This window comes from Flavihumibacter sp. ZG627 (assembly GCF_000814325.1).
Taxonomy (GTDB): domain Bacteria; phylum Bacteroidota; class Bacteroidia; order Chitinophagales; family Chitinophagaceae; genus Flavihumibacter.
On record NZ_JPHF01000001.1, the window covers coordinates 230,687 to 288,357 of the forward strand.

The window sequence follows — 57,671 nt, forward strand, 5'->3', positions numbered from 1 at the left end:
CTTTACTACCATTTCTTTGTTAAGCAATAAAGCAACACTATGGAATGTAAAGAATCAGACGAAATGGTTTTAAATAGTAAGCTTTCTTTTGCGCCCCTCATTGAAGCATGGAAAAGAAGCGCTGCAGAAGGTAGTGCAGGTAAACAAAAGCTTTACCAGAACTTGTTGGAAAGGGTATTAAAACATCCGGAACTTCTCCTGCCCATAGATAGCCCGGAACTTCTCACCGAACATGCTGAGTGGATTGATATTCTCATAAGCACCATCTTTCCGATTTCTTATTCGGAAGACAAAGATCTTTATGCTGTAGCAATTCCATTTTCCTATAAAATAATATTCGCCAGCGCACTTTTTCGTAAACAATTTATGGATGAAAAGGGTGAGATACTTTCCATGCCCGACATCCCTTACCAGCAACCATTATCCGAAGACAAATGTTCTGTTGCCTATAAACTGATCCTATCCAAATTTTACGGACAGGAAATCCATGGGAATGTAACAGCCATTCACCATTATCGCAACCCGGTAAATGGTATGATTAATTATATTGAACTGGAACTGGATACCACTTTTATTGATGTAAAGTCTCTTGCACCTTTACCTGAAATCGGTAACAGTCTTCACTGTTGTAATATTGCCGAACTCGGCAAAATGAACCAGTTAAAGGATTTGCTGCCACTGGGTAATTTCCAGTTTGAGGGCCTGACAATTGTGCGCTTAAGGGATGTTACTCAAAGAGAAGTGATCAATAATATCAAATCTATCCTTCTCGAAGCCCGCTCTTATGAGGATGAAGAAGTTTTTTCAGAACTCCAGGAACAGGTTAGAGCCTTAATGGGAATGCCTGAATTGGATATGGGAATAACGCCGTTCTTCCGTATTAACGATAACTATTTTTTATCCGAACAGTTTGGTGGCCATAGTATGATGGTTACAAATTCTGAACAGGGTATTTCCATCCGTGAATCACTCTGTAAAGAATTCCTGGAATTGTTCCGCGAAAGCGAAACACCGGTGCTTTTCAGTGAAATAAATGCAAAACAGATTCTCGATCATCCTTTTCTGTCAAGGCTCCCCCATCAGGGTTATTATAGCGCTGCTTTTTATCCATTAAAATCAAAGGGTAAACTGCTGGGAGTTTTATCAGTGGTACATCCGCAGGAAGGCAAGATACAACGACAGCATCTGGCGCAATTGAATCCTGCCCTGCCTTTGTTTGTCCTGGCAATAGAGAAAGGTGCTGAAATACTTAGTAATGAAGTAGATAAGATCATTAAAAAGCATTTTACGGCAGTACAATCTTCCGTTGAATGGAAATTTACAGAAGCAGCTGTTCATTACCTGACCAATAAAAAGAATGGCATAAAAGCGAAGATCGAACCTATTTTTTTCGATCATGTCTTCCCCTTATATGGCGCCGTCGATATTCGCAATTCTTCAATAGAGCGGGTAAAAGCTATCCAGCTAGATCTGATTGAACAACTAAATTTAGCTGGTAAAATTGTTCGCAAAGCTCAGGAGATCAGTCCCTTACCAATATTGCAGGAGGTTTCTTACCGCATTGATAAGTATTTGTACAACGTTTCAAATATTCTCTTTTCAGGAGATGAACTGATCATCGATAAATTCCTGAAAAATGAAGTAATCGAATTATTTGAGCATCTCAAAGTTGTGCTTCCAACTGTTTCAAATGATATAGATATTTATCTGTCGCGTATTGATCCCCGGATCAGGCTACTTGTGGAAAACAGGCATAAATATGAAGAAAGCATAACACTTATTAATCAGGAAATAGCCAGATTCCTCGACCAGGAACAAGAGCAGGCGCAGAAGATTTATCCTCATTATTTTGAACGTTTCGTAACAGACGGTGTAGATTTTAATATGTATATAGGGCAGTCAATCTCACCCGAACATCCATTTGATACTTTCTACCTCAAGAACCTCAAGATGTGGCAACTCACCACACTTACCCGTGCCGCAAAAATTGTGAATGAATTGCAGCAGAGGTTAAGCAAGCCTCTTCAAACTACACAACTGATACTGGCACATAGTCTTCCCATCTCCATCAGTTTCCGGACTGCCGAACGAAAATTCGATGTGGAAGGGGCCTATAATATGCGCTACGAAATCATTAAAAAAAGAATTGATAAAGTTCACCTGAAAGATTCTAATGAGCGATTGACTCAAACAGGCAAACTGGCTATCGTTTTTTCACAGCCTCGCGAAGCAGCTGAATACCTCGATTACATTGAATTCCTCCAAAATCAGGGATTGCTTCTCAAAGATCTCGAACAACTGGAATTGGAGGAATTGCAGGGAGTCATCGGACTTAAAGCACTTCGTGTAGGGATCAATATGGAAGGCCCTGCAAGAAATGAATCAGTTTCAACTCTTGAGGTTAAGGAACATCAATGATTAAAACTGGTATCCCAGTGAAATAAAGGGGATACCACCATCATCAGACCATGCATAATTAGCAGTAACAACAAATGCGCCGGCAGGAGCCAGCCAAACCCCAGCTCCATAGCCCCGATGCCATTTGTCAGAATTTTCTCCTTTCACCCAAACCCTTCCTATATCATGAAAGGCCAGGATTCCCAATGTTCCCGGCAGGATATAGCCTTTTATATAGGCCAGCTTTAAACGAAGGTCGAAATTATTATAAAACATTTTTTTGCCTGCAAAACGGTATTTACGAAAACCCCGAAGGTTTTCTGAGCCTCCCAGGAACTGCGATTGAAAGAATTCAGGTTTTCCTCCGTTTATTCCACCGCCAACACGCCCAGCCAATACCAATTCGCTTTTTTTATGGAGCGTTGTATAAACTGAAAAGTCGGTATTCAATTGGCTGAATGAAAATGCGTTCCTACCCAGGCCATCTGCCCAGTTAATTATATTAGACCACTTAATTCCTCTTCCCGGCATGGCCTCATGGTTGCGAGTATCAAGATTTGTTTGTAGCTGAATTCCCACATAAGACTTCTTCGAAAACAATCTTTCTGGGTCCAGTCCTGATCCAGGATCTAATCCACCATTTGGGTCATCAAGATATTTTCCTTTATTATCATCTTCATCTATACGGTAATGTTGAAAAACAGGGCCCAGAAGGAGGCAAAATGATTTGCCTGGATTTGCTTTCAGGTGAGCGCCGAATTCTGCCAGATTGAATCTACTACGGTAATAACTGATTTTCTTGCTGCCCGTATCCGGAAACAAGGTTTCATTGCCATAACCAAAAAAATTCTGGACATAATTGGGCGCCTTCAGATTTGCCGCAACCCTCAGATCAAGTTTTCTGTGAGTGCTAAATGGTACAGGAATAATGTCCACCGCATCCAATTGGTATCTGAAACTGTATGCCCCGGAACCCAGCGCATGATTGCCTGTTAATATTTGCCGGATCGCATAAGGTTCTTTACGAAATCCATGGCGTATCCTGCGAAATCCTGCCCCCAGGAAAATGCCATCATCAGGATTGAATGCCACTGACAAGAGGGGAGCAGTAACATTGTACCTGAAGCTCCTCGGCGAATATGCATGTATGGTAGTATCAGAGGAAAAATTCCTGCGAAATTCTTTGCCCAGATCACTAAAATTGGCTTCAGCAAGATGATCATACCAACGGATATTCTTTGGTCGGGCCACCAGTTTGTCAGACATCAGACTGTCTTTACCTTTTCCACTGATAATTCGTACAATGGGCCCATGGGTAGATTCGCCTTCCAAATGAAAGATATCATCACCATTCATTCCATACAACCTTAGTTCATTGGTTAGCTCCGGGTCGATCTTCCTCTCATATAATTTCCTTGACCGTTGTCCCTGTTTATTTATATTAAACATCTGTACCAGTAGCATGCCATCCTGCTGCCATTCAAGTTCAAACCATTCGCGCTCATTCGATCCCGTTAGTGTGATGATCTTTGAAAGAAAGCGATAATATTCAAGCATTTCATCAGAGAGATGTTTTCTACGTTGTTTCAGTTTGGATCCAATATCCATACCGTGCAACATTCTTATTTCCCCTGGCTGCTCCTGAATGGCGGCATCAATAACGCTGTCGGTCATGCGTTTCAGGAATTCATCAACGGTAACTTTCCAGGTTGCCTCATCGGGTTCATTCAGGTAAAGTCGGTCAAAAAAACGAGCATTGAAATTAAAGGTCCTTATATCTCTTGCTCTGGCGTGGAAACCCTGAAACTTTGGTTGTAACCAATTTCTGCTGATAATGCCAGGAAGGAAACCATTGTTTATAAAAAATGGCTGGTCGCGGTCGCGGGGTATCGGGTAATAAATGGTTTCGTCACTTGTTTTATTCCGGCCCCATCGCCATTGATCCTCATGCCGGTCAAAATCCATAATAAACATGTCAAGGGTCCTTGCCACAAGTACCGCACGCTGGTTTACCCTGTTATCATTGTCTTCCAACAACTCCTCCAGTAAATTCTCGCTGTTCCAGGTCTTCGAAACTCCCTCGGGTTCACGTGGTTCAAGCAGGAAAAGACCATTGGCAAATGTCTTTTGATAGATGCCCAAAGCTGTATCATCGGGCACATAATACAATTTAGGTACCAGGTGTGGAATACCGGCTGCTGCCGCTAAAGGTGGAACCGATAAGGCTGCAAAGGGATAAGAAGCAGATATGCCATCCACCACCGCATCTTTAATGAACGTTTCGCGTAAGTTTTCTGGTAAAGTCTTATCCGGATATTTTTCCACGCTTCGCAAAGCATATTCTTTTCCTGAACTGTCTTCAAGTCTTAATGATCGCGATTGCATTCCGCCTCCCTGTTTTACCGGCTTTAATCCTCCAAATTGTGTGCGGATATCCAGCACCGGAACCCTTACCGGACTAATCCATTCAGGACGATAATTAGCTCCCAACAACCATTTTTTAAATGGACCAGCTTTATAAGCAGGAGCAGCTATAACGGTTACAGAATCGGGAAAAATCTTTCCTCTTCCACTGAGAGTCTGCGCCTCCACATGCAGCATTGTGAGCTGTAACATTATAGCAAATGAGAAACTGAAAAGCTTTTTCATGGCTGTTTTGTTTCTGTGATCACAACTGCTTTTCGATAAGGAAAAAATAGTAAAGAGGCCTTGGATTGGCGACCTTCATTGGCAATATACATATCACCATTAGGCGCAAAACAAATGGCCTCCGGCTGCTGAAATAAATCGCCATTGATATTATATACCGCTTCCAGCTTTCCATTGGGCGCACACTCCAATAACACTTTCCCGATTGAGGCAATTATATATATTCTCTTTGTCAAAGGGTGGAATGCTGCTGCTGAGGGTTGGCATTCAATGGTATCATCTTTTCCCATACTTCGAATGGTTCGTATCGGAATCGAAAAAGCAGGTTCTTCAAGGTAGCTGTGAGTGCGAAGATCAAACCTCCATGCATTAATGGTGTCGGCATTTCTGCCACATGTTTTGCAAAATAATAATAATTGATTCCGTTCAGGGTCATATACCATACTCTCAAATTCCGTATAGCGGGGAAAACTTCCATAATAAACCTGCTGCTCCGAAAAATTATCATCATCAAGCAGGTGAAGATTGCCATTGCTTTCAAGTACATAATATCCCTCTGGGGTGTAAACTAATTCCTCATAATCCGCCTTCTTTCCAAAAGGCCGTTTTTCAATGTCACCAGTAAGTGGATTTAATAAAAAGGCTACTCCCAATTCATCATTAATTGCAATTAATTCACCCGGCGACCGGAAGCTGATGCCTGATATCTCACGCAAAGATTTTTTAAGCAGTAGTGTTGAGCAAGGCTCCATTTCATACCCCTCCAAAGCAGGAACAAAAGATCTCCCTCCCAGACGGTTGCAGGCAACTGACAAAATGCATATTGCCAACACTGTTATTAAAGGGGGTATCCTGCGCATACTGCAAGTTAGTAACTCTGCACAATGCTTGGTTAATTGCTTTAATTTAGTAGCCCAAACCCGGATTATGGATCAGCAGAGCAAAATTCTTGAATCTTCGGAACAATATGTGCGCCAGTTATTTGAACAAAAAGTTCCGGCAGCATATTATTTCCATGATCTGCTACATACCGTTGCCGTTGCGAAAGCTGCCCGTTTGATGGCCGATCATTACAAATTGGAGGGGGAAGATTTTCTGGCCCTTATGCTCGCTGCCTGGTTTCATGACACCGGATATAGCAGGCAATATGCGGAACATGAATTAGCAAGTGTGGAGATCGCAAGAGATTTCCTGGTGCCTGAAAAAATCAGCGCTGAATTATTCAACCTGGTGGAAGGATGCATCCTTGCAACACGAATGCCCCAGGCGCCTCTTAAACTGATTGAACAAATCCTTTGTGATGCAGATCTTTTTCACCTGGGCACTGAACACTTTGAAGAACAGACCCGGCTTCTGAGGAAAGAGATTAATACAGTTACTGATAAAGAAATCACTAAAAAGGACTGGAGAAAAATCAATGTCCGCTTTCTGGAAAAACACAACTATTTCACTGAGTTTGCACGGCATCATCTTGATCCGGGCAAGAAGAAAAATCTCGATGAACTTCAACCACCTTTACCAGTTATTAAAAGGAATATTGCCCCCAAAAAGGAAGGAACAAAACGCCGGAAAGAAATTCCTCTTACAGATTCTAAACCTGTGAGTATTGAAGTTATTGATCTTGCCCACAAACCAGTAGCAGACTCTTCCCTTTCCCCGGGCGCACCTGCAAATCCGGATAAGAGCAAGAAAAGTAAACTCGCAGATCCCCGGCCCGAGAGAGGTATCGCCACCATGTTCAGGATTATGAGTGAGAACCATATTAACCTCAGTCAGATGGCCGACAGTAAGGCTAATATCATGATCTCTGTTAATACAATTGTTCTCTCTATCCTTGTTTCAGTTTTACTCGGCAAACTCCAATATTACCCCCAATTCATTCTACCCACTTTTCTGCTTGCGTCCTCCTGCCTTGGGGCTGTGGTATTTGCCATATTTGCCACCAGGCCAAATGTAACAAAGGGTTATTTTTCTGAAGAAGATATTCGCCATAAGAAAGTAAATCTCCTCTTCTTCGGAAACTTTTTCAAGATGGAACTCCCCGATTACGAATGGGCTATGAAAGAAATGATGAAGGACTCTGAATACCTCTATGGTAGTATGATTAAAGATATCTACTACCTTGGCAAAGTGCTGGCACGAAAATATCATTATCTCCGCATTTCCTATAATGTCTTCATGTTTGGATTGATCATCGCCGTGCTGGCTTTTGGGGTTGCCGCATTCATGGGGAATAAATAAGAGAACAGTTATTCATGATCGATTATATCCGCGCGTATAAAAAATACAGCAGCAGCTATTATGTATCTGAAGGTGTGCGCACAACCTCTGGCGTTATGATACCCCTGTTAACGGCTAGCTACTTCGGTGAATTACGCATGGGCATCGCACTTGGACTGGGCGCAATGTGCGTGGCGCTCACCGATAATACAGGCCCAATCCACCACCGGAAAAATGGTATGGTTGCAGCCCTGGTACTGATTTTTATTATGGCTTTGCTTACAGGTTTCGCAATGAATTGGCCTGTTCTGCTGGCATTGCTGATTGGCGTAATGGGATTCGCCTGCTCCATTATTGGCGTATATGGCGTGAGGGTGGCTGCTGTTGGTGTAGCCGGCCTCTTAGTTATGATACTAAGTATTGATGAACGGAATAATACAGACGATGTTATACGAAATGCATTCCTCGTGGCGGCAGGCGGATTGTTCTACCTCATACTCAGTTTGTTGCTTTATAAACTGCGGCCTTATAAGCTTATCCAACAAGCATTAGGTGACGCGCTTATCTCTACAGGCGATTATCTTCGTTCCAGAGCCGCCTTCTATGAAAATGGAGTTGATTATGAAAATACCTACAAGAATATTCTGGAACAACAGGTTCAGGTTCACAATAAACAAAACCTAGTACGTGAAATGCTATTCAAAACCCGCGATATTGTTCGGGAATCCACACATACCAGCCGGATCCTGATGATGATTTTCCTTGATAGTGTTGATTTGTTCGAAAGGGTAATGACCTCACAGCAGGATTATAAGCAACTGCATGAACAAATGGATGACACCAATCTACTTCCGGCTTTCCGTAACATAATATTGAAACTGGCAGCCGAAACCGAAGATATCGGCCTTGCTCTGCAGGAAGGTAAGGCATCATCTCCGGATACCGACCTGGAGCGAGAAATCAGAAGCGTAGAGGAGAATTTTCTGAAGCTTCGAATTTCGGCTATGGATGATAGTAATATAGAAGGCTTTATTGGCATGCGTCATATACTGAATAGCCTTAAAGATCTGTATGCCCGCATAGAAACACTCCATCGCTATACCAGCTTTGATCAAAAAATAAGTGATAATTTCAAACGACAGATTGAATACTCCAAATTTGTTTCACCAAGCGATTTCAACAGCAAATTATTGCTGAATAACCTTAATGCAGATTCCAATATTTTCAGGCATTCCATTCGGGTTGCCATATCATTGGTTGCTGGCTATTTCCTCAGCCTCGTATTGCCGGTTGAACACGGTTACTGGATATTGCTCACCATCCTGGTAATTTTAAAGCCGGCTTATAGCCTAACCAAACAACGAAACCTCCAACGTTTGGGAGGTACTTTTGCCGGGGCTGTTATCGGGACTGTTTTCCTGCTGTTTATTAAAGATGAAAGGGCGTTGCTTACTATACTAATTCTCGGCATGATCATCGCCTATAGCATGGTTCGCCTTAAATATATGGTAAGTGTCATTGCTATGACCGTTTACATTCTTATAGCCTTTCATTTCCTGAAACCTGGCGACTTCACGGAGGTTTTACGCGACCGGCTGATTGATACTATTGCGGGTTCTGCCATAGCATTTATTGCCACCTTTGCAGTGCCACCACGCTGGGAACATGAACAGATCCAGGATCTGCTTCGCGAAACCCTCAAGGCTATCCGGAATTATTTCAATTTTATAAGTAAACCTTTTATCAACGAACCTCTCACTAATCTGGATTATAAACTTCATCGTAAAGAGGCCTTTGTAAAGTTGGCAAATCTGTCAGATGCATTCCAGCGAATGCTAAATGAGCCGCGAAGGCAGCAAAAGAAAGTGCAGGTTATTCACCAGATGGTTGTTAGCAATCACATGCTGGCATCACATATTGCAACTCTTTCATCATATAGAAAACTGGCAGAACAATATGCAAGCGATAATTTCAGGCATATAATCCGTGCTTCATGCAAGCATCTGGAAATTGCAGAACAAACCCTGAGAAAGGATGACATTATTTCAAAATCTCCCAACGATGAGGAAAACTTCCTGATCCGTGAAGAACTGAAAATACTGTTGCAGCAACGCCTTCATGAACTGTCGGAGGGTAGCCTTGATACTAGTATCAGAAGGCGTTTCTCAGAACTTAAGACAATTGCCGACCAGTTTGAATACATAAATAAGATCAGTATTGAATTGGAGCGACTTGCAGTGAAACTATCATTTAATTCAGACCACCAAGCATCTCGCGTAGTTTAAAGATTAATTCTGTTTTCGTGATCGGAATTCCCATAATCTTATTGTAAGCTTTCGCATCAACCAGGTACTGATCCCGGATGATCTTAACCAACTGACCATTGTTGATCTCTGGGATCAGTACATGATCGAAATTTTTGATCATATCTCCAAGGTTTCTGGGAAAAGGACGCAAGTGACGTAAATGCGCATGGCTAACTGAATACCCTTCGGCCTGCATTTCAGCCACTGCACTCTTAATAGCCCCATAAGTAGATCCCCATCCCAATACTAAGATCTGGCCTTTTTCAGGGCCACTGTCAAGCTTTTGCTCCGGAATATATTCAGCGATCTTATCAACTTTTTCCTGCCTGATTTTCACCATCAATTGATGGTTTTCAGGATCGTAGGATATATTACCCGTAATATTCTGTTTTTCCAATCCACCCACCCTGTGTTCTAATCCGGCAGTACCCGGAATTGCCCAGGGCCTCACTAGTTTCTCATCCCTCAAATATGGTTGAAATTTCTCCTCTCCATGCCCAAGATCCGTCTTGAATTTCACATCAATCGGGGCAAGATCATTACTAGTTGGGAACTTCCATGGCTCAGCGCCATTGGCAATATATCCATCGCTCAAAAAGATAACAGGCGTCATATGCTGTAATGAAATGCGCGCAGCCTCATATACAGCGCTGAAACAATCACTTGGGGTTGACGCTGCTACTATCGGCATGGGGCACTCACCATTACGTCCGTAATAGGCTTGCATAAGGTCACTCTGTTCTGTTTTAGTGGGAAGTCCGGTTGAAGGGCCTCCCCTCTGTATATTTATTATGAGCAAAGGAATTTCCAGCATTACCGCCAATCCCATTGCTTCCGTTTTTAACGCCATACCCGGACCCGATGTAGTGGTGATTCCAAAATGACCTCCGTATGCTGCTCCAATAGCAGAAGTTATTGCTGCGATCTCATCTTCGGCCTGGAAAGTTCGGACGCCGAAATTTTTATACCTGCTTAATTCATGTAAAATATCAGAAGCCGGAGTAATGGGATATGATCCAAGAAATAGCGGTAGACCGCTTTTTTGTGAAGCAGCAATCAAGCCATAGGCCAAAGCCTGGTTGCCCATGATGCTCCGGTATTCACCGGGTTCCATTTTGGCTTTTTCAACCTTATAACGGGTAGTAAATGTTTCAGTGGTATCCGCAAAATTATACCCTGCTTTCAATACCCTGATATTGCTCTCAAGAAGATCTGGTTTCTTGCTGAATTTTTCAGTAAGAAACTTGATACTGCTATCCATATCGCGATTGTACATCCAGTAAAGAAATCCCAGCACGAACATATTCTTTGCACGGTCCTTCTCTTTTGTGCCAAGCGTAAAATCTTTTAGTGATTCCCTTGTCATTTTTGTCACATCCATCCTGATCACCTCATAAGATGAGAGGCTGTCATCCTCAATGGGATTAACACCATCAGGGTAATTGGCCAGGCGAAGATTCTTGGCATCGAAACCATCTGTGTTGACAATGATCTTTCCGCCCTTTTTGATCGACTTTAAATTGGTTTTTAACGCTGCGGCATTCATGGCTACCAGTACATCACATTCATCACCTGGAGTAAAGATGCGGTCGCTTGAAAAGCGTAACTGATAACCGCTCACTCCCGGGATAGTACCCTGAGGTGCCCGGATCTCCGCGGGGAAATCAGGAAAGGTTGCCAGATCAATACCAAGCATCGCGGTGTTATTGGTGAATTGGGTACCAGTTAATTGCATACCATCGCCACTGTCACCGGCGAATTTGATCACCACTTCGGGAAGGAGTTCTTCTTTGCGCATACTACAAAGATAAAGGGGAATTGGGAATGGGTAAAAGGGAAAAGAATCTTGCTTTAACCTTCATTTCCCGTTAGGGTGCGGAATACTTCCTCAAGACTGTTTTCTCCGCTCTGCAGGCTGATAATATTAAGATTATGCTCAACAGACAACGACAATAATTGCTTTCGGGCCTCATTTATATCCATTGCCCTGATCTGCCATTCAGTTGCCCCCATCTGTTGCAGGTCAATCAGCGTCGTTACTCCCATTTTTATTAATGATGCCTCCACCACCTCACGGAATTGTACCCTTATTACGGGCTTGCTGTTTTGCGACTGAAGTGCAGCGAGGGTATTGTTGGCAATGAGTTGTCCTTTGTTGATGATGATTACCCTGCTGCAAACCGCCTCCACTTCCTGTAATATATGTGAGGAAAATAATACTGTTTTATCACGCCCCAACTCCCTGATCACCTCACGGATTTCCAATATCTGGTTGGGATCAAGACCAGTAGTTGGCTCGTCTAGTATCAGAACTTCCGGATCGTGGATCAGGGCAGCAGCCAATCCAACACGTTGTTTGTATCCCTTTGATAATTGCCCAATCTTCTTATCGCTTTCAGGGGTTAGTCCCACTTTTGCGATTACATCATTGATACGGGTATTCTTATTTTCAACGGAATGTACATCCGCCATAAAATGAAGATACTCCCGAACATACATATCGTAATAAAGCGGATTTGATTCAGGCAGGTATCCGATCTTACACTTGGTGGTAAGCGGGTCTGCCTGCACATCCGTGCCGCAGACCCAGGCCTTTCCACCATCCGGGCGTAGGTAGCCCGTCAGTATCTTCATGGTCGTCGATTTACCAGCACCATTCGGTCCAAGAAATCCAACGATCTCACCCTTGTTAACCGTGAAAGAAATATTATTGACAGCCTTTTGCTGGCCGTATACTTTCAGTAAGGATTCAACTGATATAGACATGCAACAAACCTACTGAATTATAAGTCATCAAACTCATAGATCTCATCAATATGCGTTCCTGCCGGCATCTCAAATACGGGATTGATGAGACCATCCTTAAGTCCATATACCCAACCATGTAAGTGAGGTGCCTGCCGATCTTTCCAGGCCTTTTGGATAATGGATGTTTTAGCTAGATTCCTCACCTGCTCTTCTACGTTAAGTTCTGTCAGGCGGTTACTCCGTTTTTCCTCATCGGCAATTGCGTCGATCTCATCCCGATGGAATCTGTAAACATCCTTGATGTTCATTAGCCATTTATTGATGATGCCAAAATTATGCTTGGTCATTGCAGCCTTTACACCACCGCAACCATAATGGCCACACACAATTACATGTTTCACCTTCAGGTGATTCACAGCATAATCCAGTACCGTCAGCATATTAAGATCTGTATGCACCACCATATTGGCAACATTCCGATGCACAAAAATCTCACCCGGCTGTGTACCGGTGATCTGGTTGGCGGGAACCCTACTGTCACTGCACCCAATCCATAAAAACTCTGGTGTTTGTAAATGCGACAGCCTGTCAAAATATCCAGGATCAGCTGAAACAGTTTCTGCCGCCCATGCTTTGTTCTCTAATAAGAGCCTTTCGTAAGTGTTCATTATGCGCTTGCTTTTAATGGTCCTTCAATATGTGAAAATCCTTGTTCTTTATATGCACTTTTTTTCAACTCTACCTTTATATTCTTTAATGGTGCACTGATGATAAAATCTTCTATGACCTCAACCACATCACGATCCAGGAAATCTGCCCGTGTTGCATCAATGAGTACATAAGCGTTTTCAGGCACCTGTGCCAGTTTGCGTTTTATAATGGGCTTATTCAGGTAACTAACATCCTTGCGTAAACGAAACAGGTAATTGTTCTCATCATTCACAACAAATACTGCCGACCTGAAATTACTTCGCATAACGAAAAATAATCCTACCAGGCAACCGATCATGATCCCAACCAGAAGGTCAGTAAATAAAATGGCCACAATCGTAACAACAAATGGAATGAATTGGTCAAAACCTTTGCGATAAAACTGCTTAAAGATAGCTGGTTTGGCAAGTTTAAAACCCGTATAAATCAATACAGCGGCCAGGGCAGGCAGGGGAATGAGATTGAGCATTTTAGGGATCAATGCAACAGTTAATAAAAGCATCATACCGTGCATGATGGCCGACATTTTCGATTTTGCTCCCGAATGTATGTTTGCAGAAGTCCTTACAATTACCGAGGTCACTGGCAAACCACCAAGTAATCCCGAAACCAGATTTCCCGCACCCTGTGCCTTCAACTCCCGGTTAGTTGGGGTCACACGCTGGTATGGGTCTAATTCGTCAGATGCCTCAATATTCAGCAAAGTCTCAAGGCTGGCCACAATGGCAATGGTTGCAGCAGAGATCCAAACCTGGTAATTTGAGATATAACTGAAATCCGGAAACATAAAGAAGGATAGAAACCCCCCTAATGATTCAGCAACAGGTATGCTTACCAGCGCATGGGCCGGCAGTGCCAGCGAGGGGTTATAGATCATTGCCCATTGGTTGATGCCTATAGCCACCAACACAACTATCAACGGCGCCGGAATGAGCTTAAAGAATTTTGCTTTTTTTGCCAGTATATTATCCCACACTATCTGAATTCCTAAAGAAATAAGTCCAATAGCAATGGCAAGTGGCAGAATATAATTTAAGGCTTTGAAAATTCCAGTGAAGGTATTTGAACCATCCGGCTGGCGAAAACTTTCATCTCCTTCGAAATCGGCATTATACCCCACCAGGTGTGGTAATTGTTTCAGTATTAGGATAAGTCCAATGGCTGCAAGCATGGCCTTAATTACAGCACCTGGAATATAATCGCCCAATATCCCCGCTTTCAGAAAACCAAGGAATACTTGAAAAATCCCCGCCAGCACAACAGCCAGAAGAAATGCTTCAAATGCAGGTAGCTTGCCTATTGCTGCTGCAACAATAGCAGTAAGTCCCGCCGCAGGACCACTCACACTGAGCTGCGATCCGCTAAGGAAACCAATAACTATTCCACCGGCTATGCCCGCTATAAGACCAGAGAATAATGGAGCATTTGAACCGAGGGCGATACCAAGACAAAGTGGAAGTGCCACCAAAAAAACTACAACAGATGCGGGAAAATCAGCACCAAGATTGCTGAAAACGTTGCGTACAGAACGAGCCATAAAAAGGAGTTTATAAATTAGCCAATCATCCGATCCGTCCGTTTGCACATGAAAATGCACAATTCTTACAGATGGGGATAAATGTTATTGCCGGAAAGTAAATATTGAAATTATCAACACTCCGGAGGCTGTACGATCCTCTTTGAATGTAAGGTGGAGAGAATATTCACAGAACGTGGAATATTGTAATGAGATCTGCTTAAACGCTGGCTCAAAAGAAAAGCGTCGAAATCATATAAATGGCCGTTAAAGGATTTGCCATTCTTATGCTCTTCATTTATGTTATTTGAACTGCTCCCGCCTGCTTCCTCTTCAACAGTATTTAGGATCACTGTTTTGTTTTGCTTGGAAGCAAAAGGCAACATGACCAAACTACTACTCAATGCCATCATAAAGAGCACCGCCACGGCACAGAGCAATGCCCTATACCGGTATAATGCCGGGTAAAATGATGAATTGATGTTGGTCATGGCGCGAAATTACTTTAATAACATCAGAATGCTTCCGATTGTTAATGGATTTAACAATCAGTTTTTCTCAGTCTTCAATTTCCTCCGAACTCTCCGGAAGATGGTCATATTCTCCTTTAAGTGCATAAAAACCAAATATTATTAACCCGATCGCAATAGGAAAAAACACAATTACAAAAACACCCCACTGGATCTTTGTATCAATTACTGGTTTGGCGGCTATCTCCGCCAGCGCTGTTCTTATCAGGTAATACATCGAAAACGGGGCCAATGCCACCCATAATATCCCCAGATATCTTTTCAGCAAGTTCATTTTTTTGTTGGTTTAGTCATTAACATTTGGATCAATCCGGTTACTTACATACAACGCTCCAATTACCAGGCAAACAGCCGCGATCGCAATCGGATACCATAACCCTACCAGTTTGTCAGCATAAATTGTTGTGAGCAACGTTGCGATAAACGGTGTCAGCCCGCCAAAAACCCCATTCCCGATATGGTAAGGGAGCGACATGCTGGTATACCTGATCTTGGTTGGAAACAGTTCAACCAGAAAAGCAGCGATAGGCCCATAAACCATGGTTACAAGCAGAACCTGTATAAAAACCAGCAATACGAATTTCCAATAAGTTGATTGGTCAAGCTTCTTTTCCAGGTACCGGATTTCTGTGGCAGTTGTTTGTTCCTGTCCCGAACTAAATAATGTGTCTGAAACCACACTTTTATACCGTATTCCATTAAGGGCTGTTTTATGAACAGTGGTTGTTAGAAGAGAATCAGTACCATTAGATAGCGCCGTTTTTTTAATATTGGAAGCAGTGATTGTTGGAGCTGTCACTTTTTCCAAAGCGGCCACATCACTGAGTAACAGGAATTGTTTATAAATGGGACGATAAGAAAATATGGCTATCAGCATTCCGGCCATCATGATCCATTTTCTCCCAACCCTGTCGCTCCATGACCCGAACACTACGAAAAATGGTGTTGCAAAAAGTATGGCCCAGATAATTATAGTTCGGCTTTGATCAAAATCTATTCTGCATACATTTTCAATAAATGATTGGGCATAGAATTGTCCTGTGTACCAAACTACCCCTTGCCCCATGGTTGCGCCAAAAAGTGCCAGCAATACCATTTTAAGATTAGTACGATGCCCAAAACTTTCCTTCAGCGGATTGGTCGAGAGATTGCCCTCCTCCTTAAGTTTGGCGAACAGTGGCGATTCATTCATTTTCATCCTTATATAAATGGAAACGATCACCAGTACAATCGAAACCAGAAATGGAATCCGCCATCCCCATTCATTGAATTTTCGGATAGACTCCTCCGGGTCGGGGTCAAGACTATGCCGGGTGAGCAGTATCACACCCAACGAAACAAAAAGCCCTAACGTGGCAGTAGTTTGTATCCATGAAGTAAAATATCCCCGGCGGTTCGGGGGTGCATGTTCCGCAACATAAGTGGCCGCACCTCCATATTCACCTCCCAGGGCAAGGCCTTGTAGCAATCGGAGTAATAATACAATGATTGGTGCCGCAAAGCCGATGGTTTCATAGCCTGGTACCAACCCTATGGCAAAGGTTGAACCTCCCATTAATACCAGGGTTAAGAGAAAAGTGTATTTACGACCAATAAGATCTCCTAGCCTCCCAAACACAAGTGCTCCGAATGGTCTGACTATAAATCCAGCCGCAAAGGTTGCCAGCGTGCTCAATAAAGCGGCTGTGGGATTAGTATTTGGAAAAAATTGTGTGGCAATTACTGTTGCAAGGCTTCCGAAAATATAGAAATCATACCATTCAATTAAAGTGCCCACTGATGATGCACCAATCACTTTCCATATGCCGGTTGAAGTACTTGCCTGATTCATTGCTTGCTGCCTATTTACCTTAAACATACTAAATTAGCGAACTGAATTCGTTGCGCCTGAACCTTTTCCTGTTTCAGGAGTGCAACCTAAAACGATACAAATGTCATATCCTTACCAAATCAGGTCACTGGAACAATACAATACTGTCTATAAAAAAAGTGTGGATGACCCCGAAGGTTTCTGGGCCGACATAGCGTCAAATTTTTATTGGCGCAAACGCTGGGATAAGGTGTTGGAATGGAATTTCACCGAACCGAAAATTGAATGGTTCATCGGTGGAAAACTAAACATTACAGAGAATTGTCTCGATAGGCACCTTGGTTCTTTGGGCAATAAACCAGCTATAATATGGGAACCAAATGATCCTGATGAACACCACCGTATCCTCACATACCGGGAACTTCATAATAAGGTTATTCAATTCGCCAATGTCCTTAAAAACAATGGTATCGGTAAAGGCGACAGGGTTTGTATCTACATGGGCATGGTACCCGAACTTGCCATCGCGGTGCTGGCCTGTGCTCGCATCGGAGCCATACATTCCGTGATCTTTGGTGGCTTCAGTGCCCAGTCTATCGCCGACAGGCTTATGGATGCAAATGCGGAATTCGTGATCACATGTGACGGAGCCTTCCGGGGCAATAAATCCATCCCATTAAAAAGTGTAATTGATGATGCCCTCATTCAATGCCGCTTCGTTAAGCGGGTTATCGTACTTACAAGAAATCGCACGCCTGTTTCCATGATAAAAGGAAGGGATGTATGGTGGGAAGATGAGATCCGTAAGGTGGAAACACAGGGTAATCCTGATTGTCCCGCAGAAGAAATGGATGCTGAAGATCCCCTGTTTATTCTATACACCTCCGGCTCTACAGGTAAGCCTAAGGGAGTGGTTCATACCGTTGGTGGCTATATGGTTTACACCGGATATACCTTTGTAAATACATTCCAGTATGAACCTGGCGATATACATTTTTGTACCGCCGATATTGGCTGGATCACCGGGCATAGTTATATTGTTTATGGACCCCTGCTTTCGGGAGCAACAACGCTTTTATTTGAAGGCATCCCCACCTGGCCCGATGCGGGAAGATTCTGGGAGATCGTTGATAAGTATAAAGTAAATGTTTTATACACTGCCCCCACAGCCATACGTTCTTTAATGGGCTTTGGCCTTGGCCCCGTACATGGTAAAAATCTTTCTTCGCTTAAAGTGCTCGGTACTGTTGGCGAACCTATCAATGAAGAAGCCTGGAACTGGTACAATGAAGAGATCGGCAAAGGGCGCTGCCCAATTGTTGATACATGGTGGCAAACCGAAACGGGTGGCGTGCTCATTGGCAATATGGCCGGGGTTACTCCCGCCAAAGCAACATTCGCTACTTTACCAATGCCAGGTGTACAGCCAATATTGCTGGATGAAAATGGAGTGGAAATTACCGGTAATAATGTTAGCGGGAACCTATGTATCAAATTTCCCTGGCCATCTATTTTACGCACAACCTATAATGATCATGAACGCTGCCGCATGAATTACTTTACTGCTTATCCAAATATGTACTTTACCGGCGATGGTTGTTACCGCGATGAATCCGGAAATTACCGCATCACAGGAAGGGTTGATGATGTACTGAATGTGAGCGGTCACCGGATCGGCACAGCTGAAGTAGAGAACGCTATCAATATGCACGCAGGAGTAGTGGAAAGTGCAGTTGTGGGCTACCCCCACGATATTAAGGGCCAGGGTATCTATGCTTTCGTAATTTACCAGAGCAGCCACGGAGATGAGCACCTGAGCCGTCAGGATATAACCCTCACGGTAAGCCGCATCATTGGACCAATAGCAAAACCCGATAAGATCCAGTTTGTATCCGGACTTCCAAAAACCCGAAGTGGTAAGATCATGCGCCGCATACTTCGGAAGATCGCAGAAGGGGAAACAGAAAATCTGGGCGATACTTCAACTTTACTCGACCCTGCGGTGGTAGATGAAATTAAAATTGGGAAGCTTTAATTATTGTTTATCGGGATTACTTTGCGCATTGATCTGCTCCAGTATTTCTTTGCGCAGTCTTTCCATTTCTGAGCGTACTGCTTCTGGTAATCTGCGACCATTTTGCTGCAACCTCCATTGATGGTAATAGCGGAAATAATTCCAGCAATATTGTCCCGTTGCCACCATCACAAACAATAAACCTATTGTTTGCCATCCAGTGAGAATGATAATAGCTGAAACAGCAATGCAAATAAACCATATTACATAAAGCAGCGCAGAACTTACAACAAGAACCCAGGAATAAAAATCAGTTCGTTTTACCTTTTTGTCAGATATCATCCTTGCCAGCAAAAGGGGGAGTGCATTCAGAAACCAGCCAATGGCAGCCGCGGGGAAGCCAAGTAAAAGGGGAGCCTTCGATATTTTTTTTCTGCCTGCCGCAACCACTTCTTCATCAGTGCAATGGTATGCCGCCAATAATTTTTCATATTCCTGTAATGGCAATTGCACATGGTGCATCCATTTCGGCTGTGCTTTGCTGATAGCATATTCTGCCACTATCTGTTGCTCTCCGGAAATATTCAACGCATGTTCAGAGTTCCGCCATATGGTGAGGCATGAAAATAGTTGAGGCGAATGCCCGGCCATGGCATCTATAGCAATCTCCCTTACAGCATTTTCTGCATCCCTTGTTAACTGCCTTATGCCAATAGCCCTATGCTCATTATAATTTTCCAGATGGTTTTTTACAGATATGGGTTCCGCTGCCTGCACCCACACGGAACTGAAAATTGCAGTGGGGTGACTATAATTTATAGCTATTGGAACAACCTGAATATCAAGCCCGGGTTTCCGCGATACAGCCTGCAGGGCAATTCTGAATGCTCCTTTACGGAAGGAGAGAAGATGATAATCGGTATGGCTGTTACCCTCCGGAAAAAATAATACGAGGGCACCTTCGTGAAGAAGCGTTATTGCTTTTTCGAAACTCGCATCGTTAGCAGTTAATGTATCTCGCCCGCCTTCATGATGGTGCACCGGATGCATATGCAGTGCTTTAAGGATGCTGTTCACAACTGGATTCATGAAAACATCACCTCGTGCAAAAAAATGAATCGGCCTTTTCAATAATACACCCAGTAAGGCAGCGTCCATTAGTGAGGATGGGTGGTTAGAAATCAAAATTGCAGCATCTTTCAAAGCTATATGATGCATGTTCCGCAACATCGAATGCCGGTAAAACATTCCAAGGGCAGATCTCATCAACATTTTAACCAGGCGGTACAGCATATTCGGATAATGGGTAAAAATAGGGGAATCTCCCAAAAAAAAGGACCGCCCTTGCGGACGGTCCATCGTATAATTTAGAAGATCTGATTATTGCACAAGGAAAGGCATTGTTTGCTTTTCACCATTCAGGTAAGTGCTTACAAAATATGATCCCTTCTGTAATGATGAAATATTGACTTTGCTTCTTCCGTCAGCACCAAATGTCACCTGGTCCTGGTAAACAATTCCACCCACAGCATTGAAGATGGTGACATTCACTTTCTTGTTGGTCCAGCTGCTATTTTCCAAGGTTAATGGAATATTGCCCGCAGCCGGGTTCGGGAACAGACGGAGTCCTCTCACCGACGGACTGCTGCTTGAAACCCTGATCACATCACTGTAAGAAATTTTTCCATCGCGATCTGTTTGCTTGATACGATAATGTCCTGTTCCAGACAATGGTCTCGGATCCACAAAATTGTAAACTGAAGTAGTTGATGCATTGCCTTTTCCTTTCACCGTACCAATCGCACTGTAATTAATTCCATCGGATGAACGCTCCACAGTGAACATATCATTGTTCTGTTCAAGGGATGTGCTCCAGTTTAATTCTACCGCTGCATTAAAATAACGACCGGTAAAGCTCAGCCAACGTACAGGAAGCGGGTTCGCAATTGGATTGTTTGTGCCGAGTGTATAGATTCCGGAAATGAAGTTAACTGGTCCGATTGAACGACGGAAATTAACTGGTGAACCCGTAAACACGCCACCTGTTGCTTCCCAATAGCTTGTCAAAGGTGGTATCCATGCCATAACTGCCAGGTTATTCGGCGCTGTTATACCACAGCTTCTGGCATTATCAAAACTTAACCAGATTACTGGGTCAGCAGTACCAGCCGTACGTTGCATGTTCCAGTATTCGCATTCGCTAACCTTGAAATTATTGGCAATGGCAAAAGGAGATAAACTTGTATGTGGATACCCTGCCAGGTCTGGGTTCACACGGAAATATTGAGCAACATGTGTAACCGAACTGGCAAAAGGACTTTCAAAAGCGGTTCCACCACTAATTGAAATACCCCCCCAGAATCCTGCATCGCCAACGGGGAATGTAAATCCGGATATTCCTGATTTCTGAACCGGACCATCAACATAACTTGAATTTGATTGACCAATGGCAGTTACACCATCTGTGAATATCATCAGATTGGTCTGCGTTGTATTAACCACTCCACTGGTAAAAGTTACTGTCTGACCTAACTGGTCAAATAAAACCGGACTATTTAATGTAACTGTACCTATGGGATTCCCTGATTTGTTAAAGAGAATATTTCCATTCCAGGTGCCCTGTACGGCTGCATTAAAAGTGACCGTTTGGTTAGTATTGCCTGCAAATTCAAGTTGGGCATTTGACGGTAAGAATCCTGCACCGGCAACAATATTTCCTATAGCTCTTATTTTGCCAACAGTACTTCCAACCCCCAGACCGTTAACTCTTCCATTTTGAAGTGTTAGTGTGCCTCGAACCTGCATTACATCACTAAAAGAAATTAGTGTTTCATCACTTCCAGGGGCAATATTGTTTATAGTAACATTATAAAGATTGATTCCTGTAGTACCTGAACCATTACCAATAACCAATGCAGGCGTTGCACGCTCATTGTTGAAAATGACAGTGCTTCCTGTTTGTCCAACCACAGGTGTGTTTGCTTGAAGAATGGCACCATTGTCGAAATCTACTATGAGGCTTCCGTTTAATGTGGTGGTAGAACTATTGCCAAGTTGGATAATTCCACCTGTCATGTTAATGTCCCCCGATACATTAAGGGTACCTTGAACCTGCATTATTCCGCTGCTCATAACTATAGAAGAAAGAAGGCCGGTGGAAAGAAAGCCGGTAAGATTTTTATTTCCATTTCCGGTTAAGACTATAATGCCTTCAAATCCGGCAATCCTAATACCCTGGAAAGTTTGTCCCCCGTTAATTGTGACAAGAGAACTGAATCCATTGGATGCAATGTCAAAAACTGCGACATCGTTGGCTCCCGGGGAGCCCGCACCACCAGGACCGCCTGGGGTTAATGACCAGTTTCCGTTCTGTTGGAAGTTATCATTATTCCCTACCCAATACTTATCAGCAGCTTTGGCTGTGGTTAGGGTTACGAATAAAAATAAGGTTAAGTGTACAAGTTTTCTCATGGTAGAGTAATTGATTTAATTCAATGGTGGTTTTTGAAAACAAAGAGGTAGATTCCTCAAAGGATTGGACAGGTTCGGTTGTTTTCGAAAAGGAAGATGGATCAATTACCCTGGTGGAAGTATTGTAGTGGGAGTACCATACGCCCTCATAAGCAAAACAAAAATAGCCATATTTGTGATATTGCTATAATAATGTCAATAATTTTCGGCTAACCAACGTTTTTTAAAATCAAATGGGATTATCACTACTCCTTTAAGTAGTAATAATCCCATTGCAGGAGTCTTTTCTTGGTTTATGTATTGATCGCGCCTTTGCTCGGCTATTTCCTGATGGTTACCCTTGTGCCTACAGGGATCATTTCATATAGCTCGATCATTTCACTTCGTTTCAGACTTACACAGCCATTTGTCCAGTTCTGGAAATAATCGACCGCCATATCATCCCGCTGCCAGGTACCATGAATGCCTATCCCATTTCCAATTCCCTTTTTGGGCGGAATCAGGCCTTTGGCTTTTCTTTCATTGTATTTGGCTTTGTCAGCGGCAGTGGGATAATCGATCAGCATGATCTGTCCCCATTTCTCATGGGGGCGCTTGGAAATGATTTTGTAATCGCCTTCAGGGGTCTTCCGGTCGCCTTCCCACATTTTATCTCCCAGTGTTTTTTCACCAAAAACCACTGGATAAGTGGCATACCATCCCTCATCATCAAAAATGCTGAGTTCATAGTCTGATTTGTCAATGAGGATTCTTGCGGTACCATTTAATTCACTGTTTAAGCGATTGTACCGGATTTTCCGGATGTTGTGGCCGGAAAAGGACATTAGTCCAACGGCAAAAAGAAGCACCATGGATACGGATACTCGTGACAGCTGCATAGGTTTTCAATTTTAAAAGTAGCTTCAACGGTTAGGGTACCCCAAAAACGCTGCCAGAGACTAATTTATTTTCAGTGTGGAAAAACTTTGATTAATGTTAACAAAAGCGCCCCGGAAATACCGGGGCGCTCACTACCTTTCCGCGCACTACCTGTCTGACTTATGTCCTGACAAACGTCAGACGGGTATTATTTGCGGGGGATCTTCAATTCCCATCCTGGCTGGATTAGATCAGGGTTTTTGATCCTGTCCGTATTGGCTTCGTAAATTTCCTTCCAGCTGATGCCGGGATATTTCTGCGCAATTTTACTCAGACTATCTCCACTTCGTACCGTGTAAGTTTCCTCAGCACCTTCCGCAACAGAAAGATTCATCACCAGATCAGAATCGCGGAAGTCAGGGTTAAGGGTTTCATACAGATCCCAAAGCTCCTGCTTTGCCGAACTGCTCGGAGCCGTGCCATCTATATATAATACACCTTCCTGCTCGCGAACCTGAAGGTCGCTGATGCCTTTTGCCGTAGCTGCATCAACAAGCGCTTTATATTTACTTTCCTGTAATGCCATGATGTTTTATTTATTTAATGGTCAATTTGTTTTCAATCTTCTTAGGCTTCAGCTCATTAAGCTTCTGCATCAGATTAGGCAGATCTGCCTTTTTGATTTCACCCGTTAAGGTAACCACACCATCATTAACAGTGGCCACTACCTGGCCCAGGCCCATTGAAGTGAGCGTACTCGCTACTGTTTGCTGCAGCGTGGCATCGGCACTGATCTCCACTGGCGGTGGTGGTGGCGGAACAGAAAGATTATTTGTTACCGATTTAACTCCTTTCACAGATTTAGCGGCAGTTTCAACAGCAGCTTTTGTGGATTCATCGGCAACCTCACCCGAAATGGTAGCCACACCATCATTAACACTAACACTTACACCCGGATAACCCGCAACAGCGGTGGTAACATTTTTTTCAATGTCCGTGTCCTTTGGTTTACATGCCGTTAACGACACTGCACTGGCTATTGCCAGTCCCAGTAAAACCCTTCCGATTTTTTTCATGCTTTTTGTTTTGAATTTATGAATAAGACTAATGGAAAACCTTTGGTTCCATTGATTTGGATGCAAGAATCATTCCCTCAACCATTTCTAATGAAGGAACTTTTCCGGTTAACCCAAACTCCTTATTTACTTCTATTAATTTAGCATGAAGATTGGCGGCATTCCTGGTTGATAACTCTTTTACCGTATCCACCCCGGCTGCTTCCAGCAATTCTGCCGTTTGCCCCGCAATACCATTGATGCGAAATAAATCTGCATGGTTTACCCAGGTAAGTATCAGAGATTCAGGAATACTTGTTGCTGTCGCAAGTATTTCACGTCCTGCCTTTGTACCTGCCTTCTGCAAAAGGTCGCCTGTTGTTCTTATGCCATGTAACTCCAGTTTGGCTCCATAAGTTTCGCCGATTCCTTCAATGTCAATTACATTATAACTCATAATTTAAAATGATTTATGCCTTCAATATACAACAATGTGGCTACTCCCCGGGGGAGTAGCCACATTAATATAGTATGAAATAAGATTACCAGTTGCTCAGCCTTAATCCAACCGAATAAGGTATATGATCAAGTCCTTTTTTGTAAATTGATTCTGTTGCATACGATCCATACAATTTAACCGGACCAAGTTGTACTTCGGCTACATATGCCAGTTTGAAATCCCTGAGGCCGATATTTCCCTTCGTTTTCTCTTTACCCGTTTCACCACTCTTGTATTTCTGACGGCTGGCATAGAGATAACTACCGCTTACACCTGCACTGATCCCAAATGATTTATTGTATTCCTTATTGGGAGTGAAGTTGAAATCAAGCATCACAGGCACGGTCAGGTAATCAGCAGCAAGCTTGTTTTTGGAATAATTTATCTCGTTGTCTAACTCAATGCGCGCAGGTCCTTTCCTGAATCTGATATCTTCTTCAAAACGGAAGTTGTACAATTCAATACCTACTCCGTATTTCAGGTTGACAACATGTTGGATGAGATTATGCCTTTGCGTAAATATCCAGATGTTCACATTCACTGATTTCCCATTGCGAAGGTTAAACCAGTCTTCACTCGATCGCGGAGCAAATTCCTGCGCCTCAGCACTAGCATAGTTCGTATTGTCAATAAAGTTATTGAAGCCAATATCAACAATTCCCCAGTTCGTTACTTTACTTGACGATTTCTTTCGATTGGGGTTAATGTTGATGGTCACATTTCTATCATTGTCCGTAGGTTCTGTACCACCGTTTTTCAGTATAATGATGTTCCCGATCCTGACGGTATCGCCCGCCGGCGCTGGTTGTTTGGTGGTATCTGTCTGGGCCTGGCTGCTCATTACGGCAATACCTGCCAGGGCCAAAAAGGTAATCTTCTTTAGCATATCCTTTGTTTTATCGTAAGTGATTGATTACTGTTCTGCTGAGGCAGTGAATACACCGCCCTTACTGCGTTCTGTGGAAAGTGGATTTTTTTGTTCAAGATATCTTCCTGCCTTGCGTAGGATTCCCCGTAGCGGCGTCTTTCTAACCAGGTTATCTGTTGGCACGAAAATATAATCTTCCTCTGCAGCATTACTTGCATATACTACATTCGGTCTGTCATCAGGAACTATCCGTACCACTTTATCAATACCTGCAGAAGGAACTGTTTTTGCTGCCACAACCTCTACATTCACTGCATTTAAATTGTCCTTTATTACAGGTGTTATCACTGCTTCGGGATCTCGCCTCTTATCGTTATTTGCAGCAAATTCCCTCGCACTCACTTTTTCACTAATGCCTGTTGCTTTTGCTTCCCCTGCTGAAACTTTTTTCTTCTCATTGCCTGCCACTAACTCGATTGCCTTTTTTTCTGCATTTATGGTTGTTTCCTGCTTATTGTTTTCGGCCTTAATATTAGTCACTTCCTGCTTATCATCCAGATCCTTCTTTTCGTTTAACGGTTGCTGTGAGGCAATAGTTACAGTTCCGTCTAAATTATTTTCAACTGCATTGTTTTGATTCAGCCAGAAAATACCTGCAGCTATCAAAACCGCCGCCGCAACCGCATACCTGAACCACATACCGATCACCACCGGACGGCTCTCTTCCTTCTCAGAACGGTATAATGATTTCTTGTCAGGGAATTTGACACTCATATCTGGTACCAGCTTAGTCTGCTGCATGAGTTCAAAATCTGACTGGTACTCCGGATGCTTATAAACAAATAACTCAGTAGCCCCCTTCTCTTCATTCGTCAGTTCATCATCGGCATATCGTACAAACCAATCTTCATAATTGGTGATATTCACCAGGCTATCAGTATCCGTTGTACGAAACAGGCTTTCCTTATCCGCGAATACCAGGCTGCTTTCCACTGGAAGTATTGCCTGCATGAACATGTCAAGTTCTGCCTTCAGGTCGGGATTCTCTTTTATAAAATCTTCTACGCAAACTTTCTCGGATGCTGTCAGCTCATTATCAGCATATAGCAGGAAGATCGTTTCGTAATTATTTCTGTTGATGTTCATTGTGTTTCCTTTTGGGTGACTAAACAACATTTTCAGGTCGTACCAGCCAGTTTTTTAACTGTATCCGCGCACGGTGCAGGTAAACCTTCACCTGGCTCTCACTGAGTCCCGTTATCCTGCCTATCTCCTCATATGAATAACCCTCATAGTCCTTTAATAACACCAGACTCCTCTGTGTTTCCCCAAGCCTTGCCAGCGCCTCATCTAGTATCTTCTTCAGGTTGTTCACGGGTTTATTAATGATAGTAGTTTGCTCATTGAATCCCTCCTTCAATAGAACCCTTTTGCTCTTTCTCAGGTGATCTATCATCTGGTGGTAGGCAACCGTAAAGAGATAACTCTTGCTTTTCTCATATTCCACTTCTTCCCTTCGCTGCCACATTTTTTCAAATGCACTCTGTACCACATCCCGTGCATCTTCCTCATGCCGCAGGTTTTTTACGATGAAGCGATATACATTATCTGCATATTGCCGCACACATTCATTGTATTCCCTTTCAGTCATAAACAGTTGAACTTGATATTTTCAGGATGGTTTGCTTGTAGTACGGATGAAGAAACCATAAAGTTACAATCCCCGGCAAAAAAATATCCCCCTGCGGGCGGGGGAGGGTCAGGAATCATTCATTTAATGGTTGCCTGGGGATTTTCAGGGGTGAATCAGCATAATTTAAGCATAAGCATTGCCCTTAAAACAGCATTTTTCGCTTAAATTCAAAATGTGAGCATCAGCAGATTACCACTCATAGAATCCCAGATTATGGAACTGCCACCCGTAACTGGCTGCGGAACAATCAATTTTTTATCCTCATCACATGACTTTTCTTTCAGGCAACAGGCTTGCATGCTTTTTTCCGTGCTTCCGTAAGAATAATTCTGATATATGGCAAAACCCGCAACAAATAGTATGGCGGTGGCAAATGCTTTAATATAGAATGGAATTTTCATGTGCAGGTTTTAGGAATATGACGCAATATAATTACCTCATGTTACAGGTTGCATTTAAAAAAGTTAAAAAGGATGGTTCTCGATAAGATGACATGCTGTTTCCTTATTTGCTCAGCAGCCGGTTTCTTTCCTATTTTTGGGCCCTAAAATTTTCCTGATGAACGAAAAATTCGTGAAACGTATTGCTACAGAATTAGAAGAGATCAAGAGCGCAGGCTTATTCAAATCAGAACGCATCATAACCAGTGAACAGGGACCGGAGATCATGGTGAATGGAAAAGAGGTGTTGAATTTCTGTGCTAATAATTATCTCGGACTTTCTTCCCATCCCCGGGTTATAGAAGCTGCCCATAAAGCGATTGATTCCCATGGCTATGGTATGAGCAGCGTACGTTTCATTTGTGGTACACAGGATATCCATAAAACACTTGAGAAAAAGCTTGCCGATTTCCTTGGTACAGATGACACAATTTTATATGCAGCGGCATTCGATGCCAATGGGGGCGTGTTTGAACCTCTTTTTAGTGATGAAGATGCCATCATTTCTGATGAACTGAATCACGCTTCCATTATTGATGGTGTCAGACTTTGCAAGGCCCAGCGCTTTCGTTACAAGCACAATGATATGGCTGATCTGGAAGTTCAACTCCAGGCTGCCGCTGCTGCCAGAAGCCGTATCATAGTAACAGATGGCTCTTTCAGTATGGACGGAACCATAGCTCAGCTGCACACCATTTGCGACCTGGCCGATAAATACGATGCCATCGTTATGATCGATGAATGTCATTCTTCGGGTTTCCTGGGTAAAACCGGAAGAGGTACTCATGAATACCGCGGAGTGATGGGCCGCATTGATATCATCACCGGTACCCTGGGTAAAGCCCTGGGCGGTGCATCGGGTGGTTTTACCAGTGGTCGTAAAGAAATTATCGAGATGTTGCGTCAACGTAGCAGACCCTACCTTTTTAGCAATACGCTCGCGCCCTCCATTGTCGGTGCCTCTATTGCTGTACTTGATATGCTTAGTGAAACAACTTCCCTGCGCGACCAGCTCGAATCTAATACATCTTATTTCAGATCTAAGATGACAGAAGCAGGTTTTGATATACGTCCCGGTGACCACCCGATTGTGCCCATCATGCTCTATGATGCAGTAATTGCCCAGCAATTCGCAGCAAAGCTCCTTGAAGAAGGGGTTTATGTGATTGGGTTCTTTTTCCCGGTTGTGCCCAAAGGACAGGCTCGTATCAGGGTCCAACTAAGCGCAGCCCATAAAGGGGAACACCTCGATAAAGCCATCGTTGCATTTACAAAGGTGGGAAAAGAGCTTGGTGTCATTCACCCTTAACAGCTATCATACTGATCTCAACATTCACATTTCGTGGTAATCCCTTAACGGCAACAGTTTCCCGGGCAGGAAAATCGCTGTCGAAAAACCTGCCGTAAACCTCGTTCACTGCATTGAATAAACCCATATCACTCAGGAAAATGGTCGTTTTTACCACATCACTGAAATTCATACCGGCTTCGTGAAGCACTGCCTTGAGATTGCGCATAACCTGCTCCGTTTCCCCGGCTGCATCAGTTGCCTCCAGATTTCCGGTTACAGGGTTGATTGCCACCTGGCCTGATATGTATAAAAACGAACCTACCTGTACAGCCTGGCTGTATGGACCGATCGGTGCCGGCGCATGCGGAGTATTGATGATCTTTTTTTCCATTCCACAAAAATAATGCTTTGTACTTTTGGCCATGATTCTTCCCCCACTTTCAGTTGCCATGATGGTGAAACCAGGTCATGATCCTTTCCCGGTGAGCTGCGCAGAGCCCGTGGTACTCCATCATTATCATGATTTCAGTCTCTTTTGCCAGGCTCATGCCAATCTCTTCATCGATTGTGATTTCTCCCCTTCTGCGGAGCGTATAAAATGCCTCAAAGCACTGGCAGCACCAGTTATTGTCAATTCTGTTTCATATACCACAAGGGAGATCGGCTCCTCAATGATCCGTTTCAATGGGTGGACAGGTTTCAGCCACCAATCCGTACTCGAACTTGCCGCTGCAAGTAAAGAACTGCCCGACGCTGTGGAGCAATTTGCATTGGCCTGCGGACTCAGTATCGTGATGGCTCCCGATAGCGCCGGAATGGTAAGAGCCCGTATAATAGCCATGATAATTAATGAAGCCTATCATGCCCTGGGAGAAGGCGTAAGTTCAGAAGAAGATATCGATACCGCCATGAAACTGGGTACCAATTACCCTTACGGCCCCTTCGAATGGGCTTCCCGGATTGGTCATGATAATATTATAGAACTTTTGGAAATTATGTCTCTTACCGATAAAAAATACAAGCCCGCCCCAGCATTGGTGGCAGGTGCCAAATCATAATGGCCATAATATTAACCATCGATACCGCCGGTGAACAGGCCGGCATTTGTCTGTCTCTGGGCGATCATCATATTCAATCGGTGAACCCCCTTCAAAAAGACCACGCTGCCTGGTTGCAGCCCGCCATAAGGGCACTTTTTGAGGCCTCTTCCACTGAACTATCCTCCCTGGATGCAGTTGCCGTTACCGCCGGACCGGGCTCATATACCGGACTTCGGGTTGCGCTTTCCTCCGCCAAAGGCCTCTGTTTTGCGTTAGGTAAACCCCTGATCACAATGAGTTCTTTAGTGGTAATGGCCAAAACTGCGGTAAAACAACTGGAAAAACCAATGTTGCTCTGTCCTATGATCGATGCCCGCCGTATGGAGGTCTTTACCGCCCTCTTTGATGAAAACGGGCAAGAGATCCACGAAGCCTTTGCCCTGGTACTCCAACCCGATAGTTTTGATGAATGGCTCCACCAAAAACAGGTTTGTTTCTTCGGGGATGGCGCAGCGAAATATAAAAACATGTTAAAAAATGTTAACGCATACTTTGAAAATATCCATTCCGATATCCTTATAACAGCCCAATTAGCGGCTGAAAAGTATGCCAAACAGGCTTTTTCTGATCTTGCTTATACAGAACCGAATTACGTAAAAGCTTTTTACAGCCCCCAAAAAGCAAAATCATGAAGCATTTTAAAAAATTGCAATGTAAATTTGCATGTTTAGGCTAAGGCAAATAGTTGACAATCATAAATCCAATTTTCACACATGAACACAGTAGCAGCAAATTATCTAGTGGTTAACGAGGTAGAAGGCTCGGAATTGAAAGTAGATTTCTTACATGTAAAAAAAGCGGCTCTTACACTAAGGGCAATGAATCACAAATTGCGTCAGCAGATCATGAAGTTGTTGGAGGAGAGTGACAAACTCACCGTAACCGAAATTTATGTCAGGTTAAGGTTAGAGCAGTCCGTTGCTTCTCAACACCTCGCAATTCTTCGCCGCGCAGGTATTGTGAAGACTGAACGCGATGGTAAATTCATTTATTACAAATTGAATGAGCCCCGTATCATTGAAATTAGTCGCTGCGTGGAAGACATTATCAGCTAATTGGTTCTACCATAGTTTATAGCGGATCGCCTTCGGTCCGCTATTTTTATTTCACCTCAACAAGCAGCTTTAATTTTTACTATCAACTATGTCAGCATTTAATTTTATTTCTCCTGCAGAATTACAGGAAAAACTCAAGTCTGTAGATATAACCTTTATCGATACCCGACCATCTGCCGAATTCTCCATTGGCTTCGTTCCCGGCTCGCTTGGTATCGGACCCGATGGTCGCTATGACTCCTGGGCTGCTACCTACACAGAAGGCAGCACGCATATCAATCTCATCGCTCCCCTCGGTGAAGAAGCTTCTACTGTAGAGCGCCTCCGCAAAGCCGGAGTTCGGAATATCAGCGCAGTACTGGAAGGTGGATTTGAGGCCTGGCAAAACATCGGCGCCCCGGTCGACCTCCTGATCGAAGTTGATCCCGATGAACTTGCTATGGATCTTCCCCATGACCCCCAACTGATCGTTGTAGACCTTCGTAGCCCTATTGAATACAATGAATCTCATGTTAAAGGCGCGCAAAACCTTCCCCTCGCTGAAATGACCGACCTGGCAACTATTGCCAATTTCGAGGAGTTTCAAAACCTCTATATCCATTGCGGTGGGGGACAAAGAAGTGTGATCGCTGCCTCTCTTCTTAAAAGACAGGGTATTCATAATCTCCGGATCATAACAGGTGGCTTTCCTGCTATTAAAGAAGAAAAGAGAATACCCCTTGAAAAAGAGGTCAGCAAGCTGAATTAAACCGAAAATATCCCGTTTCTTATCGCAAAGGTCACCAGCCCAACCCTGGTCTTTAAGCGCAGCTTTTCAAATAAAGTATCCCGGTATCCATCAATGGTACGGGGACTCAGAAACATTCTCCCGGCAATTTCCTTATAGGTCATTTCCGTACAGGCATATTGCAGGAATTCAATCTCCCGGTCATTCAAAACGGAAATTGGATTCCTGCCTTCTTCTTCTTCATATCCGTTTATAGTATGGATAAGCCTGCCGGTTACAAGTTCCGAATAATAATATCCCTTTTGTATAAGCGCATCCATGGCAGTGCGCAAATCTTTTGGGTCTGCATATTTCATCACATAACCCCTTACTCCGGCCTTGAACATCCTGATGATCGCATTCTCTGTGTCATACATAGACAATGCCAGGATCTTGACATCGGGGTAATGCCTTTTCAACCAGCTGGTGGTAGCACATCCATCCATCTCCGGCATGTTGAAATCCATCAACACGATATCCGGCAAATTCAATGGGTCGATCATGTTCATTAACTCCTTGCCATTGTTTGCCTCAAATATCACCTGGTACTGATCAAATCCCTCCACCAGTCTTGCCAACCCGTTTCTCAGCAGGGCATGGTCATCCACCAGCACTACCTTAAATAGTTCTTTCATGTTTAGCTTTTAAGTGTGATAAATATTTAGAATTGTGGCAGGGAGAGGTTATTTCAGCAGGTAATCAGACAAATTTATTTGAAACATAAGGGTTGATCCCACGTTGCGGTGGTGGAAGAAGATCGATCCATTGTGCAATATATTCAGCCTTCCATGGTTTTTTCCATCGTCGGTGGCTCCATAACCACATATCGGGGTGTTGGCGGATAACACGTTGTAAAAAATCCCGGTATTGTATCGTCAGCTCACCTTCAGGCCAACGTGCAGGATCTTCTGTAACCAATGTTGCATGCAAGTAGTAATAACCACGCTTTTCTTTAGTTATGTTCACAAATACAACTGGTATATTCCCCGCCCTTGCACCTTTTTCAGGACCCGGAATGAAACCGGTAGGCATCCCCAGAAAATCCATCCAAAAGGCCCGCTCCGGTCGGGGAGGTACCTGGTCCGCTACAAGCCCCAGCAGGTATTGTTGGTCACGGTAAGGCATTATGCTCTTTCGCATATCCGTTGCCGGAAGAAGGATAGTTCCTGTCCTGCTCCTGAGCTTACGAAAGATGCGATCCATGGTCTTATTCTTCAGTGGCATATAAACACCAAGCATCTGGTAACTGCTATTTAAACTGAATGAAAGATTTCCTAACTCCCAGTTGAAATTATGCCCCATATGCACCTGGCATTTAAGACCCTTATTATACAGATCTTCAAAAACATGGTAATCGCCCGGCATACGTTCACGGATAAACGCATCGCTGGCCGAAAACAGTTTGAGGGTCTCCATGAAAGTGTCAGTAAAATTCCTGGCAAAGCGATAAGCTATCTCATCCCGCTCTTTCTGGCTCTTTCTGGGGAATGCAAGATTCAGGTTCATGCGGATCACCCAGTAACGATAATTACATACATCAAATAGAAGCCAGGCCACGAAATCGCTAAGAAGGTAAAGCGCCCACATCGGTAGCAGCGATACAACATAAATAAATCCGTACACCAGGTAATACATATTCAGTTGGTTCAGGCTACAAATGTAACGGGCACTTCCACTCTTTCCAAGTTGTGGGAGGGGAGAAAAACACGGTATTTTATCAAAGCACGATATTCTGCAGTAATCCGCTTTTTTCCGGGTAATCTGTATTGTAATGCAAACCTCTGCTCTCTTTGCGGAACTGCGCCCCCTTAACAATAAGGAATGCAACACTGATCATATTTCGCAATTCACAGAGCTGTGGCGATACCGTTGTTGTTTGATAAAGTTGCTCCGTCTCAGTCCATAATAGGTCCAGCCTCTTCATGGCTCTTTCCAGTCGCACATCAGTTCTTACGATTCCAACATAGTCGCTCATAATTAATTGAAGCTCCTTTAAACTCTGGGTTATAAGGATCATTTCTCTGGGGTCGGTTGTACCACCAGCATCCCAATCTGGTATCAGGGCATCATCCAGAGGATCCACATGATGTTTGGACCCTTCATCAAAAGCACGGTGACCAAATACCATGGCCTCCAGCAAAGAATTTGAAGCCAGCCGGTTGGCACCATGCAATCCCGTTGAAGCACATTCCCCGGCCGCATAAAGATTGCGGATAGATGTGCGTCCCCACTCATCGGTCTTGATCCCACCGCAACTATAATGGGCAGCTGGCGCAACAGGAATCATATGCTTCGAAACATCTATGCCGATTGAAAGACATTTCTCGTAAATGTTTGGAAAGTGATGTATGAATTTTTCCTGATCCATATGCCTGCAATCCAGGAAAACATGGTCGGTACCCATGATCTTCATCTCGCTGTCAATGGCCCTTGCAACTATATCACGAGGGGCAAGGTCAAGCCGCTCATCATAGCGTTCCATAAAAGCCTCGCCTTTTCTGTTACGCAAAATACCACCATCTCCCCGAACCGCTTCCGTTATCAGGAATGCCTGTCCGCCACTGCCGGGTTCATATAAGGCAGTGGGATGAAACTGGATGAATTCCATGTTTTCAATGCGTCCCTTTGCCCTGTATACCATTGCCACACCATCACCTGTGGCAATGGATGGATTGGTGGTGGTGCGATAAACCTGTCCATTACCACCTGTTGCAAGTAGCGTGGTGCCTGCAAGGATTTTTTCGATCTGGTAGTTATGCGTATTAAGGGCATATACACCATAACACTGGATATCAGGAGTACTCTTTGTTACCAGAAATCCAAGATGGTGTTGCGTGATAAGTTCAATCACAAACCAATGCTTGATGAACTCGATATTAGGATACTGCTTTACCTTTTCTAATAATGTACGCTCAATTTCCTTTCCCGTCACATCCTTATGGTGCAGGATCCTGTATTCACTATGCCCGCCTTCCATACCAAGCGCATAATCTCCATCAGCATCCTTGTCAAATTTTGCACCCCATTCTATCAGTTCGCGGATCCGCTGCACACCTTCCTTCACTACAATTTCCACAACCTGTGGATTGCAGAGCCCATCACCCGCTATCAGGGTGTCTTCAATATGCTTCTCAAAACTGTCATTCTCAAAATCGGTTACTCCCGCTATGCCTCCCTGCGCATACTTGGTATTGGTTTCGTCGGCTGCTGCCTTGGTCACAACCGTGATCTTTTTATCAGGAAATCGACCCGCCATTTTAATGGCATAGGTCAATCCGGCAATACCACTCCCTATTACCAGGAAATCTGTCTGTTTCATATTGAAAAATATCTTTTTGTTGTTTCAAACCATCCTGTTACACCATACACTATCAACACCTGCGCCAAAATATAGGTGATCATTACAGCCAATGAAGCCAAAGGAAAAGGTTTTACAAAACTATTTACCGCCAGCAGGCTGTCTGATACAATAAATAAGCCCGCCCCAATCAATACACCTCCCTGCTTTCGAAATGAATGACATGCAGCCGCAAACATGGAAGCTATCACCAACGCATATACGAGAACAGGAATTTTAAGGGTATAGTTCAGATGGGGAGAAAGGTAATAATAAAATACCCCCACATAGACCAACAGTACTAGAATCACACCTGTATTAAGTGGTGTTTGTGTTAGGGTAGCTACACGTGCCCAAAGAAAAAATAGTATGAAAAATAAATGGGCAATAAGAAAGGAAACCAGCCCCGCTATAAAATATAATTCTCCGCTTCTCATCAGGAACAGATCCCCCAACCAGGAAAAAAATATCGCAGCAGTGATAAAATGTTTTTTACCCGTGCTGATGGTGGGGGTTGCAGAAAGAAACCAGACCAATAAAAATATCATCAGCAATGGTTTGGTTATGATCCTCAACCAATACAGATCTGCTGCAATGGCAAACAAATGCATCAGGGCACAAACACCATATCCATATAGCCAGTTTCTAACCTGCATCAGTACTCGACGTTGATCTCAAGTGTTTCGGGTTTATCAATCATCTCAGTCATGGTTCCCGCCAGGGTCACCTGCCGCTTATCAGCACTTAAGGTTGCTTTTGGGTTGGATACTTTTTTGGCTGCTCTCGGCAATTTGAGTACCAGCGTATATTTTGCATCCTCCATCATCGCCATCATTGATTTGGCTTCCGTCATTTTTGGATCGGCCATAAGCGTGTCATACTTTGCCTTGTTCAGCGTACGCTTATAACTATTCTTGCTGTACAGAATATCATAAATGGATCCGATCTTATCAAGGCCGCCATTGGAGCCGCTGCTTTGCGCATCCGCATTGGGGTTAACGCCCTTCATCGCCCTTTCCATTACGCCATTCTGGTTAATAACCGTATTGAGTTTGTTGGCATCAGCCAGGTTGCTGAAGGGATTTTTGATATACATTTTCAGCATATTGCTGTCAAAATTCATTTGCATACGCAAACTTCCTCTCTGAAGCAGTCGTCTTTCTTCCGCACTGATATTCTCTACGGTATCCATCACATCTTTGAGCATTATCAGGGTATCCATAGATCCTTTTATCCCCTCTTTCTTAAGGTCCTCTTCTGTGGCAAAACCCTTTAGCAATTCCAGCATCTTGCCCATGTCTGTGGTTATATTCATTTGTCCCGATCCATCATTGTTGAGCTGCACCTCTTCAGTGATTTCCAGGCAGGCGGTAAAACTCATGGCCAGCACAATGACCAGCAAAACTTTGATCTTTTTCATCATCAGGATTTGTTTACAGTTACTTCGTAATGCAGGGTATACGTTTGGGATTTTCCTGCTTCAAGTTGTAGCAATCCCATTTTATTATTGAATGCATCGGGAGCGGCACTAAGATTTTCTATTGCCATGCTCTCCCTGTGGGGTGGGATATAGATTTGTAAATAGGGATAATTTCCATCCGTATGAAAGCGGATGCCAACACCATTAGCCGGATTGAGGAAAACGCAAACCGGTTGTTCACCTGGCTCCAGTACAAAACAATTGTCCAGCGAAACCGAGCCGACAGGTGCCAAATTGTTAAAAGCATCGAAAGGCAATGTTTGGCCGGTTGGTAATAACTTATCATCAAACGCTAACATTCCAATCGCGGGAAATTGGAGAAGGCAATCATCCACTTTATTTCCCAGATTGAAATAGGGATGCCAGCCATCCGCTATCGGAATGGTCCTGCTGTCGAGGTTTTCAAGGGTTGTCTGCACCTGCAGCGTTTGTGTGGGCAGTAATGTATATGTAATAGTGCAGGCATACCAGAAGGGATAACCCGCATCCTCAGCATTGTATTCATAGCGGAAACTCGCCGACGCCATAAAATCCGTTACCACCTGTTCTGTTACGGCAAAGGCTTTATTGAAAAGCAATCCATGGATTGCACTGCCATCAGCAAATTTATTTGCAAACGCATAATCCTTCCCTTCCCACTGGTACCGGGCCTGTTTGATGCGGCAGGCAAAAGGGGAAAGCTTGCTGCTTTTATAAGATCGGGATAGGTTATCCTGAAGATCGGTTGCATTTATATAATTATCTATAATGTTATGAGGGCCTTCAGCAAGCGGAACTACAAAAGCATGCAGCATGGCACCCGAATCCGGTGCAATGGATATGGTTACCCCGCCACTCTCATCATGCAGGTGCAGTAGCGGAATATCGTTGGTGACAGATCTTGAAATACGGAATCTCATTGAACAAATCTACCATAAATGCACTTCAAATGAGAGTTCCCCTACCTTTGCGCCACAATTATTTCCATATGCTTTCAGTGTTCAGTTATAGACGATACAATCCTGGTTCCGCTAAACAAGAGCCCAGTCTGTTCTCTATTCCCCTGATTCTTTTTTCAGTACTGGTATTTACGGGTTGCGCTCCCAATAATGTGGAAGAAAACAAGGAGCTCGAAAAATATTTCGCTGCACAAAAAGTGACCGGCGTATTCGGGATGTTTGATAACGGCCTAGGCAGTTTTATTATCTCCGACAAAAAACATTTCCGTGATTCTGCATTCCTGCCGGCCTCAACATTCAAAGTGGTGAATGCGCTGGTGGGCCTTGAATCAGGCGTACTGAAAGATGATAGTGTAGTGATAGCATGGGATGGCATTAAAAGGCCCATTGAAAGCTGGAACCAGGACCTGAGCCTCTACCGCGCCTTCCGTTTTTCATCTGTCCCCTATTTCCAGGAACTGGCACGGCGTATAGGAAAGGATAGCATGCAGCTATGGCTCGATACATTGGGTTATGCCGGAAGGTATGGACGGGCTGTCATTAGCCAGGTGGATAGCTTCTGGCTCGACGGCAGTATAAAAATAACCCCTGATGAACAGCTGGGATTGATGAAAAAACTCTATTTCGATCAGCTTCCTTTCCAGCGCCGTAGCAATGAGATGGTGCGGAAAATGATGCTGATGGAAGATAATTCCAATTACAAACTCAGCTACAAAACGGGTTGGGGTAAAGATGCCAATGGCGACTCGATCGGCTGGATCATCGGTTGGATCGAGGAAAACCGCCATCCCTACTTCTTTGTATTGCAACTGCGAACCCCCGACCCCGCCGCCGATATCCCCGCCATCCGGCTTAAGGTCCTGAAAGATATCCTCGCACATCTGGGCTTCCTGAAAGGCGAAAAATAATATATACCCGTCTGACATGTGTCAGGACGCATGTCAGACGGGTACCTCAAATACCAGTTTGGCCTCTTTTTTGTCTTAACTTGCTCCAAACAGTCCACCCTTGTTCCGATTTGAAAATATTTACCTCTTTGCTGCACTCGCCCTTGTGGCAGTTTTGCTCTCTTTATTCATGGCGGTATTAAGATGGAAAAATCGCACTGCCCGAAAGGTCGGAGACCCCGCCCTGGTGCAGGCATTGACCCGCAGTTATTCTCCCCGTAAATTTTTTATAAAATCAGTTCTGGCATTATTGGCACTCGCATTATTGGTTGTAGCAGCTGCCAATCCCCGTAAAAAAGGAGCCACGGAAGCGGTCAACCGAAAAGGGGTGGATGTGATGTTGCTCATGGATGTCAGCAAGAGCATGCTGGCGCAGGATATCAAGCCCAACCGGCTCGAGCGTTCAAGGCAGTTGGCGAGCCTGCTGATTGATCAACTGGCCGATAACAGGATAGGGATGATATGGTTTGCCGGGCACGCCTACATGCAAATGCCCCTTACCTCAGATGCCTCCGCCGCCAAATTATATCTCCAGAATGCCGGTCCCGACGCCGTTCCTACACAGGGAACTGTCATTGGTGAAGCCCTTCGGATGGCAGGCACAGCTTTTAATAGTAAAGAGAAAAAATACAAAGCCGTCGTGCTTATATCTGATGGTGAAGACCATGATGCCGAGGCATTAAAGGTGGTTCGTGACCTGGCTTCCACAGGGGTCATGATCAATACAGTGGGAGTGGGATCAGCCGAAGGTTCCACCATTTACGATCCCTCCATTAACGACAGCAAGCGCGATGCACAGGGCAATGTTGTGAGGACTAAATTGAACGAGGCACAGCTTCGCGAACTGGCCCAGGTGGGAAACGGCGTTTACGTATATCTGCAGGATGCAGGTTCAGCCGCAGCCACCATTCGCGAGCAATTAGCAGGTATTGAGAAAAAGGAATTGGAAGACGAAGCCTTCGTTCAATACCATAGCTATTTCTATTATGTTATGGCACTGGCACTGATCCTGCTGCTGGCAGAAATGTTTATTTCAGAACGTAAAAAAGTACTTGCATGAGATCATTCTCTGTTTTGACGATTCTTGGGGGATGTCTTTTAATCGGCATAAATGCAGATGCACAATTACCCGCCGTCCGCGAAGGCAACAAGTATTACCGCGAAGGCAATTTTGAAGAGGCACTTAAAGCTTATGATAAAGCTGTTACGACCAATCCAGCCGATCCAACTGCCATGTATAACCGTTCCAATGCACTGGTGAAACAAGGTGATCCCTCAGCAGCTCTTGGTGGTTATGAAGAGGTCATCGAAAAAGGGAAAGACAAGAAACTCACCCAGCAATCATGGTATAATAAAGGGGTGGTACACCAGCAGGGAAAAGAACTTGATAAAAGTATCGATGCCTGGAAAATAGCGCTGAAGCTGGATCCGGAAGATAAGCAGGCACGCGAAAACCTGCAAAAGGCTCTCCGCGAGAAAAAGCAGCAACAGCAGCAGCAACCCAAAGACCAGCAACAAAAACAACAGGAACAGCAAAAGCCTCAGCCACAGCAAAGCAAACTGAACCAGAAACAGGTTGAACAATTACTGAAAGCCCTCGAACAAAAGGAAAAAGAGATCCAGAAAAAACTTCAACAAAAAGGCCCCGGCGTCAACCGCCCCGAAAAGGATTGGTAGGGTTTAGGTGTCTGACACATGTTAAGAGGATGTTCGAACATGTCATCACATCCCCCTCAAAATAGCCTCCCGGTCAAGTCCTAAAAGATGCATTGCCAATTCTTTATTGCATAATCCCTTTCGTTCCGGAAATAAATATTCATTATAAGAAGAATAGTTCCAGTCTTCCATTCGATCAACCAATCCTGCCCGGGTAGCATTTGAATGTACATAATGAAAGGTGTTTGTAGCCTGTATCGAGGTGTCTAGGTGAACCAGCTTCGATTGAAATTTTTGGTGAAATAAATTTCCCCATAGATTTCGCTCCGCATTGAGTGCTTTTGTATAACTGCTTTGAATAAGTCTGAACGATTCAGAGAGCCTTGAAATTGGCAGGATCCGATTCTCAATCAATTCTACACTTCGCTCATTGGTATGGATCATTAAATGATAGTGATTTGGCATTAGCGTCCAACTTAAAATATCAACACAGGGAAGTAAATGCTTCTCGATTTTCCCAAGAAAAAATGTATAATTATAATCGTTGTAAAACAATACTTGCTTTTGGTTGCCTCTGTTGTATAAATGGTAAATATTATTGATGTCCACTTTCATAATACTAAATTAATATTCGATTTTTCGCCCGCAGTAGTTAAATAACCGGAATTACAAAGTGTTATTACCCCTTTCTGATTATGTGTCTGACATATATTAGGAGGATGTTCGAACATATGTTCTAACGTATCGCGAACAAGTGTCAGACACCTAATTACATATCTTTGCCCCATGCAACTATATACCGAATCGCTGACTACATATAAAAGGCTGCTAACCAGAGAGGTTAAGATCGGGAACCTGCTTCTTGGCAACGGCCACCCCATCCGTATTCAAACCATGACCACCACAGATACCATGGATACCATTGCTACGGTGGAACAAAGTATCCGTTGTATTGAAGCAGGAGCCGAACTGGTCAGGATCACAGCACCCAGCAAAAAAGAAGCGGAAAACCTCTTGGAGATCAAAAAGGAACTTCGCACCCGGGGATATGAAACACCCCTTGTGGCCGATATTCATTTCACCCCAAACGCTGCAGAGATCGCCGCACGCATCATCGAGAAAGTAAGGGTCAATCCGGGTAACTATGTTGATAAGAAGAAGTTTGAACAGATCGATTATACCAATGCAGAATATGCCGCGGAGATTGACAGGATCCGCGAACGTTTTACCCCCCTTGTAAAAATATGCCGGGAATACGGTACCGCAATGCGTATTGGTACCAACCATGGATCATTAAGCGATCGTATCATGAGCCGTTATGGCGACACCCCCATGGGTATGGTGGAAAGCGCAATGGAATTTCTTCGGATCGCACGCGATGAAAGCTATCACAATATCATTCTCAGCATGAAGAGCAGTAACCCCCAGGTGATGGTTCAGGCTTACCGGATGCTTATACAAACCATGGACGCCGAATTCGGAGAAATCTATCCACTTCACCTTGGTGTAACAGAAGCTGGCGATGGCGAAGATGGAAGGATCAAATCAGCGATCGGTATCGGCAGCTTGCTGGAAGACGGTATAGGGGATACCATACGGGTATCGTTAACCGAAGACCCTGAATTTGAGATCCCTGTTTGCCGCGACCTGGTAAAACGTTATTCACATCAGCAATCCTCAGAAAGAGTTCAGCCTGCCGATATTACAAGGCTTGGATATTCTCCCTTTTCATACCAGCGTCGTGATACTGAACCCGTTCAGAATATTGGTGGCAAGCAGGTTCCGGTGGTAGTGGCCGACCTTAGTAGTATTTCCAAGATCCAACCGCATCACCTGCAGGCAATCGGCTATACATATGACGCAGCAACAGATAAATGGAATATTGGTGATGCCGCTGCAGACTATATCTTCACAGGTCACCAACTTCTTACTTTTCCATTACCCGGTACACTCAAAGTAATCGTTTATCCCGCTGCATGGGAATCAGCAATCGATAAAGCAAAATATTTTCCCATCTACCAGGATAGCGGTTTTGTAACTGCAACAGAAAAAAGTAACCAACTGAATTTTGTGATGGTTGATTGTTTCGGTGATGATACTGCCCTCAATGATTTCACCCATCTCGATGCACTTGCGAATGATCCTACTGTTGTTATCTGCCTTAGCAGTACCAACCGGAATGCCATGCAATCGGTACGACGCATGTTTATAGAATTGCTGCAACGTGGTATACGTAACCCGGTTATCCTCATCACTGACAGTCATGGTCAAACGCCCGATGAACACCTTATCCATTTTGCCACAGAAACAGGCGCCTTACTGCTCGATGGCCTGGGTGATGGTATCTGCCTGGGCTATAATGCCCACGCTAAGGTTGAAAACATGCAGGTTAGTGGTCGCACCTATTTGCCGGTAAAAGATATTCAGCAATTCACGAATAATACCGCCTTCAGTATTTTGCAAGCCACACGTACGCGAATCAGCAAAACTGAATATATTTCCTGTCCAAGCTGCGGCCGCACACTTTTTGATCTGCAGGAAACCACGGCAAAGATCCGCTCGGTTACCCATCATCTTAAAGGAGTTAAGATCGCAATAATGGGATGTATAGTAAATGGACCCGGTGAAATGGCGGATGCCGATTTTGGTTATGTGGGAAGCGGGCCCGGAAAGATCACATTATATAAAGGAAAGGAAGTAGTGAAGCGAAACGTAGACAGTGAAGTGGCCGTTGCAGAATTAATAAATTTACTTAAGGAAAATGAAGCCTGGGTTGAGCCTGCTGTTTAATATGAATATTTAGTACCTGTACAAAACAGCCCGCTGGAACGTCCTGATACCGTAACTTTTTACTTTCGGTACAGTGCTGTCACCTCCACCGCTTATAGCAATTGGCTTTTCCTGCATATTATAAAATTCAACAATCAAACTATCGCCTTCCAGCCAGCTATTATTTATTAATGTATTGCCCTGCACTGTAAAACTGCTGCTAAACCTGTCGCCCACCAGAAAATGATCCAGTACGATACTGTTCTTTTCATCAATCAGCCAATGCCCCTTCTCTTTATTAAATGGCTTTAAAATGTATGACCTCACATCCGGCTTTTGACTGCCATAGATCATCCGCCAGCTATATTGGTCTGTACTGTCTAACGGTAAGATATGAAGCTCCATTGTAACAGGTTCTCGTTGCACAAGGCCCTGGTACCATTGCATGGTGCCCTTCCATTTTCCTAACCATTTAGAGGGGAAATTTTCAGTGCCCTGCGCCAACACCATATTTACTTTTAACAATACAATGATGAACATTATCACGAATCGGGCGAATTTCTTCATGAAACTGAAATTACAACTATCAATTTTCAAAAAGATGCTTTGAATGTTCGATTCATCCACTTTTTTCAAGAATGTCCGCTAACAGCGAATCTTTTTTTTAGTTTTTTTTATCCAAACACCATTTTTCATCTAGTCTTCATCTTCCCATTTTAGTTTTGTTTTCAGAAATCACAACATCGGTTATTCAACAAAACATTATTTATTTAAATCTGAAGTTATGAAAACAAACATTTTAATTGTAGCATCCCTGGTGTTTAACACAGCACTCTTCGCTCAATCAAATTCCGGTACCAACCAGCATGGTTCAACTGTCAGTAATACTGCAAAATCAAGGACCGGTACAGCAACCAATGGAGAATCCATAAATGATCGGGCCTCTGCCAGAGCTAAAGGGTCGCTGGCAACAGAAACTGATATTAATTCAGAGGCCGTGTCAAATGCTCAGGCAAAAACAGGCAAAGCTGCCCGTAAAGCAAAGGCCGCTACCAAAAAACAGGTAAAAGATAAGCGGGATAAAACTAAAGATCTCGTTCAATCCGTAGAGGCAAACACTTCATCCAACAATGATATCAATACCTCTGTTAACAATGAACATGGACTAACCGTGAGCTCTGTGGCCAAAACAGAAATGGAAGCAGGTAAAAAGGGTGCTGAGGTCAATGAGATCGCTTCAGAAAAAGCAGAGGGAAATGTGAATAGCGCTTCTGCTGTTAAATCTGTAAAGAAAACAACGGCAATGACCAGGAAACAAAGCAAAGCTGCTGCTGGCAGAGTAAAAATGCCCAAAACCAATATCAAAACCCGCGCAGGTGCTGGTGTGGGTATTGGAGTTCATTAAAATAATATGTCTGGCACTATTTTAGCAAGTGCTATTTTGTGCCAGACACATACCCTATCATCGTGATATGTTTATAACAAACCTTTGCCGGAAAATGCTTACAGCTCTTGGGGCCATTATTCTGCCAGCTGCTCTTTTTGCATCCTCCGGGCCCATTGACCCCGGTAATGGTTTTTACCAACTGAGAAACAGTCAGAAGAGGCAACTGAGTTTGCATTCAATCAAGTCAGCAATGCTGCTGGATACTGTGCCGGCACCCAAGCCGGTGCATATTCCGGGTACTGATGAAGAGAATCCTGTCCGGTCTGTTGAATTGATTCCTGCTGAAAAAAAAACCAAAGACCTTGCTGATATTAAAAAGGTTCCGAGAGCACGTCGGCAGGTAAAGCCCGGGGTTTTAAAGAATGTAATAAAGGTTACACCTGTCAAAATTGTGAAACCCAAAATTATCAAACGAATTTCCCCACTCTGATTATTCAATATTTATTATACTCTATGAGATCAATATTTATTATACTGGCAGTATCGCTTCTGTCACTTGCAGCTATAGCACAGGCTGATAGTAATAAAACGACAATTACTCTTGCCGCAATTTATAGTAACAATGCCAGTTACTACGGACAAACTGCTGCTGAAAGAATGCCTTATATCGCCACCAATGCCAGTTTGAGATTTGGCTCAGGTATATACCTGAATGCAATGGCATACCGCCTCCTGAACCAGAATGCGGGAACTGCAGTATCCGCATCCAGCCTGGGTGCCGGATATGGATTTAATATCTTACCTAAGCTAAGTGCAGATTTAAATTACACACACAGTTTCTATCCGTCTAATTCTGGATTTGTCCAGGCTGCAAATACCGATTTTATAGGTGCTGCCCTCAGTTATGAACATTTATTCACAACGGGCGTATCCATGGATTATGCCATAGGAAAACAGGAAAGGAATGATATGTTTCTTACATTGAATAACTCCCGCGTAATCAATCTGGGAAGCCTTAATAAGGAGAAAGATCTTTTGACGTTAACTCCTTCGGTCGACATAGTTGCAGGATCACGGTATTTCTATGAGAGTTATATAGTGGAAAAAGCACGCCGTGACAGCCTTCTCGGAATACCTCTTTTGCCAGCCGAGCCAGAGCAGGAAACTATGACAAAAGAGTCCTCCAGTTTTGATATTATGTCTTATAGCCTAAAGCTCCCTTTAGCATATAATCGTTCCCGTTATATGATTGAAGCTGCATACCAGCTTTCCGTTTTAGGTAAAAAACTTGAATCCTTTTCAGATGAGCGGATGAACTCATTTTTCTCTTTAAGTTTTTATTATCAGTTTTAACCTGACCCTAATGAAAGTCCTGATCGTTGAGGATGAAAAAATGCTCGCCGCTGAAATCGAAAATTTTCTGCGGCGAGCACATTACCTCTGTGATATCTCCCATACAGCTAATGAAGGCCTTGATAAGATCACAATCAATATGTATGATTTTGTTTTGCTTGACCTTGGGTTGCCTGACTTTGATGGACTCCAATTATTGAAGGATGCGAGAAAACATAATCCTGATGCGGCTTATATTATTCTTACAGCAAGGGGTGATACCGATGACCGTATCAGGGGGCTTGATCTTGGAGCTGATGATTATCTGGCCAAGCCATTTTCACTCCTTGAATTGCAATCGCGTATGCAAGCCATAAACCGGCGGAAATTCGGCTTGAAAGATCAGGTTTTGTCAATTGGCGATTTTATCGTAGACCTCAAACTACGCGTGGTTAAGTTGGGAATTAATGAAATCGAACTCTCTAAAAAAGAGTTTGATCTCCTTAGTTATTTGTTATTGCATCGGAATCGTCCACTGACCCGAATGCAATTGAGCGAACACATCTGGGGAAACTACGTGGACGATGATTACGATTCTAATTTTATTGATGTTCATATCAAGAATATCCGTAAAAAATTATCCGCTTTTGGAACTGTAGAATGGTTGGAAACAATTCGTGGCGTAGGATATAAAATCAGGAAACAGGATTGAAGCTTCTAACTAAATTAACGCTTTTTATCACCCTTTCGAAACTGGTGATCGTGGTGTTCTTCATCACCCTCCTGCCATATTTGCTGGCGGAGATCGCTTCTCGATATACAAATAATTATCTCCGCGAACAAAAGAAGAAGGTACTGGATGTAATTGCTGAGAACGGGGTGGATTATTCCTGCAAGGTGAGCCTGATTATGGTAGTTACACCATGCTTAAAGAAGAATATATTGCTCTTGAACCAGTAGATTCAACAGTGTTGATTGATACTATAACTACTTCAAGAAGGGTCATTGAGCGGGATACACTGGATTATCGTGTATTGATGTATACCCACATTATAGAAAAGCAAAATTACCTTATAGAAATAGGCAGAACAACAGAAACCATAACACAGTTTATTAAACCACTTCAGAAGGTTGCGTTGAATGTGCTAGTGCTGCTGATTGGAATAACATTGGTTTTGGATCTTTTTTTTACACGCTTCCTCTTACGACCGTTGGGTAAAATTATTAAGTCCAAACTTCAGAACAGGAAATTCCCCTTCAATGAACAGATTGATGCTGTCAAAACAACCACGGAAGATTTCAGGCTCCTCGACAAGTCTTTTATTGCATTGATGGAACAGATCAATGAAGCTTTCGAAAAAGAACGGGAGTTCACAAGCAATGCTTCTCATGAATTGATGACTCCCATCAGTATCCTGCAATCAAAAATGGAAAACATGATGATGGCGGAAGATGTAGGTGAAAATCAGCAGGAAAGGATACTGGAGTTGATGCGTACACTTTCAAGGTTGAAGAAGATTGTGAATGCTCTACTGCTTATCTCTCGTATTGAGAATGAACAATTCGGTAAAACAAACAATGTATCTCCTTCAAATCTAATCGCTGAAGTGATTGAAGAATTAAAGGAACGGATGGAAGAAAAAGGCTTGCGTTGTACAGTGAACCTGCACCCACACCACCAGTTGGAAGGAGTGAACAATGATCTGTTATTCCAGCTCTTCTATAACCTGGTAAACAATTCGATCCGCTATAATAAGCCCGGTGGAAGCATTACCATAGTAGATCGCATTGCAGCGGATGGCAGGTATGAGATTATAATTCGTGATACCGGATCAGGTATTCCTCCTGCAGAATTACCTAATATTTTTAATCGGTTCAAGAAGGCCGGCCGTACTGAAGGAGAAGGAGTTGGCTTAGGATTGGCAATCGTAAAATCTATCCTGGATTTTCACGGGATGACCATTCAGGTCTCCTCCCGATTGAGTGAAGGTACTAATATTGTAATAGGTGTCTGACACATGTTCGTGAAACGTTAGAACACATTTTCGAACATATTTCGAACATGTGTCAGACACCTTAATAACCTAAAATCTCAATGAATATCCAAGGTTCACGGAGTAGTCAGCAAATGCGGCATCACCATGACGATAGGTTCCGCTTTGCAAGGAAGCCTCCTTGTCTGTAACACTCCGGGTGCGGTTACGCTCCAATGCCACCGGTACAGTAGCATAAAAGACGCCCCGCTTTGCCAGGTATGTTATTCCAGGCTCTACCGCTATCACATATCCCGGCCTCCGAAATCCACCACTTTCTCCAAGCAGGTCCTCAACGGGAATTCCCTCGATGCGCCCACCGATGCTTCCGGATACACCCTTTAATCTTCCCAGGAAATTATAATTGAATCCCGCCCTTGCCATATACTGGTCGGGAACACTCATGATGGATTCATTGGCTAATACAGCACTTAATGTTTCGCGATAAGTGCGTGTGCCATTTACTTCACGTGGATTTGATAGATAATACAGATTGGAATATAATCCGGCCATCGGAGAAAAGCTATAGAACCCATTCAATTCAACCGCAATGCCCGTACCACCATCTCCCAACTGAATGGATTGATCAACCGGCCTCAGCTCAGGCTTGCCATCCACCCCAACATTCTGGAAATAGTCCTGGTAATTATAATTGCCGGTGGGCAGTTTCAGACCAAGCCCCATTTGAAAATTTCCCTTGCTATGTTTGGCAGGATCGATCATCCACCGATAAGCCATAACCCGCATATCGCCAATACCAAATGATTCGGTAGTATGACGCTCCGTTCGACCATGCTCATATAAAGAAGATCGCTTGTTGATACCAATCGGCAGGCCAATCAAAAATGACCACCTGTCATTCAGTTGCTTAGCAACCGAAAGGTCCAAAAGATGTTGCCAGTTGATTACCTCTGTATTCTGTTTCAGTCTTTCTTCCTGTTCATCCCTGCCCTTAAAATGACGGAATGATTTAAAATACCGGTAGCCGATATTCAATTGCCATTGCCCGGCAGCCACCTGCTGCCCTGAAACGGAACAATTGGTGCCGGTGCCCCTTATCGCAACACAGCCCTGTGAATATGCATTTAATGCCAGCAGCGCCAGCGCAAAAAGAGATAATATTATTTTTTTCATTGCAGTTGTTTTATCCGTCTGACGTCTGTCATGACGCATGTCAGACGGGTTAGTTATTTTTTCATTTTTAATCGGCTTACTACCATCTCGCCAATACGACGCCCCGATTCAGCGCCCATTTCGTTATCAAAGCGGAAATGAATTCCACCATAAAGGCGGCTCATGGCTGCTTCCGCAGCAGCATCCCTGAAGGAGGTGATCTCCCGGTTGGCTATACCAAACTCCAGTAACGAAGTATCCGTGAATCGTAACTTATCGCCAAAAACACTGGTCATCGCCTCGGCAGCAGCAGCAGATGCCGTTCCATGCCCGCTCGGGAAAGAGGGGAATGGAGGTGTCTGAATATAAGGCCTCCACTCAGGATCGATCACCTGGTTTATGACGGTCTCCGGACGGATCGAATTGTAACTATATTTCCCTTCCCAGCAACTGATAAAAGCATCAAAAAGCGTTATGGCTGTTTTCGCATATCCGGTGACGGTAGTATTGAAATCGGCACCAGCCTTCTGTGCAGCTATCCCCACAATATTCATCCAGTGACCAGGGGGAGAAAACTTCTTGGTGGCAAACATTACATGACCACTAACATTCATCTTAAAGGGATTATCATCCCAAAAATCTGCGATATGCTTTTGCTCATCTGTAAGGCTGTCACCAACCATTTTTACTTCCATTGCCGCCTTGAAATAAATACTACCCGTATCGCGCATATTATAGGGCGGTGGCTGATGTGCCTTGCACACCGACGCGCTGTCAAGTACAAGTGTCCTTATTTCCATCCAGTGCGGTTCCATTGCCTGGGCATACATGGGAGGAGTAGGTATCCAGCGACCTTCATCATTGTTAACCGTATAACGGGTACTGGAACGGGTTTGGGCGTAGTTATCCGTTTTCGACCATGCCATGATAGCGGCTGAGATTGTATCCGCATAGGCCCTGGTGCCATCCACTATGGCAGACGGCATGCCCAAACTATCAGCTTTCTCAAGTAACTCATCATAATATCCCATTAAACTCCCTTCCGGAAATGTTACCGCATTACCCACCTTGGTGAAAGCAAGCATAGCAGCCAGTGGAAAATCAACTAACGAGGTGTCTGCCGGCTTTGGCATGGGCGGGAGATGCTTTATCTGACCCGATAAACTCTGGTAATGGGTGGGGTCGCCTGCTGCAATCACCTCATATGCCGCGATATTGGCATAGGCATAATTCCGCGTTGCGATCATCGGAGGAAAATTATTCTCCAGTACTACATCATTTAACTTCTTTACCGTTTTGCAGTAAAGCAATGGATCATGCATCACAGCCTTATAGTCCTTTTTGCCACCGCAACTCATAAGGTGCAATACCATTACCAGCAAAGCCAGCATCTTTAACATAGTTGTTCTCGTTTTCATGGAATATTTTATCATTTCTACATTATTTTCAAATTCAACTAAATAAAACCGTTAATACTAGTTGGAGCCATCCTGCTGACCAAGCTTTACTGCAAAACTTCCAATTGCATTGCCACAATCCGTTCCTGCTTCCGAATCAAAGCGATAATGGATAGCTCCATAAATCCTAGACTCCGCCGCTTCTAAAGCCATCGCTTCAAAAGATGCACTTTCCGCAGGAAAGATATAACCCAGAACAGTAGCCGCAGCAGCTGAAAAAGTTGAGTGACCCGATGTATATGAAGGGAAATTAGGCAAACCAATTGTTTTAATAGATGGATCTACCTGTGAGGGGCGTGGATAAAAATAATAGGTCTTGGCATCCCAGCAACTAATTCCTGCATCAAAGATCGCCATATTCATCAGAGCCAATGTTCTCGCAGTTCGCAGCTCACTGAATTTATTGGCAACTATTGACTTGCAGGCGATCTCATTCCAATGACCTGGTGGAGTATAGGTACTAGCTCCATCGCCCCACAATTGTGCAATGCGCCATACCTCTCCCGAGCGTACCTCTGACATTCTCTTTACTTCCGCAAGGGCCTCTTTGAACTCGGCTGAACCAATAGCAGGGGGCGGTGGCGGACGTAAAGAATCGCGCTGGCTGGTTGTGATTAAGAATTGTTTCACATTTCCAAAGAACATCAGCATACCAGGTCTTGCAGGTTTCTCCAGGCTCTCCCATGGCATTGTTAATCCACGGTCAACAGCCGCCTGCTTCGCCTCCGCCCAAAGTGCCGGATTACCTCCCGCCTGGGCCATGCCATCCGTACGGTAACGCGCTAACACCTTTTCCACTACCTGGTTGGCGATCTGCTCTCCCGCAGCAATATCTGATGGCGCAGCAACACCGCTTACCACCTTTGCACGCTTCTGTTCATCACGCTCACCCGCCAACATAGTGCTGTCATTAGGGAACATTACCCGCAACAACCGGTAACTTACCTGTGCTACAACAGCATCCTCCGAAGGAAAAGACGGAAGCCCTTCCTGAACAGTTTCAAGCGCCTTAATGGCCCCACCTTGTGCAGCAGGCGACATCCTCTTATACTGAAACTTATATTTCCAGGTAGTCACCAACGCATCATAAATAGCTACATGCAAATAGGCATAGGCCCTCGACGCATAAGGCGGGTTGGCAAAAGGAAATTTCGGATAAGCGCCCGGATCATTCGCATTAGGTGTGGGATAATTACCTTCGGCAGTCGCTTCCGGCGGAATATTATATACCGATACCAGCTTTCTGGCAATTTCATTCCACCTTATGATCCCGCTATTCTTCCATTTGTTGATAGCGCGCTTATCCGTCTCCGTTATCGATGCCTGCATGTCAGCTATCTGCTCTAATTCAGCTGTATAAGCCGCACTTCCAACCGCCTCTGGTGCGCTAATAGTAATGTCAGCAGGATTTCCCACAAGTATGGTCTTCCAGCTGCCACCATTGTTTTCAACAGCTACTGGTTCAAAAGAGGGGAGCGATCGTTGCTCCACTTCCTTGGAACAGCCGACGAAAATTGCCGCTATGGCAACTCCGGTCAGTATGATATTATTAGTTTTCTGCTTGCTCATTTTTCTTTTTTTGGAAAGGTTTAAAAACATATTGTACACCACCCATCCAGGTAAAGGATTTGCCAATATTCCGGCCGGCTACAACCTGATCGCCCATCGCATGTAAGGCCAGCCCCTTTATCCATGGCGTCCACCAAAGTCCACTCACACCCACACTATGGCGGTCCATACGATTGCCCGGAAAGGGCATGTCATTGCGACGGATATCACTACCACTGGTGCTGATAGCCCAGTTATATTGAGCGCCCAGCCTTACATGGCGATTATCAAAGCCCGCCCGCACACTGCCATCCCATACATCAGGAATGGCCATCTCCTTACTGTAATACTGATCGTCGGTATAATAGGTCTCCCTGTCCACCTCAATTTTACCACGCATGATATAACCCGTCTGGATTGTGGTGAACCAACCCTTATCCAGTTTATAATGGCCGATAGCCCTGATCTGTGCAGTTTTTGCTCCCAACCCTATTGAATATGGCAGGAAATCCGGGATATAATCTGTTACCGGAATAGAAAATCCTACGGTGGCAAAACTTAACAGCGTGCCTTTTCCAACCCTATTCTTTGTCAATTGAACCTTGGCCTCAACAGCCAGGTCCTGCCATCCCTTAAGATCTGCCATATAACCGGCGTCTGATTTATTGTGGATATATGGCACCGTAGCAAATACCGAGATCCTGTCGGTAATGCCATAACCCAGCATGGGCATAAAGATTTTAGAGGTGAATTCCCCTATATTAAGATTCTCTCTCAATCTTTTTCCCTCCCAGTATTCTGTCCATTTGGATTGTCCATAATCGGCCACGATGCAGAGTTCTCCTTTCGTCATCGTGAAACCATCGAAGGCGGTTTGCGCCATTGTATTTAACGCCGCCCCTGTAAGAATATACAGAAAGGCGACGCGTGTAAAAATGCGTCTGATCATTGCAGTTGATTGGTTAAGTTGCTTACTCTAAGTGTGGCTCAACCGGGTACGCCTTGCAGCTATGCAAACTCATACCCGGTTTGAGTACACTTACTTTCAATAAACGTAGTCACGAAAACAATCAGGCATCTGGCGGTTGTTCGGGAGAATATTTTATTCCCGCAGATAGATTAACCAGGTAATCATTATAGGATATACCGGTTTCGCGGAAAATGGGTGTGTAGGCTGCAATTGCCATGCTCTCCACACATTCAGTGAGAATATTTTTTATGGAAACAGACTGCTTCCCGGTTTGATTACCCGTTGAATTTGTGTGCTGCAGGTCATTCACCATCTTGAAAAATTCATCCCTGGCATTGGTGATATGATGCGCCTCCGCATTGGGAATGCACCGCATTTCAAGTGAGTCGTTGTAGATCCTGCGCTCCACATACTGATATTTCATTCCGCCAATCATCACCTCGCCTTTAACACGCTCAAAAATGGGAGAGTTGGTATAGTAGGGGAGTTCATCAACAGGAACCTTGATCGTTACCAATGCAGAAGCATCATAGTGATCAATATCAAGCCTCGCATCGAGCTGCTGGCTATAATGGGTTTCCAGGTAAGAAAAAACAGCGCGGTATCCCAGCAGATTGAACAGCAGGATGCCCATGGCAAGTATGGCAGCTAGTTTTTTCACGAGGGGGAAAGTTAGTAAATTTTTTAATATTCCGCACCCGAACCCCCTCCGCCAAAACTTCCGCCCCCAAAACCAACCCCACCCTGGGCTTCTGGCGCCACCGCTACACCCGAATATCCCCCCACCACCAGCCAGGGTGCGCTCTGTAGCAGGTCGCCCTCATCACCGCCTTTCCTGAAGCTGTAAGAACTCGCCCCTTTTTTCAGAATTCGTACCAACAGGCCTGTTAGCCCCAGCAATAACAAGCCATATATTAATGTGGTGATCTCCCCGGCAAAAACGGGGTAATAATAGTGCTGGAAATAGAATGCACTCAACAGCAACACCATCCATATCCTTATTTGTAAACGGTCCTTTTTCACAATCGAACGCCATAACATTAAGATGGGTACAATCACCGTCCAGCCCCAATGAAATATCTGCCAGCCCGCTCCAGGATTTCCGATTCCCGCACCCTCTGTGCCTCCGGACCCCTGATTTGGCAAAGCTTGCTCCGCCAGCAACTTGTCTATTACAAATACATGCAGCGAAACATAGGCCAGCGCCACGGCAAAACTTCCCAGCACATGCAAACAGCGCCTATGCCACCTAAACTTTTCTCTTCCTTTTAAGTACCCGGCAACCAGGCTGCACGCCGACATCGTAACCGCCACTGCAAAACACATCAGCTGCGGCTGTGGATATTCATTCCAATAAAACAAGGTTATCACAACTGCACAGAGGCTGAGGAGTGAAGCCAGCACTGCCAGCCGGTCGAGATATCGGAGCCAGGCAGCACTGCACAACACAAAGGCGATTACTGCTACCCAAACCCTGTCGGGTGCATACAACATATCCAGTTGAAGTCCCGCAAAGAAAACCAGCGAACTAACCCCTGAATACAATAAAATATCATCAATGCCCGAACCATAATGTCCGCGCTGGCGGATAAAATATTCCAATGCCCCAATACCCGCCAATCCTGTTAACAATGAAATATAATTTGCTTGCTCTGCCCACGTTGCCTGAACAATCAGCGCAACCACCGCCTGCAACACAATGCTTGTCAGTATTCCCAGTCCGATCCTCACAAAGAAATTAGGAATATATAAGTGTGATGGAAACTGATGCTTTGCCAAAATCTGCTCTTTTTCTGTGATCAGCTCCTGCGAAAACGCCTCATCTATAAGACCCCTTTTCTCCAGTTGCTCCAGTTCAGGAATGGGATAAGCTATCATGGTGCCTGAGTTTTTTGTTGAGGGAAATCAGTAAGGTCGTGAGCCCAATACCCGTACCAATAAAATAAAACAGTGTTATATAAACTGTATTGGGCCCCCGGTCAAGCAATGAGAGAACCTTATCTATAAATACGATCGTTATCGTAATATATGTGTACAACACCATAACCACCATATAGTAAAAAGATCGATCCCGCATAGCTTTAAGGTAATGATACCAGGCGCCGGCCAGCAGTAAAATAAAAAACAATGGCCATGTCCTTTCAAAATTCAGCATCGCCGCTATCGATGAAATAAAAAAGAAATGGCTTCCAAACTGGTGATAGGTTCCTTCAAAATGTGGACGGATATCGCTCCTCTTTACCACCCACGATAATCCTGTTAAAAATACACCCAGGCCCAGCGCGGTTATTATCGTACGGTTACTGTCAAGCTCGGCCAGCCCAAACACGCTCGACGCATTAATTGTCAGGCCCAGCCACGTCGCCAGGTTGGTTACGGCCAGTGCCAGTACACCCCGGTGATCAAAATAATAAGCCGTCGCAAATAGCAATACCATGGGTATAAATGTTGCCAATGACCACCTGCTTCCAAATAACTGGAACTGGCTCTGTAAATAACCCACCAGGGTCACCAGTAATATTGCTCCCAGCATCAATACATAGTCGAATACCGGCGAAGATTCTTTATCTGATTCTCCCTCCCCGGCCGACTGTTTCTCTTTATGAAGAAAACACCATGTATAGCACCCGATCGTTGCTAATAAAAGTCCGGAAATTATAGCCAGGTGACCGATCTGGTCGATGTACTTATAGATCAATACACCTGTGCCTCCACTTACCAGCAATACTCCCAGGTAAAGCAATACCTGTATCTCCAGTCGTACCGAGGTCTTCTGATACTTGTAAAACTGACGTATCTTTTCAATGGAAGCTTCCGAAAGCATCGAGCGCGTATAGAGGGCTTCAAAAAAAGCCAGTGCCATGTTGATGGGGTTGTTCGGTTAAGATAACTTATTTTCTCTCAATACTAAACCAGGCCCCTGCTTCCGCATCCCCCGACTCTTCCGTTGAAACTAACAGGCGTTCGTAATTCAGGCTACTAACGTACATTTGCTAACTAATTGAAACTGCTTCTAATATGGGTTATACACCGGTTAATAAAGTTCGGATAGTTACCGCAGCATCGCTGTTCGACGGGCATGATGCGGCCATCAATATCATGCGCAGGATATTGCAGTCAAAAGGGGCGGAGATCATCCACCTCGGACATAACCGCTCCGTGCATGAAATTGTGGAAGCGGCCATTGAAGAAGATGTTCAGGGTATCGCCATCACCAGCTACCAGGGCGGACATGTGGAGTTCTTTAAGTACATGAAAGACCTGCTTCACCAGAACGGTTGCGGTCATATTAAACTTTTCGGCGGCGGTGGAGGTACAATCCTCCCCGAAGAGATCCGTGAATTGCACAGCTATGGAATAACACGAATTTATTCGCCCGATGATGGCCGTACCATGGGCCTCGAAGGAATGATAGAAGACGTTATCAGGCAATGTGATTTTTCGCTTAATGGAAACGGTTATAAATCACCCATGACGCTGGGCGAATGGAAAGATGTTCGCCTCATCGCAAGGGCCATTACAAACAAGGAACTTGGAGATGGAGAAACACCCGTTTTGGCGGAGAAGCAAACCGCCAGCCAGCCTGTTCTGGGTATCACTGGAACAGGTGGTGCGGGAAAGAGTTCCGTCACCGATGAGATCGTAAGGAGATTCCTCAATAATTTCACCGACAAAACAGTTGCCGTAATTTCCGTTGACCCCTCCAAGAAGAAAACCGGCGGGGCCTTACTGGGCGACCGGATCCGCATGAACAGCATCAGCTCTCCCCGTGCCTATATGCGTTCGCTTGCAACCCGCGATGATAATACTGCCCTGAGCGCACACGTTCAGGACGCCATCGATATTTGCCGCGCTGCAGGTTTTGACCTCGTGATATTGGAATCTGCAGGGGTGGGACAATCAGATGCTTCCATCCTCGATCATTGCGATGTTAGTCTCTACGTGATGACACCCGAATATGGTGCTGCTTCACAACTGGAGAAGATCAATATGCTCGATTATGCCGACCTGATCGCTATCAATAAATTCGATAAAAGTGGCGCGCTCGATTCATTGCACGATGTTCGCAAACAATACAAACGCAATTATAATCTCTTCACCGCTAAAGATGAAGACCTTCCCATTGTTGGCACCATCGCCGCACAATTCAATGATGCGGGAGTAAACGAACTTTTTGAAAAACTGGTATCAGTAATAGAGAAGAAAACAGGAACCAGTTTTGGTACTATAGAATTTCATAAACATAATAAAGATACTTCCGCAAAATCGCAGGTGATCCCTCCTAAAAGAGTTCGCTACCTCAGTGAGATTGCAGAGAATAACCGCGGTTATGATGCATGGGTGCAGGAGCAGGTTGCCATCGCCACAAAACTTTACCAGATCAATGGAATTATAGGGGAGAAAGAAGTTTCCGGCATTCCTGAACTGGCAAAAATGCGCGATCGCTTTCAGGAGCTGCTACATCCCGATTGCCGTAAACTCATCGAAGCCTGGCCTGCATTGGTGGATAAATACAGCAAGCCCTTTTTTGAATATGAAGTGAGGGATAAGATCATCCGCCAGCCGCTTACCACGGTTTCACTCAGCGGTACCACCGTCAAAAAAATGGTGTTGCCCAAATACCATGACTGGGGCGATATTCTTCGCTGGCAATTACAGGAAAATGTTCCGGGTGAATTTCCTTATACCGCAGGTGTTTTTGAATTG

General features: G+C 44.2%; 55 protein-coding genes (1 of these 55 cut by a window edge). 20 read left to right on the forward strand and 35 right to left on the reverse strand.

Features of this window, described 5'->3' with window-relative positions; all coding sequences use genetic code 11:
* Positions 1-39: 39 nt before the first annotated feature.
* On the forward strand, positions 40-2,418 hold the full coding sequence (locus HY58_RS00995) for a GAF domain-containing protein (RefSeq protein WP_039126433.1): 2,379 nt from the start codon (positions 40-42) through the stop codon (positions 2,416-2,418).
* On the opposite strand, the gene HY58_RS01000 is transcribed toward HY58_RS00995, so the two are convergent.
* On the reverse strand, positions 2,419-5,046 hold the full coding sequence (locus HY58_RS01000; RefSeq protein ID WP_052323725.1) for a BamA/TamA family outer membrane protein: 2,628 nt from the start codon (positions 5,044-5,046) through the stop codon (positions 2,419-2,421). It abuts the gene before it with no gap.
* Complete coding sequence (locus tag HY58_RS19295) at positions 5,043-5,906, reverse strand: hypothetical protein (RefSeq protein WP_172644580.1); 864 nt, start codon at positions 5,904-5,906, stop codon at positions 5,043-5,045. Before HY58_RS19295 ends, HY58_RS01000 begins: the two co-directional genes overlap by 4 nt.
* Before the next feature lie 67 nt (positions 5,907-5,973).
* Here HY58_RS19295 and HY58_RS01010 point away from each other — a divergent pair, with 67 nt between their 5' ends.
* Positions 5,974-7,287 carry a Pycsar system effector family protein gene (locus HY58_RS01010; protein WP_039127729.1) on the forward strand — a complete coding sequence of 438 codons (1,314 nt, stop codon included), beginning with the start codon at positions 5,974-5,976 and terminating at the stop codon, positions 7,285-7,287.
* Between the two features lie 14 nt (positions 7,288-7,301).
* Positions 7,302-9,551 carry an FUSC family membrane protein gene (locus HY58_RS01015; protein ID WP_052323727.1) on the forward strand — a complete coding sequence of 750 codons (2,250 nt, stop codon included), beginning with the start codon at positions 7,302-7,304 and terminating at the stop codon, positions 9,549-9,551.
* On the opposite strand, the gene HY58_RS01020 is transcribed toward HY58_RS01015, so the two are convergent.
* The 7 genes from HY58_RS01020 to HY58_RS01050 form a co-directional block, all read right to left on the reverse strand.
* Complete coding sequence (locus tag HY58_RS01020; RefSeq protein ID WP_039126439.1) at positions 9,517-11,370, reverse strand: 2-oxoacid:acceptor oxidoreductase subunit alpha; 1,854 nt, start codon at positions 11,368-11,370, stop codon at positions 9,517-9,519. The genes HY58_RS01015 and HY58_RS01020 overlap by 35 nt on opposite strands.
* Positions 11,371-11,423: 53 nt before the next feature.
* Positions 11,424-12,338, reverse strand: a complete 915-nt coding sequence (gene gldA, locus HY58_RS01025) for a gliding motility-associated ABC transporter ATP-binding subunit GldA (RefSeq protein WP_039126442.1) — start codon at positions 12,336-12,338, stop codon at positions 11,424-11,426.
* Between the two features lie 17 nt (positions 12,339-12,355).
* On the reverse strand, positions 12,356-12,988 hold the full coding sequence (gene can, locus HY58_RS01030; RefSeq protein ID WP_039126445.1) for a carbonate dehydratase: 633 nt from the start codon (positions 12,986-12,988) through the stop codon (positions 12,356-12,358).
* A complete protein-coding gene (locus HY58_RS01035; RefSeq protein ID WP_039126449.1) occupies positions 12,988-14,568 on the reverse strand; it encodes a SulP family inorganic anion transporter in 1,581 nt (526 codons plus the stop codon). Before HY58_RS01035 ends, can begins: the two co-directional genes overlap by 1 nt.
* Before the next feature lie 113 nt (positions 14,569-14,681).
* Positions 14,682-15,038: a hypothetical protein gene (locus HY58_RS01040; RefSeq protein WP_039126452.1), complete on the reverse strand. Its 357-nt coding sequence runs from the start codon at positions 15,036-15,038 to the stop codon at positions 14,682-14,684.
* A 67-nt stretch (positions 15,039-15,105) separates the two neighbouring features.
* Positions 15,106-15,351: a DUF6814 family protein gene (locus tag HY58_RS01045; RefSeq protein WP_039126455.1), complete on the reverse strand. Its 246-nt coding sequence runs from the start codon at positions 15,349-15,351 to the stop codon at positions 15,106-15,108.
* A 12-nt stretch (positions 15,352-15,363) separates the two neighbouring features.
* Entirely contained in the window at positions 15,364-16,908 is a 1,545-nt protein-coding gene (locus tag HY58_RS01050; RefSeq protein ID WP_039127736.1) for an MFS transporter, read from the reverse strand.
* Between the two features lie 100 nt (positions 16,909-17,008).
* On the opposite strand from HY58_RS01050, the gene acs reads away from it, so the two are divergent.
* A complete protein-coding gene (gene acs / locus HY58_RS01055) occupies positions 17,009-18,922 on the forward strand; it encodes an acetate--CoA ligase (RefSeq protein WP_039126459.1) in 1,914 nt (637 codons plus the stop codon).
* Here the strand turns inward: acs and HY58_RS01060 are convergent, their stop codons facing one another.
* From HY58_RS01060 to HY58_RS01110, 10 genes are all read right to left on the reverse strand, one after another.
* Positions 18,923-20,194 carry a 1-acyl-sn-glycerol-3-phosphate acyltransferase gene (locus HY58_RS01060; RefSeq protein ID WP_039126462.1) on the reverse strand — a complete coding sequence of 424 codons (1,272 nt, stop codon included), beginning with the start codon at positions 20,192-20,194 and terminating at the stop codon, positions 18,923-18,925.
* Between the two features lie 87 nt (positions 20,195-20,281).
* Positions 20,282-22,372, reverse strand: a complete 2,091-nt coding sequence (locus tag HY58_RS01065) for a T9SS type A sorting domain-containing protein (protein ID WP_039126466.1) — start codon at positions 22,370-22,372, stop codon at positions 20,282-20,284.
* A gap of 320 nt (positions 22,373-22,692) precedes the next feature.
* A complete protein-coding gene (locus HY58_RS01070; RefSeq protein ID WP_039126470.1) occupies positions 22,693-23,250 on the reverse strand; it encodes a murein L,D-transpeptidase family protein in 558 nt (185 codons plus the stop codon).
* 188 nt (positions 23,251-23,438) lie between these two features.
* Positions 23,439-23,816: a LysM peptidoglycan-binding domain-containing protein gene (locus HY58_RS01075; RefSeq protein ID WP_039126474.1), complete on the reverse strand. Its 378-nt coding sequence runs from the start codon at positions 23,814-23,816 to the stop codon at positions 23,439-23,441.
* A 10-nt stretch (positions 23,817-23,826) separates the two neighbouring features.
* Positions 23,827-24,306 (reverse strand): BON domain-containing protein, encoded by a 480-nt coding sequence (locus HY58_RS01080; RefSeq protein WP_039126477.1) that lies wholly within the window; start codon positions 24,304-24,306, stop codon positions 23,827-23,829.
* A gap of 28 nt (positions 24,307-24,334) precedes the next feature.
* Complete coding sequence (locus HY58_RS01085) at positions 24,335-24,742, reverse strand: DUF4332 domain-containing protein (protein WP_039126481.1); 408 nt, start codon at positions 24,740-24,742, stop codon at positions 24,335-24,337.
* Between the two features lie 85 nt (positions 24,743-24,827).
* Positions 24,828-25,670 carry an outer membrane beta-barrel protein gene (locus HY58_RS01090; RefSeq protein ID WP_052323729.1) on the reverse strand — a complete coding sequence of 281 codons (843 nt, stop codon included), beginning with the start codon at positions 25,668-25,670 and terminating at the stop codon, positions 24,828-24,830.
* 27 nt (positions 25,671-25,697) lie between these two features.
* On the reverse strand, positions 25,698-26,798 hold the full coding sequence (locus HY58_RS01095; protein ID WP_039126484.1) for a hypothetical protein: 1,101 nt from the start codon (positions 26,796-26,798) through the stop codon (positions 25,698-25,700).
* 19 nt (positions 26,799-26,817) lie between these two features.
* Positions 26,818-27,303, reverse strand: a complete 486-nt coding sequence (locus tag HY58_RS01100) for an RNA polymerase sigma factor (protein WP_039126488.1) — start codon at positions 27,301-27,303, stop codon at positions 26,818-26,820.
* Between the two features lie 209 nt (positions 27,304-27,512).
* Positions 27,513-27,746 carry a hypothetical protein gene (locus tag HY58_RS01110; protein WP_039126496.1) on the reverse strand — a complete coding sequence of 78 codons (234 nt, stop codon included), beginning with the start codon at positions 27,744-27,746 and terminating at the stop codon, positions 27,513-27,515.
* Positions 27,747-27,903: 157 nt separating this feature from the next.
* On the opposite strand from HY58_RS01110, the gene kbl reads away from it, so the two are divergent.
* Positions 27,904-29,094 carry a glycine C-acetyltransferase gene (gene kbl / locus HY58_RS01115; protein WP_039126499.1) on the forward strand — a complete coding sequence of 397 codons (1,191 nt, stop codon included), beginning with the start codon at positions 27,904-27,906 and terminating at the stop codon, positions 29,092-29,094.
* On the opposite strand, the gene HY58_RS01120 is transcribed toward kbl, so the two are convergent.
* Positions 29,081-29,467, reverse strand: a complete 387-nt coding sequence (locus HY58_RS01120; RefSeq protein WP_039126502.1) for a RidA family protein — start codon at positions 29,465-29,467, stop codon at positions 29,081-29,083. The two genes, kbl and HY58_RS01120, sit on opposite strands and share 14 nt — an antisense overlap.
* A gap of 31 nt (positions 29,468-29,498) precedes the next feature.
* On the opposite strand from HY58_RS01120, the gene HY58_RS18625 reads away from it, so the two are divergent.
* From HY58_RS18625 to HY58_RS01140, 4 genes are all read left to right on the forward strand, one after another.
* Entirely contained in the window at positions 29,499-30,134 is a 636-nt protein-coding gene (locus HY58_RS18625) for a 3-hydroxyacyl-CoA dehydrogenase family protein (RefSeq protein ID WP_052323730.1), read from the forward strand.
* Complete coding sequence (gene tsaB, locus HY58_RS01130; RefSeq protein WP_039126505.1) at positions 30,134-30,808, forward strand: tRNA (adenosine(37)-N6)-threonylcarbamoyltransferase complex dimerization subunit type 1 TsaB; 675 nt, start codon at positions 30,134-30,136, stop codon at positions 30,806-30,808. The genes HY58_RS18625 and tsaB overlap by 1 nt, the downstream gene beginning before the upstream one ends.
* 81 nt (positions 30,809-30,889) lie before the next feature.
* Positions 30,890-31,231: a helix-turn-helix transcriptional regulator gene (locus HY58_RS01135; RefSeq protein WP_039126508.1), complete on the forward strand. Its 342-nt coding sequence runs from the start codon at positions 30,890-30,892 to the stop codon at positions 31,229-31,231.
* Between the two features lie 88 nt (positions 31,232-31,319).
* A complete protein-coding gene (locus tag HY58_RS01140; RefSeq protein WP_039126511.1) occupies positions 31,320-31,979 on the forward strand; it encodes a rhodanese-like domain-containing protein in 660 nt (219 codons plus the stop codon).
* Here the strand turns inward: HY58_RS01140 and HY58_RS01145 are convergent.
* From HY58_RS01145 to HY58_RS01170, 6 genes are all read right to left on the reverse strand, one after another.
* On the reverse strand, positions 31,976-32,632 hold the full coding sequence (locus HY58_RS01145) for a response regulator transcription factor (RefSeq protein WP_039126515.1): 657 nt from the start codon (positions 32,630-32,632) through the stop codon (positions 31,976-31,978). The genes HY58_RS01140 and HY58_RS01145 overlap by 4 nt on opposite strands.
* A 64-nt stretch (positions 32,633-32,696) precedes the next feature.
* Positions 32,697-33,632, reverse strand: coding sequence for a lysophospholipid acyltransferase family protein (locus tag HY58_RS01150; RefSeq protein ID WP_072037557.1), 936 nt, complete (start codon positions 33,630-33,632; stop codon positions 32,697-32,699).
* Positions 33,633-33,714: 82 nt separating this feature from the next.
* Entirely contained in the window at positions 33,715-35,316 is a 1,602-nt protein-coding gene (gene nadB / locus HY58_RS01155) for an L-aspartate oxidase (RefSeq protein ID WP_039126518.1), read from the reverse strand.
* Positions 35,313-35,990, reverse strand: a complete 678-nt coding sequence (locus HY58_RS01160; RefSeq protein ID WP_052323731.1) for a lysoplasmalogenase — start codon at positions 35,988-35,990, stop codon at positions 35,313-35,315. Before HY58_RS01160 ends, nadB begins: the two co-directional genes overlap by 4 nt.
* Positions 35,990-36,757: a hypothetical protein gene (locus HY58_RS01165; protein ID WP_039126522.1), complete on the reverse strand. Its 768-nt coding sequence runs from the start codon at positions 36,755-36,757 to the stop codon at positions 35,990-35,992. The genes HY58_RS01160 and HY58_RS01165 overlap by 1 nt, the downstream gene beginning before the upstream one ends.
* Positions 36,757-37,713, reverse strand: a complete 957-nt coding sequence (locus tag HY58_RS01170; RefSeq protein WP_052323732.1) for an aldose 1-epimerase — start codon at positions 37,711-37,713, stop codon at positions 36,757-36,759. The genes HY58_RS01165 and HY58_RS01170 overlap by 1 nt, the downstream gene beginning before the upstream one ends.
* A 29-nt stretch (positions 37,714-37,742) precedes the next feature.
* On the opposite strand from HY58_RS01170, the gene HY58_RS01175 reads away from it, so the two are divergent.
* The 3 genes from HY58_RS01175 to HY58_RS01185 all read left to right on the forward strand — a co-directional run bounded on the left by HY58_RS01175 (position 37,743) and on the right by HY58_RS01185 (position 40,376).
* The gene (locus tag HY58_RS01175) at positions 37,743-38,660 is read left to right on the forward strand and encodes a penicillin-binding transpeptidase domain-containing protein (RefSeq protein WP_253271475.1); all 918 of its coding nucleotides are present in this window, start codon (positions 37,743-37,745) and stop codon (positions 38,658-38,660) included.
* Positions 38,661-38,760: 100 nt separating this feature from the next.
* A complete protein-coding gene (locus tag HY58_RS01180) occupies positions 38,761-39,759 on the forward strand; it encodes a VWA domain-containing protein (RefSeq protein WP_052323733.1) in 999 nt (332 codons plus the stop codon).
* Positions 39,756-40,376 (forward strand): tetratricopeptide repeat protein, encoded by a 621-nt coding sequence (locus tag HY58_RS01185; protein ID WP_039126525.1) that lies wholly within the window; start codon positions 39,756-39,758, stop codon positions 40,374-40,376. Before HY58_RS01180 ends, HY58_RS01185 begins: the two co-directional genes overlap by 4 nt.
* Before the next feature lie 45 nt (positions 40,377-40,421).
* Here HY58_RS01185 and HY58_RS01190 read toward each other — a convergent pair whose 3' ends face one another.
* A complete protein-coding gene (locus HY58_RS01190) occupies positions 40,422-40,970 on the reverse strand; it encodes a hypothetical protein (protein WP_052323734.1) in 549 nt (182 codons plus the stop codon).
* Between the two features lie 171 nt (positions 40,971-41,141).
* Between HY58_RS01190 and ispG the strand changes: the two genes are divergently transcribed.
* Positions 41,142-43,145, forward strand: coding sequence for a (E)-4-hydroxy-3-methylbut-2-enyl-diphosphate synthase (gene ispG, locus HY58_RS01195; RefSeq protein ID WP_039126529.1), 2,004 nt, complete (start codon positions 41,142-41,144; stop codon positions 43,143-43,145).
* Positions 43,146-43,154: 9 nt separating this feature from the next.
* Here ispG and HY58_RS01200 read toward each other — a convergent pair whose 3' ends face one another.
* Complete coding sequence (locus tag HY58_RS01200) at positions 43,155-43,691, reverse strand: hypothetical protein (protein WP_039126533.1); 537 nt, start codon at positions 43,689-43,691, stop codon at positions 43,155-43,157.
* Positions 43,692-43,908: 217 nt separating this feature from the next.
* Between HY58_RS01200 and HY58_RS01205 the strand changes: the two genes are divergently transcribed.
* The 6 genes from HY58_RS01205 to HY58_RS01225 all read left to right on the forward strand — a co-directional run bounded on the left by HY58_RS01205 (position 43,909) and on the right by HY58_RS01225 (position 47,858).
* Positions 43,909-44,529, forward strand: coding sequence for a hypothetical protein (locus tag HY58_RS01205; RefSeq protein WP_039126536.1), 621 nt, complete (start codon positions 43,909-43,911; stop codon positions 44,527-44,529).
* Between the two features lie 94 nt (positions 44,530-44,623).
* Positions 44,624-45,001: a hypothetical protein gene (locus HY58_RS01210; RefSeq protein WP_039126539.1), complete on the forward strand. Its 378-nt coding sequence runs from the start codon at positions 44,624-44,626 to the stop codon at positions 44,999-45,001.
* Between the two features lie 23 nt (positions 45,002-45,024).
* Positions 45,025-45,864: a hypothetical protein gene (locus tag HY58_RS01215; protein ID WP_052323735.1), complete on the forward strand. Its 840-nt coding sequence runs from the start codon at positions 45,025-45,027 to the stop codon at positions 45,862-45,864.
* A gap of 10 nt (positions 45,865-45,874) precedes the next feature.
* Positions 45,875-46,555, forward strand: coding sequence for a response regulator transcription factor (locus tag HY58_RS01220; protein WP_039126542.1), 681 nt, complete (start codon positions 45,875-45,877; stop codon positions 46,553-46,555).
* Positions 46,552-46,803 carry a hypothetical protein gene (locus HY58_RS19725; protein ID WP_216593752.1) on the forward strand — a complete coding sequence of 84 codons (252 nt, stop codon included), beginning with the start codon at positions 46,552-46,554 and terminating at the stop codon, positions 46,801-46,803. The genes HY58_RS01220 and HY58_RS19725 overlap by 4 nt, the downstream gene beginning before the upstream one ends.
* Positions 46,767-47,858, forward strand: a complete 1,092-nt coding sequence (locus tag HY58_RS01225) for a cell wall metabolism sensor histidine kinase WalK (protein WP_216593753.1) — start codon at positions 46,767-46,769, stop codon at positions 47,856-47,858. Before HY58_RS19725 ends, HY58_RS01225 begins: the two co-directional genes overlap by 37 nt.
* Positions 47,859-47,927: 69 nt before the next feature.
* On the opposite strand, the gene HY58_RS01230 is transcribed toward HY58_RS01225, so the two are convergent.
* From HY58_RS01230 to HY58_RS01260, 7 genes are all read right to left on the reverse strand, one after another.
* Positions 47,928-49,010, reverse strand: a complete 1,083-nt coding sequence (locus HY58_RS01230) for a hypothetical protein (RefSeq protein ID WP_039126546.1) — start codon at positions 49,008-49,010, stop codon at positions 47,928-47,930.
* Positions 49,011-49,063: 53 nt separating this feature from the next.
* On the reverse strand, positions 49,064-50,407 hold the full coding sequence (locus HY58_RS01235) for a vanadium-dependent haloperoxidase (protein ID WP_253271476.1): 1,344 nt from the start codon (positions 50,405-50,407) through the stop codon (positions 49,064-49,066).
* Positions 50,408-50,464: 57 nt separating this feature from the next.
* Positions 50,465-52,015, reverse strand: a complete 1,551-nt coding sequence (locus HY58_RS01240; RefSeq protein WP_039127766.1) for a vanadium-dependent haloperoxidase — start codon at positions 52,013-52,015, stop codon at positions 50,465-50,467.
* A complete protein-coding gene (locus HY58_RS01245; protein WP_156123525.1) occupies positions 51,996-52,943 on the reverse strand; it encodes a hypothetical protein in 948 nt (315 codons plus the stop codon). The genes HY58_RS01240 and HY58_RS01245 overlap by 20 nt, the downstream gene beginning before the upstream one ends.
* Positions 52,944-53,064: 121 nt before the next feature.
* Positions 53,065-53,625 (reverse strand): hypothetical protein, encoded by a 561-nt coding sequence (locus tag HY58_RS01250; protein ID WP_039126554.1) that lies wholly within the window; start codon positions 53,623-53,625, stop codon positions 53,065-53,067.
* 23 nt (positions 53,626-53,648) lie between these two features.
* A complete protein-coding gene (locus HY58_RS01255) occupies positions 53,649-54,842 on the reverse strand; it encodes a hypothetical protein (RefSeq protein ID WP_039126557.1) in 1,194 nt (397 codons plus the stop codon).
* Entirely contained in the window at positions 54,820-55,827 is a 1,008-nt protein-coding gene (locus tag HY58_RS01260; protein ID WP_039126560.1) for a DUF2157 domain-containing protein, read from the reverse strand. Before HY58_RS01260 ends, HY58_RS01255 begins: the two co-directional genes overlap by 23 nt.
* Before the next feature lie 155 nt (positions 55,828-55,982).
* Between HY58_RS01260 and HY58_RS01265 the strand changes: the two genes are divergently transcribed.
* A protein-coding gene (locus tag HY58_RS01265) for a methylmalonyl-CoA mutase family protein (RefSeq protein WP_039126563.1) crosses the window boundary here: on the forward strand, positions 55,983-57,671 show its beginning. Its footprint extends 1,797 nt past the window's final position; only the first 1,689 of its 3,486 coding nucleotides appear in the window; its start codon is at positions 55,983-55,985; its stop codon lies off the right edge, out of view.

Excerpts from the sequence above, each read along its gene's own strand:
- HY58_RS00995 (WP_039126433.1), top strand. The coding sequence starts at position 40 with ATGGAATGTAAAGAATCAGACGAAATGGTTTTAAATAGTAAGCTTTCT.
- HY58_RS01000 (WP_052323725.1), bottom strand. The coding sequence starts at position 5,046 with ATGAAAAAGCTTTTCAGTTTCTCATTTGCTATAATGTTACAGCTCACA.
- HY58_RS19295 (WP_172644580.1), bottom strand. The coding sequence starts at position 5,906 with ATGCGCAGGATACCCCCTTTAATAACAGTGTTGGCAATATGCATTTTG.
- HY58_RS01010 (WP_039127729.1), top strand. The coding sequence starts at position 5,974 with ATGGATCAGCAGAGCAAAATTCTTGAATCTTCGGAACAATATGTGCGC.
- HY58_RS01015 (WP_052323727.1), top strand. The coding sequence starts at position 7,302 with ATGATCGATTATATCCGCGCGTATAAAAAATACAGCAGCAGCTATTAT.
- HY58_RS01020 (WP_039126439.1), bottom strand. The coding sequence starts at position 11,370 with ATGCGCAAAGAAGAACTCCTTCCCGAAGTGGTGATCAAATTCGCCGGT.
- gldA (WP_039126442.1), bottom strand. The coding sequence starts at position 12,338 with ATGTCTATATCAGTTGAATCCTTACTGAAAGTATACGGCCAGCAAAAG.
- can (WP_039126445.1), bottom strand. The coding sequence starts at position 12,988 with ATGAACACTTACGAAAGGCTCTTATTAGAGAACAAAGCATGGGCGGCA.
- HY58_RS01035 (WP_039126449.1), bottom strand. The coding sequence starts at position 14,568 with ATGGCTCGTTCTGTACGCAACGTTTTCAGCAATCTTGGTGCTGATTTT.
- HY58_RS01040 (WP_039126452.1), bottom strand. The coding sequence starts at position 15,038 with ATGACCAACATCAATTCATCATTTTACCCGGCATTATACCGGTATAGG.
- HY58_RS01045 (WP_039126455.1), bottom strand. The coding sequence starts at position 15,351 with ATGAACTTGCTGAAAAGATATCTGGGGATATTATGGGTGGCATTGGCC.
- HY58_RS01050 (WP_039127736.1), bottom strand. The coding sequence starts at position 16,908 with ATGAATCAGGCAAGTACTTCAACCGGCATATGGAAAGTGATTGGTGCA.
- acs (WP_039126459.1), top strand. The coding sequence starts at position 17,009 with ATGTCATATCCTTACCAAATCAGGTCACTGGAACAATACAATACTGTC.
- HY58_RS01060 (WP_039126462.1), bottom strand. The coding sequence starts at position 20,194 with ATGCTGTACCGCCTGGTTAAAATGTTGATGAGATCTGCCCTTGGAATG.
- HY58_RS01065 (WP_039126466.1), bottom strand. The coding sequence starts at position 22,372 with ATGAGAAAACTTGTACACTTAACCTTATTTTTATTCGTAACCCTAACC.
- HY58_RS01070 (WP_039126470.1), bottom strand. The coding sequence starts at position 23,250 with ATGCAGCTGTCACGAGTATCCGTATCCATGGTGCTTCTTTTTGCCGTT.
- HY58_RS01075 (WP_039126474.1), bottom strand. The coding sequence starts at position 23,816 with ATGGCATTACAGGAAAGTAAATATAAAGCGCTTGTTGATGCAGCTACG.
- HY58_RS01080 (WP_039126477.1), bottom strand. The coding sequence starts at position 24,306 with ATGAAAAAAATCGGAAGGGTTTTACTGGGACTGGCAATAGCCAGTGCA.
- HY58_RS01085 (WP_039126481.1), bottom strand. The coding sequence starts at position 24,742 with ATGAGTTATAATGTAATTGACATTGAAGGAATCGGCGAAACTTATGGA.
- HY58_RS01090 (WP_052323729.1), bottom strand. The coding sequence starts at position 25,670 with ATGCTAAAGAAGATTACCTTTTTGGCCCTGGCAGGTATTGCCGTAATG.
- HY58_RS01095 (WP_039126484.1), bottom strand. The coding sequence starts at position 26,798 with ATGAACATCAACAGAAATAATTACGAAACGATCTTCCTGCTATATGCT.
- HY58_RS01100 (WP_039126488.1), bottom strand. The coding sequence starts at position 27,303 with ATGACTGAAAGGGAATACAATGAATGTGTGCGGCAATATGCAGATAAT.
- HY58_RS01110 (WP_039126496.1), bottom strand. The coding sequence starts at position 27,746 with ATGAAAATTCCATTCTATATTAAAGCATTTGCCACCGCCATACTATTT.
- kbl (WP_039126499.1), top strand. The coding sequence starts at position 27,904 with ATGAACGAAAAATTCGTGAAACGTATTGCTACAGAATTAGAAGAGATC.
- HY58_RS01120 (WP_039126502.1), bottom strand. The coding sequence starts at position 29,467 with ATGGAAAAAAAGATCATCAATACTCCGCATGCGCCGGCACCGATCGGT.
- HY58_RS18625 (WP_052323730.1), top strand. The coding sequence starts at position 29,499 with ATGATTCTTCCCCCACTTTCAGTTGCCATGATGGTGAAACCAGGTCAT.
- tsaB (WP_039126505.1), top strand. The coding sequence starts at position 30,134 with ATGGCCATAATATTAACCATCGATACCGCCGGTGAACAGGCCGGCATT.
- HY58_RS01135 (WP_039126508.1), top strand. The coding sequence starts at position 30,890 with ATGAACACAGTAGCAGCAAATTATCTAGTGGTTAACGAGGTAGAAGGC.
- HY58_RS01140 (WP_039126511.1), top strand. The coding sequence starts at position 31,320 with ATGTCAGCATTTAATTTTATTTCTCCTGCAGAATTACAGGAAAAACTC.
- HY58_RS01145 (WP_039126515.1), bottom strand. The coding sequence starts at position 32,632 with ATGAAAGAACTATTTAAGGTAGTGCTGGTGGATGACCATGCCCTGCTG.
- HY58_RS01150 (WP_072037557.1), bottom strand. The coding sequence starts at position 33,632 with ATGTATTACCTGGTGTACGGATTTATTTATGTTGTATCGCTGCTACCG.
- nadB (WP_039126518.1), bottom strand. The coding sequence starts at position 35,316 with ATGAAACAGACAGATTTCCTGGTAATAGGGAGTGGTATTGCCGGATTG.
- HY58_RS01160 (WP_052323731.1), bottom strand. The coding sequence starts at position 35,990 with ATGCAGGTTAGAAACTGGCTATATGGATATGGTGTTTGTGCCCTGATG.
- HY58_RS01165 (WP_039126522.1), bottom strand. The coding sequence starts at position 36,757 with ATGATGAAAAAGATCAAAGTTTTGCTGGTCATTGTGCTGGCCATGAGT.
- HY58_RS01170 (WP_052323732.1), bottom strand. The coding sequence starts at position 37,713 with ATGAGATTCCGTATTTCAAGATCTGTCACCAACGATATTCCGCTACTG.
- HY58_RS01175 (WP_253271475.1), top strand. The coding sequence starts at position 37,743 with ATGAGAGTTCCCCTACCTTTGCGCCACAATTATTTCCATATGCTTTCA.
- HY58_RS01185 (WP_039126525.1), top strand. The coding sequence starts at position 39,756 with ATGAGATCATTCTCTGTTTTGACGATTCTTGGGGGATGTCTTTTAATC.
- HY58_RS01190 (WP_052323734.1), bottom strand. The coding sequence starts at position 40,970 with ATGAAAGTGGACATCAATAATATTTACCATTTATACAACAGAGGCAAC.
- ispG (WP_039126529.1), top strand. The coding sequence starts at position 41,142 with ATGCAACTATATACCGAATCGCTGACTACATATAAAAGGCTGCTAACC.
- HY58_RS01200 (WP_039126533.1), bottom strand. The coding sequence starts at position 43,691 with ATGAAGAAATTCGCCCGATTCGTGATAATGTTCATCATTGTATTGTTA.
- HY58_RS01205 (WP_039126536.1), top strand. The coding sequence starts at position 43,909 with ATGAAAACAAACATTTTAATTGTAGCATCCCTGGTGTTTAACACAGCA.
- HY58_RS01210 (WP_039126539.1), top strand. The coding sequence starts at position 44,624 with ATGCTTACAGCTCTTGGGGCCATTATTCTGCCAGCTGCTCTTTTTGCA.
- HY58_RS01215 (WP_052323735.1), top strand. The coding sequence starts at position 45,025 with ATGAGATCAATATTTATTATACTGGCAGTATCGCTTCTGTCACTTGCA.
- HY58_RS01220 (WP_039126542.1), top strand. The coding sequence starts at position 45,875 with ATGAAAGTCCTGATCGTTGAGGATGAAAAAATGCTCGCCGCTGAAATC.
- HY58_RS01225 (WP_216593753.1), top strand. The coding sequence starts at position 46,767 with ATGCTTAAAGAAGAATATATTGCTCTTGAACCAGTAGATTCAACAGTG.
- HY58_RS01230 (WP_039126546.1), bottom strand. The coding sequence starts at position 49,010 with ATGAAAAAAATAATATTATCTCTTTTTGCGCTGGCGCTGCTGGCATTA.
- HY58_RS01235 (WP_253271476.1), bottom strand. The coding sequence starts at position 50,407 with ATGAAAACGAGAACAACTATGTTAAAGATGCTGGCTTTGCTGGTAATG.
- HY58_RS01240 (WP_039127766.1), bottom strand. The coding sequence starts at position 52,015 with ATGAGCAAGCAGAAAACTAATAATATCATACTGACCGGAGTTGCCATA.
- HY58_RS01245 (WP_156123525.1), bottom strand. The coding sequence starts at position 52,943 with ATGATCAGACGCATTTTTACACGCGTCGCCTTTCTGTATATTCTTACA.
- HY58_RS01255 (WP_039126557.1), bottom strand. The coding sequence starts at position 54,842 with ATGATAGCTTATCCCATTCCTGAACTGGAGCAACTGGAGAAAAGGGGT.
- HY58_RS01260 (WP_039126560.1), bottom strand. The coding sequence starts at position 55,827 with ATGGCACTGGCTTTTTTTGAAGCCCTCTATACGCGCTCGATGCTTTCG.